At 56.6% G+C, this 56,333-nt stretch carries 56 protein-coding genes and 2 riboswitches (1 of these 58 only partly in view); of the genes, 34 read left to right on the forward strand and 22 right to left on the reverse strand.

Features of this window, described 5'->3' with window-relative positions; genetic code table 11:
- Positions 1–47 precede the first annotated feature (47 nt).
- The 6 genes from ACEWL3_RS13845 to ACEWL3_RS13870 all read left to right on the forward strand — a co-directional run bounded on the left by ACEWL3_RS13845 (position 48) and on the right by ACEWL3_RS13870 (position 6,358).
- Positions 48–926, forward strand: a complete 879-nt coding sequence (locus tag ACEWL3_RS13845) for an RNA polymerase factor sigma-32 (protein WP_386183936.1) — start codon at positions 48–50, stop codon at positions 924–926.
- An 85-nt stretch (positions 927–1,011) separates the two neighbouring features.
- Complete coding sequence (gene coaBC / locus ACEWL3_RS13850; RefSeq protein WP_386183938.1) at positions 1,012–2,205, forward strand: bifunctional phosphopantothenoylcysteine decarboxylase/phosphopantothenate--cysteine ligase CoaBC; 1,194 nt, start codon at positions 1,012–1,014, stop codon at positions 2,203–2,205.
- Positions 2,206–2,254: 49 nt separating this feature from the next.
- Complete coding sequence (dut, locus tag ACEWL3_RS13855) at positions 2,255–2,704, forward strand: dUTP diphosphatase (RefSeq protein ID WP_386183940.1); 450 nt, start codon at positions 2,255–2,257, stop codon at positions 2,702–2,704.
- The gene (locus ACEWL3_RS13860; RefSeq protein ID WP_386183942.1) at positions 2,701–3,744 is read left to right on the forward strand and encodes a HesA/MoeB/ThiF family protein; all 1,044 of its coding nucleotides are present in this window, start codon (positions 2,701–2,703) and stop codon (positions 3,742–3,744) included. The genes dut and ACEWL3_RS13860 overlap by 4 nt, the downstream gene beginning before the upstream one ends.
- A 170-nt stretch (positions 3,745–3,914) precedes the next feature.
- Positions 3,915–4,277 (forward strand): DUF1428 domain-containing protein, encoded by a 363-nt coding sequence (locus ACEWL3_RS13865; protein WP_435001029.1) that lies wholly within the window; start codon positions 3,915–3,917, stop codon positions 4,275–4,277.
- Between the two features lie 68 nt (positions 4,278–4,345).
- Entirely contained in the window at positions 4,346–6,358 is a 2,013-nt protein-coding gene (locus tag ACEWL3_RS13870; RefSeq protein WP_386183945.1) for a M3 family metallopeptidase, read from the forward strand.
- 19 nt (positions 6,359–6,377) lie between these two features.
- Here ACEWL3_RS13870 and ACEWL3_RS13875 read toward each other — a convergent pair whose 3' ends face one another.
- The 6 genes from ACEWL3_RS13875 to ACEWL3_RS13900 all read right to left on the reverse strand — a co-directional run bounded on the left by ACEWL3_RS13875 (position 6,378) and on the right by ACEWL3_RS13900 (position 13,044).
- Positions 6,378–7,310: a 2-hydroxyacid dehydrogenase gene (locus tag ACEWL3_RS13875; RefSeq protein ID WP_386183947.1), complete on the reverse strand. Its 933-nt coding sequence runs from the start codon at positions 7,308–7,310 to the stop codon at positions 6,378–6,380.
- A gap of 3 nt (positions 7,311–7,313) precedes the next feature.
- Positions 7,314–8,453, reverse strand: coding sequence for a rod shape-determining protein RodA (gene rodA / locus ACEWL3_RS13880; protein WP_386183950.1), 1,140 nt, complete (start codon positions 8,451–8,453; stop codon positions 7,314–7,316).
- On the reverse strand, positions 8,450–10,393 hold the full coding sequence (gene mrdA / locus ACEWL3_RS13885) for a penicillin-binding protein 2 (protein ID WP_386183953.1): 1,944 nt from the start codon (positions 10,391–10,393) through the stop codon (positions 8,450–8,452). The genes rodA and mrdA overlap by 4 nt, the downstream gene beginning before the upstream one ends.
- A 15-nt stretch (positions 10,394–10,408) precedes the next feature.
- Positions 10,409–11,038, reverse strand: coding sequence for a rod shape-determining protein MreD (locus ACEWL3_RS13890; protein WP_386183956.1), 630 nt, complete (start codon positions 11,036–11,038; stop codon positions 10,409–10,411).
- On the reverse strand, positions 11,035–11,925 hold the full coding sequence (gene mreC, locus ACEWL3_RS13895) for a rod shape-determining protein MreC (protein WP_386183958.1): 891 nt from the start codon (positions 11,923–11,925) through the stop codon (positions 11,035–11,037). The genes ACEWL3_RS13890 and mreC overlap by 4 nt, the downstream gene beginning before the upstream one ends.
- A gap of 72 nt (positions 11,926–11,997) precedes the next feature.
- The gene (locus ACEWL3_RS13900; RefSeq protein WP_114879690.1) at positions 11,998–13,044 is read right to left on the reverse strand and encodes a rod shape-determining protein; all 1,047 of its coding nucleotides are present in this window, start codon (positions 13,042–13,044) and stop codon (positions 11,998–12,000) included.
- A gap of 161 nt (positions 13,045–13,205) precedes the next feature.
- On the opposite strand from ACEWL3_RS13900, the gene ACEWL3_RS13905 reads away from it, so the two are divergent.
- Positions 13,206–13,784, forward strand: a complete 579-nt coding sequence (locus ACEWL3_RS13905; protein ID WP_386183961.1) for a VOC family protein — start codon at positions 13,206–13,208, stop codon at positions 13,782–13,784.
- Between the two features lie 92 nt (positions 13,785–13,876).
- Positions 13,877–14,308 carry a DsrE family protein gene (locus tag ACEWL3_RS13910; RefSeq protein ID WP_386183964.1) on the forward strand — a complete coding sequence of 144 codons (432 nt, stop codon included), beginning with the start codon at positions 13,877–13,879 and terminating at the stop codon, positions 14,306–14,308.
- 40 nt (positions 14,309–14,348) lie between these two features.
- On the opposite strand, the gene ACEWL3_RS13915 is transcribed toward ACEWL3_RS13910, so the two are convergent.
- A complete protein-coding gene (locus ACEWL3_RS13915) occupies positions 14,349–15,917 on the reverse strand; it encodes a 2-isopropylmalate synthase (RefSeq protein WP_386183967.1) in 1,569 nt (522 codons plus the stop codon).
- A 294-nt stretch (positions 15,918–16,211) separates the two neighbouring features.
- Here ACEWL3_RS13915 and ACEWL3_RS13920 point away from each other — a divergent pair, with 294 nt between their 5' ends.
- Positions 16,212–16,877, forward strand: a complete 666-nt coding sequence (locus ACEWL3_RS13920) for an SDR family NAD(P)-dependent oxidoreductase (protein ID WP_386183969.1) — start codon at positions 16,212–16,214, stop codon at positions 16,875–16,877.
- Between the two features lie 4 nt (positions 16,878–16,881).
- Here ACEWL3_RS13920 and ACEWL3_RS13925 read toward each other — a convergent pair whose 3' ends face one another.
- Both ACEWL3_RS13925 and ACEWL3_RS13930 read right to left on the reverse strand, forming a co-directional pair.
- A complete protein-coding gene (locus tag ACEWL3_RS13925; RefSeq protein WP_386183972.1) occupies positions 16,882–17,226 on the reverse strand; it encodes an antibiotic biosynthesis monooxygenase family protein in 345 nt (114 codons plus the stop codon).
- Positions 17,223–17,546 (reverse strand): NIPSNAP family protein, encoded by a 324-nt coding sequence (locus ACEWL3_RS13930; RefSeq protein WP_386183974.1) that lies wholly within the window; start codon positions 17,544–17,546, stop codon positions 17,223–17,225. The genes ACEWL3_RS13925 and ACEWL3_RS13930 overlap by 4 nt, the downstream gene beginning before the upstream one ends.
- A 71-nt stretch (positions 17,547–17,617) precedes the next feature.
- On the opposite strand from ACEWL3_RS13930, the gene ACEWL3_RS13935 reads away from it, so the two are divergent.
- Positions 17,618–18,298, forward strand: a complete 681-nt coding sequence (locus ACEWL3_RS13935; protein ID WP_386183976.1) for an ArsR/SmtB family transcription factor — start codon at positions 17,618–17,620, stop codon at positions 18,296–18,298.
- Here ACEWL3_RS13935 and ACEWL3_RS13940 read toward each other — a convergent pair.
- From ACEWL3_RS13940 to ACEWL3_RS13950, 3 genes are all read right to left on the reverse strand, one after another.
- Entirely contained in the window at positions 18,295–19,098 is an 804-nt protein-coding gene (locus ACEWL3_RS13940) for a CE1 family esterase (protein WP_435001035.1), read from the reverse strand. The genes ACEWL3_RS13935 and ACEWL3_RS13940 overlap by 4 nt on opposite strands.
- 56 nt (positions 19,099–19,154) lie before the next feature.
- On the reverse strand, positions 19,155–19,604 hold the full coding sequence (locus ACEWL3_RS13945) for a hypothetical protein (protein ID WP_435001036.1): 450 nt from the start codon (positions 19,602–19,604) through the stop codon (positions 19,155–19,157).
- Positions 19,605–19,699: 95 nt separating this feature from the next.
- On the reverse strand, positions 19,700–21,358 hold the full coding sequence (locus tag ACEWL3_RS13950) for an NAD+ synthase (RefSeq protein WP_386184061.1): 1,659 nt from the start codon (positions 21,356–21,358) through the stop codon (positions 19,700–19,702).
- A gap of 191 nt (positions 21,359–21,549) precedes the next feature.
- Between ACEWL3_RS13950 and ACEWL3_RS13955 the strand changes: the two genes are divergently transcribed.
- From ACEWL3_RS13955 to ACEWL3_RS13975, 5 genes are all read left to right on the forward strand, one after another.
- On the forward strand, positions 21,550–22,938 hold the full coding sequence (locus ACEWL3_RS13955) for an MORN repeat-containing protein (RefSeq protein ID WP_386183983.1): 1,389 nt from the start codon (positions 21,550–21,552) through the stop codon (positions 22,936–22,938).
- 32 nt (positions 22,939–22,970) lie between these two features.
- Positions 22,971–23,498 carry an ankyrin repeat domain-containing protein gene (locus tag ACEWL3_RS13960; protein WP_386183985.1) on the forward strand — a complete coding sequence of 176 codons (528 nt, stop codon included), beginning with the start codon at positions 22,971–22,973 and terminating at the stop codon, positions 23,496–23,498.
- Between the two features lie 69 nt (positions 23,499–23,567).
- Positions 23,568–23,969 (forward strand): DUF1801 domain-containing protein, encoded by a 402-nt coding sequence (locus tag ACEWL3_RS13965; protein ID WP_386183987.1) that lies wholly within the window; start codon positions 23,568–23,570, stop codon positions 23,967–23,969.
- 49 nt (positions 23,970–24,018) lie between these two features.
- Positions 24,019–25,356 carry a glutamate--tRNA ligase gene (gene gltX / locus ACEWL3_RS13970; RefSeq protein WP_386183989.1) on the forward strand — a complete coding sequence of 446 codons (1,338 nt, stop codon included), beginning with the start codon at positions 24,019–24,021 and terminating at the stop codon, positions 25,354–25,356.
- Positions 25,357–25,407: 51 nt separating this feature from the next.
- Positions 25,408–26,805 carry an MATE family efflux transporter gene (locus ACEWL3_RS13975; RefSeq protein WP_386183991.1) on the forward strand — a complete coding sequence of 466 codons (1,398 nt, stop codon included), beginning with the start codon at positions 25,408–25,410 and terminating at the stop codon, positions 26,803–26,805.
- Here the strand turns inward: ACEWL3_RS13975 and ACEWL3_RS13980 are convergent.
- Positions 26,749–27,339 (reverse strand): gamma-glutamylcyclotransferase family protein, encoded by a 591-nt coding sequence (locus ACEWL3_RS13980; RefSeq protein ID WP_386184062.1) that lies wholly within the window; start codon positions 27,337–27,339, stop codon positions 26,749–26,751. The genes ACEWL3_RS13975 and ACEWL3_RS13980 overlap by 57 nt on opposite strands.
- A 99-nt stretch (positions 27,340–27,438) precedes the next feature.
- A riboswitch (glycine riboswitch) is annotated at positions 27,439–27,525 on the forward strand.
- Positions 27,526–27,602: riboswitch (glycine riboswitch) on the forward strand.
- Between the two features lie 78 nt (positions 27,603–27,680).
- Here ACEWL3_RS13980 and gcvT point away from each other — a divergent pair.
- From gcvT to gcvP, 3 genes are read left to right on the forward strand one after another with little or no spacing between them, the layout of a single operon-like run.
- Positions 27,681–28,805, forward strand: coding sequence for a glycine cleavage system aminomethyltransferase GcvT (gene gcvT / locus ACEWL3_RS13985; protein ID WP_386183993.1), 1,125 nt, complete (start codon positions 27,681–27,683; stop codon positions 28,803–28,805).
- Between the two features lie 21 nt (positions 28,806–28,826).
- Entirely contained in the window at positions 28,827–29,186 is a 360-nt protein-coding gene (gene gcvH, locus ACEWL3_RS13990; protein WP_114879672.1) for a glycine cleavage system protein GcvH, read from the forward strand.
- Positions 29,187–29,244: 58 nt separating this feature from the next.
- On the forward strand, positions 29,245–32,091 hold the full coding sequence (gcvP, locus tag ACEWL3_RS13995; protein ID WP_386183997.1) for an aminomethyl-transferring glycine dehydrogenase: 2,847 nt from the start codon (positions 29,245–29,247) through the stop codon (positions 32,089–32,091).
- A 26-nt stretch (positions 32,092–32,117) separates the two neighbouring features.
- Here the strand turns inward: gcvP and ACEWL3_RS14000 are convergent, their stop codons facing one another.
- Complete coding sequence (locus ACEWL3_RS14000) at positions 32,118–34,646, reverse strand: ABC transporter permease (protein ID WP_386183999.1); 2,529 nt, start codon at positions 34,644–34,646, stop codon at positions 32,118–32,120.
- Complete coding sequence (locus ACEWL3_RS14005) at positions 34,643–35,311, reverse strand: ABC transporter ATP-binding protein (RefSeq protein WP_386184002.1); 669 nt, start codon at positions 35,309–35,311, stop codon at positions 34,643–34,645. Before ACEWL3_RS14005 ends, ACEWL3_RS14000 begins: the two co-directional genes overlap by 4 nt.
- Positions 35,312–35,373: 62 nt before the next feature.
- Here ACEWL3_RS14005 and ACEWL3_RS14010 point away from each other — a divergent pair, with 62 nt between their 5' ends.
- The 4 genes from ACEWL3_RS14010 (at position 35,374) to preA (ending at position 39,494) form a co-directional block, all read left to right on the forward strand.
- Entirely contained in the window at positions 35,374–36,015 is a 642-nt protein-coding gene (locus ACEWL3_RS14010) for an arylesterase (RefSeq protein WP_386184004.1), read from the forward strand.
- Between the two features lie 6 nt (positions 36,016–36,021).
- On the forward strand, positions 36,022–36,633 hold the full coding sequence (locus ACEWL3_RS14015) for an SOS response-associated peptidase (protein ID WP_386184006.1): 612 nt from the start codon (positions 36,022–36,024) through the stop codon (positions 36,631–36,633).
- A 212-nt stretch (positions 36,634–36,845) separates the two neighbouring features.
- Complete coding sequence (locus tag ACEWL3_RS14020) at positions 36,846–38,168, forward strand: NAD(P)-dependent oxidoreductase (protein ID WP_386184009.1); 1,323 nt, start codon at positions 36,846–36,848, stop codon at positions 38,166–38,168.
- A 24-nt stretch (positions 38,169–38,192) separates the two neighbouring features.
- Positions 38,193–39,494: an NAD-dependent dihydropyrimidine dehydrogenase subunit PreA gene (gene preA / locus ACEWL3_RS14025; protein WP_386184012.1), complete on the forward strand. Its 1,302-nt coding sequence runs from the start codon at positions 38,193–38,195 to the stop codon at positions 39,492–39,494.
- A 6-nt stretch (positions 39,495–39,500) separates the two neighbouring features.
- Here the strand turns inward: preA and ACEWL3_RS14030 are convergent, their stop codons facing one another.
- Together ACEWL3_RS14030 and ACEWL3_RS14035 are read right to left on the reverse strand one after the other, a co-directional pair.
- A complete protein-coding gene (locus ACEWL3_RS14030) occupies positions 39,501–39,875 on the reverse strand; it encodes a hypothetical protein (protein WP_386184014.1) in 375 nt (124 codons plus the stop codon).
- Between the two features lie 109 nt (positions 39,876–39,984).
- Positions 39,985–40,605 (reverse strand): TetR family transcriptional regulator C-terminal domain-containing protein, encoded by a 621-nt coding sequence (locus ACEWL3_RS14035; protein WP_386184064.1) that lies wholly within the window; start codon positions 40,603–40,605, stop codon positions 39,985–39,987.
- A gap of 135 nt (positions 40,606–40,740) precedes the next feature.
- Between ACEWL3_RS14035 and ACEWL3_RS14040 the strand changes: the two genes are divergently transcribed.
- The 6 genes from ACEWL3_RS14040 (at position 40,741) to ACEWL3_RS14065 (ending at position 47,354) form a co-directional block, all read left to right on the forward strand.
- A complete protein-coding gene (locus ACEWL3_RS14040; protein ID WP_386184016.1) occupies positions 40,741–41,991 on the forward strand; it encodes a Zn-dependent hydrolase in 1,251 nt (416 codons plus the stop codon).
- Between the two features lie 98 nt (positions 41,992–42,089).
- Positions 42,090–43,550, forward strand: coding sequence for a dihydropyrimidinase (gene hydA, locus ACEWL3_RS14045; protein WP_386184018.1), 1,461 nt, complete (start codon positions 42,090–42,092; stop codon positions 43,548–43,550).
- A 53-nt stretch (positions 43,551–43,603) separates the two neighbouring features.
- Entirely contained in the window at positions 43,604–44,389 is a 786-nt protein-coding gene (locus tag ACEWL3_RS14050) for an ABC transporter ATP-binding protein (RefSeq protein WP_386184020.1), read from the forward strand.
- A 237-nt stretch (positions 44,390–44,626) separates the two neighbouring features.
- Positions 44,627–45,490 (forward strand): ABC transporter permease, encoded by an 864-nt coding sequence (locus ACEWL3_RS14055; RefSeq protein ID WP_386184022.1) that lies wholly within the window; start codon positions 44,627–44,629, stop codon positions 45,488–45,490.
- Entirely contained in the window at positions 45,490–46,329 is an 840-nt protein-coding gene (locus ACEWL3_RS14060; RefSeq protein ID WP_386184066.1) for an ABC transporter permease, read from the forward strand. The genes ACEWL3_RS14055 and ACEWL3_RS14060 overlap by 1 nt, the downstream gene beginning before the upstream one ends.
- Positions 46,330–46,364: 35 nt before the next feature.
- A complete protein-coding gene (locus tag ACEWL3_RS14065; RefSeq protein ID WP_386184024.1) occupies positions 46,365–47,354 on the forward strand; it encodes an ABC transporter substrate-binding protein in 990 nt (329 codons plus the stop codon).
- 68 nt (positions 47,355–47,422) lie between these two features.
- On the opposite strand, the gene ACEWL3_RS14070 is transcribed toward ACEWL3_RS14065, so the two are convergent.
- From ACEWL3_RS14070 to ACEWL3_RS14080, 3 genes are all read right to left on the reverse strand, one after another.
- Positions 47,423–47,974, reverse strand: coding sequence for a L,D-transpeptidase (locus tag ACEWL3_RS14070; protein ID WP_386184026.1), 552 nt, complete (start codon positions 47,972–47,974; stop codon positions 47,423–47,425).
- Between the two features lie 151 nt (positions 47,975–48,125).
- A complete protein-coding gene (locus ACEWL3_RS14075; protein WP_007117950.1) occupies positions 48,126–48,332 on the reverse strand; it encodes a cold-shock protein in 207 nt (68 codons plus the stop codon).
- A 197-nt stretch (positions 48,333–48,529) separates the two neighbouring features.
- Positions 48,530–48,724, reverse strand: a complete 195-nt coding sequence (locus ACEWL3_RS14080; protein ID WP_386184029.1) for a hypothetical protein — start codon at positions 48,722–48,724, stop codon at positions 48,530–48,532.
- A 214-nt stretch (positions 48,725–48,938) separates the two neighbouring features.
- Between ACEWL3_RS14080 and ACEWL3_RS14085 the strand changes: the two genes are divergently transcribed.
- Both ACEWL3_RS14085 and ACEWL3_RS14090 read left to right on the forward strand, forming a co-directional pair.
- The gene (locus tag ACEWL3_RS14085; RefSeq protein WP_386184031.1) at positions 48,939–49,229 is read left to right on the forward strand and encodes an MDR/zinc-dependent alcohol dehydrogenase-like family protein; all 291 of its coding nucleotides are present in this window, start codon (positions 48,939–48,941) and stop codon (positions 49,227–49,229) included.
- 129 nt (positions 49,230–49,358) lie between these two features.
- The gene (locus tag ACEWL3_RS14090; protein ID WP_386184033.1) at positions 49,359–49,715 is read left to right on the forward strand and encodes a BrnA antitoxin family protein; all 357 of its coding nucleotides are present in this window, start codon (positions 49,359–49,361) and stop codon (positions 49,713–49,715) included.
- Between the two features lie 317 nt (positions 49,716–50,032).
- Here the strand turns inward: ACEWL3_RS14090 and ACEWL3_RS14095 are convergent, their stop codons facing one another.
- Positions 50,033–51,022, reverse strand: a complete 990-nt coding sequence (locus ACEWL3_RS14095; protein ID WP_386184035.1) for an SIR2 family protein — start codon at positions 51,020–51,022, stop codon at positions 50,033–50,035.
- Between the two features lie 137 nt (positions 51,023–51,159).
- Positions 51,160–52,815, reverse strand: coding sequence for an energy-dependent translational throttle protein EttA (gene ettA / locus ACEWL3_RS14100; RefSeq protein ID WP_386184037.1), 1,656 nt, complete (start codon positions 52,813–52,815; stop codon positions 51,160–51,162).
- Positions 52,816–52,866: 51 nt separating this feature from the next.
- Here ettA and ACEWL3_RS14105 point away from each other — a divergent pair, with 51 nt between their 5' ends.
- The 4 genes from ACEWL3_RS14105 to ACEWL3_RS14120 all read left to right on the forward strand — a co-directional run.
- Complete coding sequence (locus ACEWL3_RS14105) at positions 52,867–54,177, forward strand: alpha/beta hydrolase (protein WP_435001049.1); 1,311 nt, start codon at positions 52,867–52,869, stop codon at positions 54,175–54,177.
- Entirely contained in the window at positions 54,174–54,671 is a 498-nt protein-coding gene (locus ACEWL3_RS14110) for an MOSC domain-containing protein (protein ID WP_386184041.1), read from the forward strand. The genes ACEWL3_RS14105 and ACEWL3_RS14110 overlap by 4 nt, the downstream gene beginning before the upstream one ends.
- 209 nt (positions 54,672–54,880) lie before the next feature.
- Positions 54,881–55,321, forward strand: a complete 441-nt coding sequence (locus ACEWL3_RS14115) for a universal stress protein (protein ID WP_386184043.1) — start codon at positions 54,881–54,883, stop codon at positions 55,319–55,321.
- Positions 55,322–55,361: 40 nt separating this feature from the next.
- Positions 55,362–56,333, forward strand: the 5' portion of a protein-coding gene (locus ACEWL3_RS14120) for an alanine/glycine:cation symporter family protein (protein WP_386184068.1). It continues 561 nt past the right edge of the window; 972 of the gene's 1,533 nt are visible here — the first part of the coding sequence; its start codon is at positions 55,362–55,364; its stop codon lies beyond the right edge, outside the window.

The raw sequence follows: 56,333 nt of genomic DNA on the forward strand, positions 1-56,333 counted from the left end.
TCAACAGAACATCGCAAGATGTGCTACTGGATCAGGGGAAAATTTCGATGACTTTGCAAACTGCACAGGACTTTTCACTGACACGTACGGCAATGAAAGCAGAGATGCTTGACGCGGATACGGAGTTGAAACTGGCTTACGCGTGGCGTGATCAACGCGACGAGGCATCTTTGCACCGCCTGATCAACGCCTACATGCGCTTGGCCGTTTCGATGGCGTCGAAATTCAAGCGATATGGCGCCCCTATGAATGACCTGATCCAAGAGGCCGGATTGGGATTGATGAAAGCCGCGGACAAATTTGACCCGGACCGTGGCGTGCGGTTTTCGACCTATGCCGTGTGGTGGATTAAAGCGAGCATTCAGGATCATGTTATGCGCAACTGGTCGATGGTGCGTACGGGATCCACATCATCACAGAAATCGCTGTTTTTTAACATGCGCCGGGTTCAGGCAAGGTTGGAGAGAGAGGCCGCATCAACCGGCGAGACGCTTGATCGGCATCAGCTTCGTCAGATGATCTCGACCGAAATCGGTGTGCCACTGCACGATGTTGAGATGATGGAAGGCAGGCTGTCAGGGTCTGATTATTCACTGAATGCCACCCAATCGGCTGAGGACGAAGGCCGCGAATGGATTGACGCCTTGGTGGATGAGAGTGATCAGGCCGCTGAGAAGGTTGAAGCGAGCCACGATACTGCACAATTGCGCGCTTGGCTGCTGACAGCCATGAAAGCGCTGAATGAACGCGAGCAATTCATCGTGCGCGAGCGAAAATTGATCGACAAGCCCCGTACATTGGAAAGCCTCGGAGAAGAGCTGAGCCTTTCAAAGGAACGCGTGCGGCAGTTGGAAGCGGCCGCTTTTGCCAAAATGCGCAAGTCGCTTGAAGGGCAATCGCAAGAGGTATTCCATTTCCTGATGTGACCAAGGCAGGAGGCGCGCGGGGGCTGGCAGAATTGTGCCGCCCGCATTATGGTCTCGCAATACGCGGACCATGAAAGGGCCTATCATGCTGGCGGGAAAACATATTCTGCTGATTATCGGCGGCGGGATTGCGGCTTTCAAATCCCTTGACTTGATCCGACGGCTGCGCGAACGCGGTGCTGTGGTGACCCCGGTCCTGACGCGGGCGGGTGAAGAATTTGTTACGCCCCTTTCGGTCTCTGCTTTGGCCGGGAATAAGGTTTTCCGTGATCTGTTTGATCTGGGTGACGAGGCCGAGATGGGCCATATCCAGCTCAGCAGGATTGCTGATTTGGTTGTAGTGGCCCCGGCTACAGCGGATTTGATGGCCAAGATGGCGCAGGGGCTGGCCAATGATCTGGCGTCGACCTTGCTGCTGGCGACTGACACACCGGTCCTGATGGCCCCAGCGATGAATGTCCGGATGTGGGAACACTCCGCAACCCAGCGCAATTTGGGGACTCTCAAATCCGATGGTATTTCTGTTGTAGGTCCCAACGATGGGGATATGGCTTGCGGTGAATTTGGCCCCGGACGGATGTCTGAGCCGCTTGAGATTGTTGCGGAGATTGAGGGGCGTCTTGCTGACGGACCGCTTAAGGGCAAAAGGGTTCTGGTGACCTCTGGTCCCACGCATGAACCGATTGATCCTGTGCGCTATATCGCGAACCGATCCTCTGGTGCGCAAGGCACAGCGATTGGTCGTGCCCTGTCAGCTTTGGGCGCAGATGTTGTCTTTGTGACTGGTCCGGCTGACGTGGCACCGCCCGATGGGGTTCAGGTGATCAAGGTGCAAACAGCGCAAGAGATGCTTGAGGCCGTGAATGGCGCATTGCCAGTGGATGCAGCCGTCTTTGCCGCCGCAGTTGCTGATTGGCGGGTCAGCAGCGCCAGCGACCGCAAGCTGAAGAAATCCAATGATGGGCTGCCTGTTCTTACGTTTGCCGAAAATCCCGACATCCTGAAAACGGTCAGTCAGATGAAAAAAGGCAGGCCCGGTCTGGTCGTTGGATTTGCTGCGGAAACCAATGACGTGATCGACAATGCGACCGCCAAGCGTGAGCGCAAGGGATGTGATTGGATCGTTGCCAATGATGTATCAACCGGAACGGGCATCATGGGCGGAAGCGAGAATGCGGTGACCCTGATTACGGCGGATGGATCTGAGGATTGGCCGCGCATGGGCAAAGACGCGGTCGCAGCAAAGTTGGCAGCGCGTATTACTGAGGCATTGGGATAGGTGATTTCACGGCTCCGCCGGAGATTGCGAAGTATTTGGAAGGGATAGAGTGACCACCATCAAGCTGACTTGGGCACAGAATGCTGACCGTTCTTTGGGTCTTCCCCGGTACGAGACACCCGGTGCTGCCGGGGCTGATCTTTGCGCAAACCTGCCGCACGGGTATGTGGTGATCGCGTCGGGTGCGCGGACTTTGATCTCGACCGGTCTGCATATGGCGATCCCGGACGGGTTCGAGGTGCAGATCCGGCCGCGCTCCGGTCTTGCGCTCAAACATGGCGTCACTTTACTGAATAGTCCCGGCACAATCGACAGTGATTATCGTGGGGTGGTTGGGGTTATTGTCCACAATGCAGGATTTGAACCGTTTGAAGTGACCCATGGAATGCGGATTGCTCAGATGGTGATGGCTCCTGTTCTTCAGGCTGCGTTTGCCTTGGTGGAACAACTGGACGATACGGCGCGGGGCGCGGGCGGATTTGGGTCAACCGGCGCATGATGCTTGTCATTATTCTTGCTGCGTTGATCTGGTTTGGCGGTCGGTTTCTGGGTGCACCGCGCGGCGTCCGTGCCGGGATGCTGGGACTTTTGTTCGTGGCCGTGCTTGGCGTGCAGTTTTCCTTCCCTGAGGCACATCCCTTGCGGGTCGCAACCGGTGGCAGTGCGGCACTCTGGTTATTGCTCGCAGGGTTTGCCGGGCTTTTTCTGGGCTATCGACAGTTATTAAGCGCGCTGAGACGCAAGGCCGAAGCACCAGATCCAGAGCCCGTTCAGAAAGGCACGTTTTCTGACACAGAGCTGAACAGATACGCCCGTCACATCGTGCTGCGTGAGATAGGGGGTGCCGGTCAAAGGGCGCTGAAAGAGGCACGTGTTCTGGTGATTGGTGCCGGCGGGTTGGGCGCGCCCGCCCTGCAATATCTTGCGGCGGCGGGGGTGGGGACTATTGGCATCATCGACGATGATGTGGTCGAAAATGCGAACCTGCAACGGCAAGTTATTCACAAGGACCGCGCCATCGGCACGCCCAAGGTTTTTTCTGCCCAAGCCGAGATGCAGGCGCAGAACCCCTTCATCACCGTTCGTCCCTATCATCGTCGATTGACGCCCGAGATAGCGGATGACCTGATTGCTGATTTTGATATGGTGCTTGATGGCACCGATAATTTTGACACGCGATATCTGGTCAATCGGACTTGCGTTGCGATGGGTAAACCATTGATATCCGGCGCACTTAGCCAGTGGGAGGGGCAGCTAAGTATCTTTGATCCGCGTCATGATGCCCCCTGTTACGCATGTATTTTCCCCACGGCCCCTGCGCCCCATCTGGCCCCATCCTGTGCCGAAGCGGGTGTGATTGGCCCGCTGCCCGGTGTCATCGGTGCCATGATGGCAATGGAGGCGTTGAAACTGATCGCCGGTGCCGGTACGCCCCTGCGCGGTCAGATGATCATTTATGATGCACTTTACGGTGAGAGCCGGACGATCACAGTCGCACCGCGCAAGGATTGCCCGGTTTGCGCCAAGGGTCGCACGTGAGCGAATTTGATATAGAGTAATTGCGGTTGAAATTGGCCAAGGCCGGAAGTTGGTCCAGCTTGAATGCGAGTATAGATGCGGATACGATTAGGCAGTCTGAGCTCGTGGATGCCTGCAATCAAACTGGATTAGGTTTGCCGTGGGTTTGTGTGTTATATTCGGAGCTCTAATTGAGCGAGGTATCACAGATGGCTTATGTGAATGGCATGGTAGCGGCGGTACCCACGGCGAACAAGGACGCCTATTTCAAGCTGTGCAAAACAATGGCCCCCATTTTCAAACGACACGGCGCGATCGAAGCGGTGGATTGCTGGGGCGCGGACGTACCGGACGGCGAGGTCACGTCCTTTCCCATGGCGGTCAAATGCAAGGCAGATGAAACCGTGGCTTTTGCTTGGATCACATGGCCTGACAAGGCCACAGCGGATGCCGGCATGCGGGCGGCGATGAGCGACCCTGAAATGGCGAAGGCTGGCGAAATGCCATTCGATGGCAAGCGCCTGATATTCGGTGGATTTGAAAAAATTACCTGAGGCACTTTCGCTGCTTCCGATTGCAACCCTTTGGACTGGCCCTTAGCTAGAGGCCAAAGGAGATCTGCATGAAAAATCCGTTGCTGCAAGATTGGGAAACGCCGTTTGGTATGGCCCCTTTCAACACCATTTCTGACGAAGATTTCGCGCCCGCGCTTGACGTTGCATTGGGTGCCCACACCGCTGAGATCGCCGCGATCTCTGACAACCCTGAAGGGCCAACCTTTGCCAATACCATCGAAGCGTTAGAGGCTGCGGGGACTGACCTGGACAAGGTGTTGGGCGTGTTTTTCACCGTGGCAGGGGCCGATAGCAATCCTGTGCGTGAAGATTTGCAGCGCGCGTTCTCACCAAAGCTGGCTGCGCATTTTTCGGAGATTTCGAGCAACAAGGCGCTTTTTGCGCGGGTTTCGGCCGTCTGGGAGGCGCGTGAAACGCTTGATCTGACAGACGAACAGGCGCGGGTTCTTATGCTGACGCATCGCGGTTTTGTTCGGGCGGGCGCGGCCCTGACGGGGGCCGATGAGGCGCGAATGAAAGAGATCAAGGGACGGCTCGCGGTTCTGGGTACACAATTTACGCAGAACCTATTGGCGGATGAGCGGTCCTGGTCCATGTCACTGGCCGAGGATGATTTGATCGGGTTGCCAGATTTCGTTGTGGATGCGGCCCGGGCGGCGGCCGCTGAATTGGAATTGGGCGGTCCGGTGGTGACCTTGTCGCGATCCTTGATTGTCCCGTTCCTGCAATTCTCGCCACGCCGCGACCTGCGCGAAAAGGCATTCCGCGCCTGGGAAGCGCGGGGTGCAAATGGCGGCGATACTGACAATCGGGCCATCGCTACAGAAACCCTGAAACTACGTGAAGAGCGAGCCAGGCTTTTGGGTTATGCAAGTTTTGCGGACTACAAGCTGGAAACGGAAATGGCCAAGACGCCTGATGCGGTTCGTAATCTGTTGATGTCGGTATGGGAGCCTGCGAAAACGCAGGCCAATGCGGACGCCGCGGTGCTGACGAAGATGATGCAGGACGATGGGGTTAACGGCGATCTGGCCCCATGGGACTGGCGCTATTACGCCCAAAAGCGGCGGGCGATTGAACATGATCTCGATGAGGCCGCGCTGAAACCTTATTTTCAGCTCGACCGGATGATTGATGCCGCATTCACTTGTGCTACGCGCCTTTTTGGTTTGCATTTTGCGCCCCTCGATGTGCCGCTTTACCATAAGGATTGCCGCGCATGGGAAGTCACGCGGGATGGCAAACATGTGGCCGTCTTTATTGGTGATTTCTTTGCACGCGGGTCAAAGCGGTCTGGCGCGTGGTGCTCGGCGATGCGGGCGCAGGCGAAATTTCCCAATGTGCAAACGCCGGTGGTGATTAATGTTTGCAACTTTGCCAAATCGGATCCGGCGTTGTTGTCTTATGACGATGCTCGCACGCTGTTTCATGAATTCGGTCATGCCCTGCATCAAATGCTGTCGAATGTTACGTACGAAAGTGTCAGTGGCACGTCAGTCGCGCGTGATTTTGTCGAACTGCCCAGCCAGCTTTTTGAACACTGGCTGGAGGTGCCTGAGGTTTTAAGCGAATTCGCCACCCACGCGGGTACCGGCGAGGCGATGCCGCGCGCGATGCTGGACAAGGTGTTGGGGGCCGCGAATTTCGATATGGGGTTTCAGACAGTTGAATATGTTGCTTCTGCCCTTGTTGATCTGGCCTTCCATGACGGGGCCGCGCCTGACGATCCAATGGCAAGGCAGGCAGCGGTTCTGGATGAATTGGGGATGCCCGATGCGATCCGCATGCGGCACGCCACCCCACAATTCGCGCATGTGTTCGCGGGGGACGGATATTCCAGCGGATATTACAGCTATATGTGGTCAGAGGTCATGGACGCAGATGCATTCGAGGCCTTTGAAGAGGCGGGTGGCGCGTTTGATCCGGAGCGTGCGGATGCGTTGGAAAAGCACATTCTGTCAACGGGCGGCAGTCGCGATGCAGCAGAACTTTATGTCGCGTTCAGGGGACGCTTGCCAGGGGTTGAGGCGCTGTTGAAGGGGCGTGGATTGGCAGCATAGCTGTGGTTCAGCGTATAATTCAATATCCTAGGGTGCGATCCACCAGATGCAGAAACTCCTGGCCACTTTCGCCACGGCGTACGTTTTCGGCAATGACCTGAGACGCTGTGCTGGCACGGGTTTCCGCGGCAATATGCGGCGTGACAGTGACATTTGGGTGCACCCAGTAAGGGTGGTCTGATGGCAGCGGTTCGACCCGAAAAACGTCCAGCGTTGCATGGCTAATGTGCCTCTTGTCCAACGCGGCCAGCAGGGCGTCATCGTCGATCAGGGGCCCGCGGCCGGGGTTGATGATGCGCGCGCCTTTGGGCATCAGGGCCAGTGTTTCGGCGTTCAGCGTGTTTTCGGTGGCAGGTGTGTCGGGCAGCAGCAACACTGCGATTTCGGCCCGGCCAAGGGCCGCGCGCAGCCCGTCGGTGCCATGCAGGCAACTGACACCCTCAATGTCCTTGGGGCTGCGCGACCATCCCGTGACCTCAAAGCCCAAATTCACAAGAGATTGCGTTACCGCATGACCCAACGCCCCAAGGCCCAGAACGACAACAGACCGTTCTTGCGCCAGTGGCGGCGTGCGCGGTTCCCATAGGGTGTCTTTGCGCAAAACATCAATGTCCATCCCAAGATGGTAGCGCAGCACATGCCCTGTCACCCACTCGACCATGCCTTTGGTCAGGCCCGGGTCCACCATCCGGGCGAGCGGGATGTTCAGCGTTTGATTGCCGACCACGTTTTCCACACCGGCCCAAAGATTGAGCACGGCTTTTGCGCGGGTGAATGGTGCGAAGTCCTGCACGTCACTGTTGGGCGCATAGACGATATAATCGACCTTGTCGGCGCGGATATCCATTGACAGATGCGCATCCAATCCGGCCTGACCAAGTGCCGATTTCAAAGGGTTTTCGTAAGTATCCCAGCGGTCGGGTCTTGCCGCAAAAAGCACATTGATAGGCATCTGTTACCTCGGTCTATGGACATGGGCGGACTGCACCAGCCCAAAGGCCAAGAGCAACACCAGCATCGCGGAGCCCCCGTAGCTTACCAGCGGCAGCGGCACACCAACGACGGGTGCCAGACCCATGACCATCGACATGTTGACGGCGAAAAACAAGAAGAAGTTCAAGGCAATCCCCAAGGTCAGCAGGGATGAGAACCGGTCTTTGTTCATCACCGCCGTTGCGACGCAGAACATGATGATCAGCGCATAAATCCCAAGCAAGGAAATTCCGCCAATGAAGCCGAATTCTTCGGCCAATGTTGTGAAAATAAAATCGGTGTGTTTTTCGGGTAAGAAATTAAGCCGTGATTGGGTGCCCTGCATGAATCCGCGCCCGGTCCAGCCGCCGGACCCCAGTGCAATCTTGGACTGGGTAATATGATATCCCGCCCCCAACGGGTCAGCGGCGGGATCCAGAAACGTATCAATGCGCTTGTACTGATAGTTATTCAGTAGTTGCCAGGCTGTATCGCGGGATTGGAAAACGGCGGTCAGCAGTCCAATTGCAGCGGTCGAAACGACAGCAAAATAGGCCCAATGAACCCCAGCCAAGAACATCAGCCCGCCACCCGCACACAAGAGCAAGATTGATGTTCCCAAATCGGGTTGTTTCAAGACCAAAGCGGTCGGTACCAAAACAAATAAAACCGGCAGCAATACCCAAAAGGGACGAGACACCTTTTTGGCGGGCAGCCAGTCGTAATAGGCGGCGAGAAACATCACCAGCGTGATTTTCATCAATTCAGACGGCTGCAAATCTATGAACCCCAGATCAATCCAGCGCTGCGATCCTTTGCGTTCCTCACCGATGAAAGCGACCGCGATAAGCAAGACAAGCGATATGCCATAGGCAAGGCCAGACAGGTTGCGCCACAGCCAAATCGGGATCAGCGCAACGATGATCATCAGGACCATACCCAGCGCAAACCGCTTTATCTGTGGTTCGGCCCATGGTGTGAACGATCCGCCTGCAACCGAATAGAGCATCAGAAAGCCGATGCCGCACACCGATGCCAACAGCAAAGCCAGCGGCCAGTTTATGAACAGAAATTTGCGAAACCCTGCAGGTACCGATTTGACGGTATATTCAAGATAACTCATGCCTGATCATTTCCATCAATCGCTGCCTGCGGCTTTATCTGGCGCAGCTTTTCTTGTTGGATCTTGATCCGGTCACGGTCGCCCGTCGGATAAGCCTCAAGTGGCGGGTCGCCGCCGGACATTGCCTGCAACAATACGTCCCGTGCAATAGGTGCTGCCGCAGTTGAGCCACCGCCGCCATGTTCGACCAGCACCGAAACGGCGTAACGGGGATTTTCGTAAGGTGCGAAACTGACAAACAGCGCGTGATCGCGGCGTTCCCACGGCAGATCGGAATTCTTTGATACCCCGCGCGCCCGTTCGGCGGCAGTGATGTTGCGCACCTGGCTGGTGCCGGTCTTGCCAGCCATCCGCATGTCATCAGCAATGATCCGGGATCGGTACGCAGTGCCGCGACGGTTGTTGACAACTTCGTACATCGCGCGGCGCATCTTGCGCAGGTTATTTTCATTCATCTCGAGCGGTTCGCCAGCGCCGCTGGGTTGTTCGACCCCATCAATCGACTTCACCAGCCGAGGTGTGATCTGACGCCCCGTAGCGATCCGCGCGCACATCACCGCGAGTTGCAGGGGTGACGCCAGCATGAACCCCTGACCGATTGACGCATTCACCGTGTCGCCAATCACCCAGTCAGCATTGCGGGCCTTTTTCTTCCAGTCTTTGGTGGGGGTCAGCCCGGCCGCAACCGAGGAAAGAGCAAGTTCATGTTTGATGCCAATGCCAAACCGGTTCGCCATCGCGGTTATTTTCTCGATGCCGACCTTTAGCGCGAGATCATAATAATACACATCGCAGGATTGCTTGAGCGAGTTTTCCAGATCGACCCATCCATGCCCTGCGCGTTTCCAACAGTGAAATCTGCGGCCCGCGACCTCCAGATAGCCGGGACAATAGGCGGTATCATCCGGTCCGATCAGGCCTTCTTCCAGCGCGGCCATTGCCGTCATCATCTTAAACGTTGATCCGGGCGGATAGGTGCCCTGGACAGTTTTGTTGACAAGGGGGCGGTACTTGGAATTCAAGAGCGGGTTGTAATCCGCCGACGAAATCCCACCAATAAACAGGTTCGGGTCATAGCTGGGTGCAGAGGCGATTGCAGTGAGATCGCCGTTTTCACAATCAATGAGCACCACCGCCGCACTTTCGCCGCTGAGCCGCGCCTGAACGTAGCCCTGCAACTTGGCATCGACAGTCAATTGCAGGTCGGCACCGGATTGGCCTTCGCGCCGGGCAAGTTCACGCATCACCCGGCCTGTTGCGTTGACTTCGACCTGTTTGGTGCCTGCGGTGCCGCGCAATAACGTTTCTTCACGGGCCTCAACGTTGATTTTGCCAATCTGAAATCGTGGGATGCGCAGCACCTGATCAGGGTCTTCGAGCGCGTCCAGATCCTTTTGGCTGACGCGTCCCACACGACCGACCACGTGGGCAAAATCCGATCCGCGCGGATACACCCGCGTCAGGCCAACCTCGGGCGTGATGCCGGGCAGGGCAGGGGCATTGACGCTGACCTTGCTGACTGCATCCCAACTGACATCATCAATGATTGTCACCGGGAGAAAGGGCGCGGATCTTTTGATTTCGGCCATCGCACTTGCGCGGGTTTCTGGATCAATATCAATGACACTTGCAAGGCGGTCCATGACCAGATCAACATCGCCTGCATCCTCGCGCACCATAACGATGCGATAAGAGGGGACGTTTTGGGCAAGCCGAACTCCATTGCGGTCAAAAATTTCACCGCGCGCTGGCGGGATCAGGCGGATGTTGATGCGGTTCTCTTCAGCCAAGAGGCGAAACTGATCGGCCTGATCGACCTGCAGGTATCGCATGCGGGCAGCCAATCCGCCCATGAACAGCAATTGCGCGCCGCCCAGCAGGGCCGCACGCCGGGTCAGTTTGGCGTGGCTTGCGTCATTTTCGGCGCGATTGCGTCTCATCTCAGCTGTCCCCAATCAGACCCGTTGACCCAAGGCATCCAAATCCCCGGGTGCGGCTTTGCGCACGCGCATAAGGCTATGCGTGATCAAAACGGTCAGCGGATAGAATAGCAGAGTCATGCCCAGTTCCGAAAGGCTTAGCGCCAGTTTGGGCGTTTCGACCAGCGCCAGCGCCATCACAATATGGTTCAACAGTGTAATCGCGATCATAATCGCCCCCACTGTCAGCCATTCAGCGACAAAGTTTGCATCCCGCAACGACCGGGCCCGCGATTTCAGGTTTTCACAGCCAATCAACGCCAACATCGCCCAAAGCCCCGGCGGACGTTGCAACAAGAGATCGGCAAACAGGAATACTAACGCTAACGCGAATGCTGGCACATATTCAGGTCGGCGGAATGACCATGCGCAGGCAAAGCAAAAGATCAGGTCAGGCGCAATCCAGCGCCTTGGTCCTTCGTTTCGCAGCAGCTCTTCCAAGCGAGCCTCTGCGGGGGCGGTGTTTTCCAACGGCAGCAGGCGTGGCGTAAAAAGATCAATGGGCTGTGTATCAAGCGGCAACAGGTGAAAAAACAGAATTACAAAGGCGAGCAGCACAAAGGCCAGCCGCATGGCCCAGAGCAAGGCGGCTGACTGATCGTTCATGGCAGCGTTCCTTCAGTTGCGGGCGGCGCGGGGGTGATGACCTGAGCCGTGTCGGAAACTTTTTCGTGGCCATGATGGCGCAGCACCCGCAGGAATTTGAGCCGTTCATAATCTGCCGCCAATCGCACCCGCAAACGGCCGCCGGGGTCAGCGGCGACTTGGCCGATCAACAATCCAGCCGGAAAGACACCGCCATCACCTGAACTGATCACACGGTCGCCGGGCCGCACCAGATCGGGGTTTTCTAGAAAATCAACAGGTGGGGCTGCCGAATTATCGCCGGCCACAATCGCGCGTTGTCCAGAGGGTTGGATGGTGGCCGGAATGCGGCTGTTGGCATCGGTCAGCAAAATCACCCGCGCGGTGTTTTGTGCAACGCCAGAGATCCGGCCAACCAGACCGATCCCATCCATTGTGGCCCAGCCATCCACCAGACCATCACGTGCGCCGACGTTCAGCAAAACGGATTGACGAAATGGCGAGCCGGAATCGGCGAGAACGACGCCTGTGATGAAAGTCAGGCGCGGATCAAGCCGCACATTGTTCAGATCAAGCAGGCGGGCGTTTTCCTGTTCCAGTTGCAGGGCCGCCTCTTTCCACGCCTGCATTTGACGTAGCTCGCTGCGCAGTTCCTGATTTTGCTCGGCAAGCCTTTGATAACTCTGAATATCGCGCATCAAGTTCACCGTGCCGGTGACAGGGGCCATCGCCCAATCAAGGTTGGGCACCAGACGGTCGGTTATTTGCGCGCGAAAACGTTCCACACGGGGGCTGTCGATGCGCCACAAAAGGAATATGGTACCCAGCGCCAGCGTCAAAACAACCAACAGCAACCGGCGCAGGGGGCCGGTGTAGTCGCTGCTGCTGTTTGAACGGTCCTTGGCCATGGTTTCATGCGCTCCCGCCCCGGATCGGACAAGGGTTCAGCCCTACCTGGGGATTGGCTATTCTAGCCGCGATTAACTGTCATAGTCGATGGCATGGCGCAGTTGTTTTTCAAACTCCAACGCCTTGCCGGTGCCAAGGGCCACACAGTTGAGCGGCTCATCTGCGACCGAAATGGCGAGGCCCGTCTGTTCGCGCAGCGCAAGGTCAAGATCACCCAACAACGCACCACCACCGGTCAGCATCACACCACGGTCGACAATATCTGCGGCCAAATCCGGTGGCGTGGTTTCCAGCGCGGTCATGACCGCCTCGCAAATCTGCTGTACCGGTTCGGCCAAAGCTTCGGCAATCTGTGCCTGTGTCACTTCGATTTCCTTGGGTACACCATTGAGCAGGTCACGCCCGCGAATTTGCATCGATGTGCCGCGCCCATCATCCGGCATGCGCGCCGTACCGATGGAGGTTTTGATGCGTTCTGCCGTGGTTTCACCAACCAACAGGTTCTGCTGGCGGCGCAGATAGCTGATGATCGCCTCGTCCATGCGGTCACCACCGACGCGGACCGAGCGGGCATAGACGATGTCACCAAGGCTCAGCACCGCGACTTCGGTTGTGCCGCCGCCGATGTCCACAACCATGTTGCCGGTGGGGTCGGTGATCGGCATGCCTGCACCAATGGCCGCCGCAATCGGTTCGGCAATCAGCCCCGCACGGCGCGCACCAGCAGAAAGCACAGATTGACGGATCGCACGTTTTTCAACAGGCGTGGCACCATGGGGCACGCAGACGATAATCTTTGGTTTGGAAAAGGTGGAGCGTTTGTGGACCTTGCGAATGAAGTGCTTGATCATCTCTTCGGCGGTGTCGAAATCCGCAATCACCCCTTCGCGCATCGGGCGGATCGCCTCGATGCTGCCCGGCGTGCGGCCCAGCATCAGCTTGGCGTCTTCGCCCACGGCCAGCACGCGCTTGACGCCATCCTTTACGTGATAGGCCACGACCGATGGTTCCGACAGCACGATGCCTTTGCCTTTGACGTAAACCAACGTGTTGGCAGTTCCGAGGTCAATCGCCATGTCTGATGAGAACAGACCGCGTAGGTTTCCAAAAATCGACATGACGAACAGCACCTTGCAAAAATTCTTATTGGCCCGACGACTCTGATCGAGGCGGGCTGCAGCGTCTTATAGGCCGGGTGTGGGCGGGGTGAAAGGGGGGATTGCCACGAGGGTGGCGCGATCTTGCCATTATAGTAGAATAGGGCATCACGGAGGGTATCATGAAAAAAATTCAGGTTTTAGGAGTCCATCACATCACCCTGACGGGGGCTGACAGACAGACCAGTATTGATTTCTGGGAAGGGGTGTTGGGCATGCCGTTCATCTTTGACCAACCCAATCTGGACAACCCGGATGAAGGGCATCTGTACTTTGACCCCGGCGACGGGCGTTTGATCACGATTTTCACGAATGAGGACCGTAAACCGGTACATAACCGCACGCCTACTGACCCCGGTTGTGTCCACCACATCGCTTTTGAGGTGGACCGCGCAATGTTTGATCAGGTTGAGGCGCGATTGACCGCGCGCGGGATCGGGCATTCGGGTGTCAAGGATCGTGGGTTCATGCATTCGATCTATTTCAAAGACCCGCTGGGTTTGTTGATCGAATTGGCGTGCTACACGTTCATCCCTCCACGCGACAGCAGCCACGCCGAGGTGATGCTGGAAGCGCACAAACTTCGGGTTGCCGCCGGGGCCAAGGCGATTGGGCGTGAACATCTGGCCGATGCCGCGATTTCAATCGTGGAACGTCGGCAAGGTACGTTGAGCAGAGATCAGGCGGAAAAGAACGGTTAGATGCGCCTGTCGATTGTCTGACGCATGCCAGTGCATGTTTGCAAGTAGACCCGAAATAGACAGAGTTGAGCGATAACCAGGGAGGATTCGATATGAAAAGATTGGTACTTGCGATGGCACTGTCTATCGCACCGGTACTCAGCTGGGCAGAGGGCCTGACCCATAAGGTTGCTATCCACGTGGACCAGAATGATCCACAGGTGATGAACATGGCGCTCAACAACGTTGCGAATGTGATCAGCTATTACGAATCTGTCGGAGACACGGTCGAGGTGGAAGTTGTCGCATATGGGCCCGGTCTGAACATGTTTGTGGAAGGCAAAAGCCCGGTCGAGGACCGCATCAGCACCATGTCACTTGAACTGGACAACCTGTCCTTTGCAGCATGCGGAAACACACACCGTGCCATGACTGCAAAAGCTGGCAAGGACGTGCCGCTTATGTCAGAGGCGACGGTTGTGCCATCCGGCGTGGTGCGCCTGATTGAGTTGCAGGAAAACGGATACGCATACGTGCGTCCCTGAACGCGTGAACGAGGCAGTTTTTAGAACTGCCCCGGTATTTTTAACCCACGTCCTTATAGCTGACTTCGCGTTGGTCCGTTCCGCCTTTTTCCCGGCGGACCAGCAAGCGATTAAGCGCGTGGATATAGGCGCGCACCGATGCGACAACGGTGTCGGTATCGGCTGATTGCCCCGTCACAATGCGCCCGTCTTCTTCCATCCGGACCGACACGGTTGCTTGTGCGTCGGTGCCTTCGGTCACTGCGTGCACCTGATAAAGCTGCAAGCGTGCGTTGTGCGGCACCAGTTCCTTGATACAGTTGAACGACGCATCCACAGGGCCATCGCCGGTCTGGCTGGTCTGGTGTTCCGTCCCGTCCACATCCAGCACCATGTCGGCCTGCTGCGGACCTTCGGTGCCACAGACAACGCGCATGGATTTTAGTTTGATCCGGTCCTCCTGGGGGTCGGTGCTGGTCCGCATCAGGGCGATCAGGTCGTCCTCGTAGATTTCTTTTTTGCGGTCGGCCAGTTCTTTGAACCGCACGAACACGTCCTTAAGCTGGTTGTCCCCCAGCTCGTAGCCGAGTTCTTCCAACTTGGAACGCAACGCGGCACGGCCCGAGTGTTTGCCCATGACGATATTGGTCTCGGAGAGGCCCACATCCTCGGGGCGCATGATCTCAAAGGTTTCGGCATTTTTGAGCATGCCGTCCTGATGAATGCCGCTTTCGTGCGCAAAGGCGTTCTTGCCTACGATGGCCTTGTTAAATTGCACCGCAAAACCCGACACGGTCGCGACCCGTCGCGAGATGTTCATGATCTTTGTCGAATCCACACCGGTCTGGAACGGCATGATGTCATTGCGGACTTTCAGCGCCATCACAACCTCTTCCAACGCTGTGTTGCCCGCGCGTTCCCCAAGGCCGTTGATTGTGCATTCGATTTGACGGGCACCTGCCTCTACGGCGGCCAAACTGTTCGCAGTCGCCATGCCGAGGTCGTTGTGGCAATGGGTGGCAAAGATGATCTCATCCGCGCCAGGCACTTTTTCCAGCAGCATCTGGATCAGCGCGGCAGATTCGCGTGGTGCGGTATAGCCGACGGTATCGGGAATGTTGATCGTGGTGGCACCGGCCTTGATTGCAATCTCAACAGTGCGGCAGAGATAGTCTTCTTCTGTCCGGGTCGCATCCATCGGCGACCATTGCACGTTGTCACACAAGTTGCGGGCGTGGGTCACGGTTTCATGAATGCGCTCGGCCATTTGATCCTTGGTGAGGTTGGGAATGGCGCGGTGCAGGGGCGAGGTGCCGATGAATGTGTGAATGCGCGGTTGGCGCGCGTGCTTCACCGCTTCCCAACAGCGATCAATGTCGCCCATTTGCGCGCGGGCAAGGCCACAGATCACGGCGTTTTGGCTTTGACGCGCAATCTCGCTTACGGCGGCAAAGTCGCCCTCTGAGGCAATGGGAAACCCGGCCTCAATGATATCGACACCCATTTCGTCCAGCAGGTTCGCAATCTCAAGCTTTTCTGCGTGAGTCATCGTGGCACCGGGCGATTGTTCGCCATCGCGCAGCGTGGTGTCAAAAATCAAGACGCGGTCTTGTTTGGTCGTCGTGTTCATTTGAAATCTCTCTTGTCTGCTTTGAAAATCCGTGGCGCGCTATTTTTCCGAAGAATGAGCCCTCTGAGCGGGCGCACCGGATGGCACGCTCAGAGGCGGATTAGAAGCAGTAGGTTTGCACACAGCGCGGCCACGCAAGGGCGCGGCAGGGTCGGGATATGGGCGGCGTGTGTCATGCCGACGTTTATAGCCGTGGTTTTGCAAATGGGAAGAGGGCGCGCAGACTTTATTGCCGACGCGGATTATATGGACCTCAAATGTTGATGTGGGGGGAATGACCGCTAAGTTTGGCGGATGAAACGTATATTGATCATAGGCGCATCTGGTGGCATTGGCACCGCTCTGACGCTGGCGGCAAGAGGCCAAAATGTTGAGATAGTCACGTTGGCGCGGTCGCGGGACGGTTTTGACATCACCGATGAAGCATCGGTTCAATCACATCTGGGGGCCTTGGACGGCACGTTTGATACGATCATCGTGGCGTCGGGGGCCTTGGAGATTGACGGTGCGCAGCCCGAAAAATCAATTCGTTCGCTCACTCAAAAGGCAATGATGGATCAATTTGCGTTAAACGCGGTTGGCCCGGCGTTGGCGCTGGCCCATGCCGCTGATTTGTTGCCCAAGGACAGGCGTGCGGTCTTTGCGGTATTGTCTGCGCGGGTGGGCTCAATCGGAGACAACCGTTTAGGGGGCTGGATCAGCTATCGCAGTGCGAAAGCAGCGGTAAACCAGATCGTGCATACGGCGGCCATTGAATTGGCCCGTAGCCATCCCGACAGCATCTGTGTGGCTTTGCATCCCGGGACCGTAGCAACCCCTTTTACGGAAAAGTATCTGGGCCGACATCCGGCGGTGGCCCCCGGTGAGGCGGCGGAAAACCTGTTGCGGGTGATTGACCGTCTGGACGCCAAAGATACGGGCGGGTTCTTTGACTGGGCTGGAAAAGCCGTGCCGTGGTAGTAGCTTATGAGTGCACTTTCTGGCTGTCGTCTGGTGCCTCATCACGATCAAACATGCCGTAATCCCGTATCACATTGGCAATGCGCAGATGATAATCGTTGAATATGCCAGCACGGCCCTTGGCCTGCGCGCCGCGATGTGCATTCAGGTTTCGCCAGGCGATGACCGCCGCTTCGTCCCTGAAGAACGAAAGCGACAGCAACTTGTCCGGGTTGCTCAGGCTTTGAAATCGCTCGACAGAAATGAATCCGTCGACCTGATCCAGCAAAGGCCGCATCCGGATTGCGATATCCAGATAGTCCTGTTTACGCGCAGGGTCTGGAAGGATTTCGAAAATCACGGCAATCATATTGTGTCTCCATGCGGTGCTGAGGCCAGTTTGAGGAACGTTCGGTCCTCGCGCAGGATGAATCGCTCTGATTGGGCAAAGTCATAGTTTTCGCGCCCCAATGGATCGTCGCGCAACCGCGCGCGATAGGCCTCATAAGCCGCAAGGTTGGGGATGTTGTAGATCCCATAGGCAAGCGTCGATGACCCTTCGTGCGGGGCATAATATCCGATCAGATCGGCACCGCAGCGTGGGATGGCCTGACCCCAGTTGCGGGCATATTGGGCAAATTGTGCGTGTTTGGTTGGGTCAATGTGATAGCGGATGATACAGGTAAGCATGGGATGTCCTTTCGTTGCTCTGCTTGTTCTAGCGGATTGATCTCAGTGAATGCTTCGGCTATGGTCGAAGTATGAAGGAAGGTCCTGACATTTCCCGCATTGCAGCGCTGATTGGCGATCCGGCGCGCGCCAATATCCTGACTGCATTGATGAGCGGCAAGGCATTGACTGCGACCGAACTGGCAGGTGAGGCGGGCGTGACGCTGCAAACCGCAAGCGCGCATCTGGGTAAGTTGGAAAGCGCCGGGATGATTGCCTGTCGCAAATCGGGGCGGCACAAATATTTCACCCTCGGTGGGGATGATGTGGGGCACGCACTTGAAGTCTTGATGGGATTGGCTGCTGGGGCGGGACATTTGCGTACGCGCATCGGACCCAAGGATGCAGCTTTGCGCGAGGCGCGGGTGTGTTACAACCACTTGGCGGGAGAAAAGGGCATTGCCTTGTTTCAGGGAATGTTGTCGCGTGGCTTTGTCCGCGAAGCCGATGAGGATGTGATCCTGACTGAAAAAGGCGCTACTTTCCTGACTGATTTCGGGGTGGACTTGGACAGCTTAAACCGCAGTAAAACCCCGCTGTGCCGACCCTGTTTGGATTGGAGCGCGCGGCGCAGCCATCTGGCGGGCAGTGTCGGGCGCGCTTTGCTGGCGCAGATGCAGGCGCGGGGCTGGGCCGCACGCGCTGAAGGGACGCGGGTGGTGAAATTCACGTCCGGTGGTGCCGCGGCATTTGAGCAAACATTCGGGGCCTAAATCTGGCCCGCTGCGCGCAAGCGTTTGATGCCATAGCGCAGATGTTCGGTGCGGAACGAATGACCGCCGCGAAAAAGGCAGAATTCAAGGATTTTACCCTTGGCATTGCGCCGGTTCTGACAGTCTAACGTGCCAGTCTTTGACGAATTTAACGCACCAAACTTACCAAATTTTGCATAACTCGACACGGCTTCAACGACTTTGCCCTGCTTGGTTTCCCTGATGGGGCGGCCTGTCAGTGGCACAGTTGGGTCGGCGTCTCCGTGAATGTGAACGATGCTTGATACCGGTGCGGCGCAGCTGTCCGGTGGTTTCAGCCAATAGGTTCCAGACATCGGAATAAAACCTGCGAATTTCTCAGGATGGGAGCAGGCAAGGTTCCAGACCATCATGCCGCCTGCGCTAAAACCACCTGCGACGACGCGTTGCCGATCAATGGCAAATCGATCCGCTGCATCATCAATGACCGCATCGAAATACGCAAACTCTGCCGCTCCGGTGCTGGTGAATGTGCGCGGGCCATAGGGCAGGTCCCATGAGCCATTGACCCCTTGCACAGCGATCAATGCTAATCCGGCATCCGATACCATTTTGCGCAGACTGCCGTTGCGCATCGCCCCTGCGGCAGTGCCGCGATACCCATGTGTCCAGACCAAAGTACCAACAGGGGTCGCGCCGTCGTACCCTTGTGGCATGGCGATGCGATAAGAGCGGTCGCCAATCATGCAATCGGTGTCCGGGCCACACGCGAGGGCTGGGGAGGCGAGGAGCAAGAGCAGTGGGAGAAGAAATTTTTTCATCAATTGATGATGCAGGAGCGCTCAGGCAGGCTCAAGTCACAAGCGCGTGCAGCGAGTTAGCGCCCTTCATGCAAGTCGGCTGCCAGATGGATGATTTCTATGGGTTCAGGCGTGTCGAGAATGGCTAGCGGCACGATGACATCCCATTTTTTAGGCGCACCACGGGTAAGCATAACAAAGCGTTGAAGAGGGCTGTTGCGGTCCCACCATGCGGCACGGTCATAGAGCTTGAGCGCAAGATAGAAGTTGCCAACCCGCGCCAGACGGACCCCCTCATCTCCGTCACCTTCGTACCGCACAGTTTCATGCACCCCAACCGCATCTATTTCGGCCCACGTCAAAGGGGCCACGAAATAGCCCGATACGCCGTTTTCATCCATCCGCAGCCCGACAGGACGAGCCAGTGTCATACCCGTGAACCAAAACGCTGCTGGTGCGGTGATGATCAGGGCTATCCCTGAGACCCATCCCGAAACCGGCGCGTCGTCGCTTACCACGAGGCGCAAAAAGAAAAGAAAGCCGGACAGCAGCGCAAGGAACAGTGTTATTGCCGCCCATTTCGCAAATACGCGCCGCCTGATGAGAAATCTTGCGCCCCTGCTCAAGACGGATCGCGCCAGCGGTTGACGATGGGATAGCGCCGATCGAGCCAGAATGCGCCTTTGGTCAGGCGAGGGCCGGGGGCGGATTGAAAACGCTTGTATTCGCTGATGTAGATCAGGTGTTCGACCTTTTTCGCGGTGTCGCGGTCAAAACCTGCCGCGACACAATCGGCAATTGAGCCGTCCTGATCAACCAGAATGTCCAAAATGGCATCCAGCTCGGGATAGTCAGGCAAGCTGTCGCTGTCTTTTTGGTCCTCGCGCAGTTCAGCGGTCGGTGGTTTGGTGATGATGGTATCTGGGATCATTTCGCCCGCAGGCCCCATCATCCAATCGCGGTGGTGCGCGTTGCGCCAGCGGCATGTCTCAAAAATGCGGGTTTTATACATGTCTTTGATCGGGTTATAGCCGCCCGCCATATCGCCATAGATCGTGGCATATCCCACTGCGACTTCGGATTTATTACCAGTCGTCAGCAGCATTTCGCCAAATTTGTTGGAAAGGGCCATCAGCAGCAGACCGCGCAGGCGCGATTGAATGTTCTCTTCGGTCAGCCCCGGTTCGGTGCCCTCAAACAGGTCCGCAAGCGTATTTGTTATCGCGCCCCGAGCCTCTTTGATCGGCACATAGTCGTATCTGCAGCCGAGCGCCTTTGCCACTGCCTCTGCGTCATCCAGCGAAGATTGGGAGGTGTATTCAGAGGGCAGCATTACGCAGCGCACGTTTTCAGGCCCCAGCGCATCGACCGCAATCGTCGCGACAATTGCCGAATCGATGCCACCCGACAGGCCCAGAAGCACCTTCTTGAAACCGGTCTTACGCAAGTAGTCGCGCAGGCCGATCACCATGACGCGGTAATCTTGCTCCCAAGCATCAGGCAACGGGGTCAATTCTTGTGGCAGTACGCGCCAGCCATCGGCACCGCGTTCCAGATCAACATGTGCGACGCACGCCTCAAACGCGGGCATTTGCACTGCCAATGCGCCGCCGGGGTTCAGCGCAAACGACGCGCCGTCAAAGACCTGATCATCCTGCCCCCCAATCATGTTGAGATAAATCAGTGGCAAACCGGTTTCGACCACCCGTGCGACCATTATGTTCTGCCTGGTTTCCATCTTGTCGCGGTAATAGGGCGACCCGTTCGGAACGAGCAGGAATTCCGCCCCGGTTTCGGCGAGCGTTTCGGCCACATCGGGGTGCCATGCGTCTTCGCAGATGGGGGAGCCGACGCGGGTATTGCCAACCGAATAGGGGCCTCCCAAAGGCCCGGCATCAAATATCCGCACCTCATCAAACACGGTTTCATTGGGCAGGTTATGTTTAAGGGAGCGGCTAGCGATTTTGCCATTTTTGAGGATCAGATAGGCATTATAAAGTTCGGTCCCTTCGACCCACAGCGCGCCGATGGCCAGCGCCGGGCCGTCAGCGCATTTGACCGCCAATGCGTCAATATGTGTCATCACATCCAATTGAAACGCGCGTTTCATCACCAGATCCTGGGCGTTGTAACCGGTGATAAACATCTCAGGCAAAGCGACCAGATCTGCGCCCGCTGCCTTGCCTTTTTCCCATGCGTCATAGGCAAGGGCGGCATTGCCAGCCAAATCGCCGACGGTGGGGTTCAGTTGGCCCAAAGTGATGCGGAAACGCTCTGCCATGATGCGACCTCGTGAATGTGTTGCGCCCCGATGTAGCAGATCACGCGGCAAGGGAAAGCCCATGTGCGGGTCGGTCACACCAAAAACGATTGCCCCCATTGCCTCCTTTGCTTAGGTTAATAACGAAATGCTGCGGGGGCGTGGCAGTTCTTGAGCACAGCGATTCTCGCGCAACCAGAGCAGGGCCGTTCATGTCACTTCGTCTGTTGATCCTTTGCATTTCACTTCTGCCATTGCCCGTTCTGGCCCAGGACGGAGCGGTATTGTCCAAGGAATACGATGATGGCGGGATCTATGAGGGGACGTTCCGGGGAGGTCTGCAACATGGGCAGGGAACCTACAAGCTGCCCAATGGATATGAGTATTCCGGCAATTGGGAAGAGGGCGAGATCAAGGGCGAAGGCATAGCAAGGTTCCCCAATGGATCCGTCTATGAAGGTAACTTTGCCAAAGGGAAACCAGATGGTTTTGGCAAGATAACCTTTGCCGATGGTGGCACTTATGAAGGCGACTGGCAGAGCGGTGCGATCCTGGGCAATGGTGTCGCGCTTTATGCCAATGGCGTGCGCTATGAGGGTGCGTTTCGCAATGCCAAACACCATGGCAAAGGCGTGATGCAAAGCCCCGGAGGCTATGAATACAAAGGCGACTGGGTTGATGGCGTCAAACAGGGGATCGGCACGATCACCTATCCTGACGGTGCCGTTTATGAAGGTGAGATTGTCGCGGGCAAACGCAGCGGCACCGGCACGCTGACCATGCCCGATGGGTTGGTTTATGTTGGTTTGTGGAAAGATGGCCAGATTGATGGTTCTGGTACGCTGACCCAACCAAATGGTGATGTCTATCAAGGTGACCTGGTTGGGGGACGCCGGTCAGGCACGGGCAAGGTGACCTATGCCAACGGTGACATTTACCAGGGCGAATTCAAGGATGATCGCCGCGATGGGCAGGGCACATTCACCGGGGTCGATGGGTATGTCTATGTCGGATCATGGGTGGCGGGCCAGATCGAGGGCACAGGCACCGTGACCTATCCAGACGGGTCCGTCTATGTCGGTTCATTCCGTGATGATCTGGCGGATGGTATGGGCAAAATCACCTATGTCGACGGGTCCACCTATGAGGGCGAATGGGCCTCTGGTGTCATCGATGGCAAGGGGATTGCGACCTATGCCAATGGTGTAATTTATGACGGCGAGTTCAAGAACGCCCGCAATGACGGCACCGGTGTGATGACCTATGCGGACGGGTATCGCTATGAAGGTGGCTGGAAAGACGGTCAGCGTCATGGGGCGGGCAAAGTGACCTATCCTGATGGAACGGTGTATGAAGGCGCGTTCGAGAACGGTCAGCGGCAGGGTCAGGGCAAGCTGAACATGGCCAGCGGGTTCGTCTACGAAGGCGAATGGACGCGCGGCGAGATCGAGGGCCAGGGCAAAGCGACCTATGCCAATGGCGATGTCTATGAGGGCACATTCAAGGCTGGCAAACGTCAAGGGGCGGGGACAATGCGTTATGCAACGGGCGAAGAAGCCACAGGTACGTGGGAAAACGGCGCGTTGAACGAAGGCGGATGAGGGCCTGAGGTTCGGCCCTGAACTGCGAAAACATGATCAAAACAGACTACGACGAAATTGTTGCGATGCTTGCGCAGGGTCAACTTGACGCACTGGAAACAGCCGCTGTTATCGTTGATGACTTTCCTCAGGGCAAAGATGCGTTCGTGCAACGACATTGGATCACCAATGCGATTGACCTTGGGTGTTTCGCTGCCGTGGAATGGATGATTGGCAAGGGCGTCACATTGATTTTTAGGGATGCCGAAGGCTATACCCCGTTGCATTCTTGCATCGAGCGCGAAAAGAGTGATCGCTATGATATGATGGCGGTCCTGATCAAAGCGGGCGCAGATTGCAATGCACATGGGATAAATGACTGGACGCCACTGCATATGGCCGCGATGCGGGATGATCGTCCCGCGATGAAGATGTTGATTGATGCGGGTGCAGATGTTTCGCGCCGGACCCGGATCGACGACTATGCGACACCGGCGGAAGAAGCCCGTGCGCTTGGCCATCACGCGTCGGCCGATTTTATCGACAAATACGCGGCTGGCCGCTATCCTTTCAACGACTGATCTTGCGGCGCTAAAATGATCATGCCGCATCGCTGTTGATTGAGCGAAAACCGCGCCGGGGGTATTAACATGTCGGATGTAAAAGATTTTCTGGCCAATGTTGAACCGATCCGCAGACACCGCGAGGCTGCGCAGCTTGATGCGATGTTTCGCGAAATTACAGGCTGGGCTCCGGTTCTCTACAAGGGCGGTATGCTGGGCTATGGCCGCTATGATTACACCTACACGTCCGGCCGCACGGGGTCCTGGCTTGCCACCGGGTTTGCGCCGCGCAAGGCGAAGCTGTCGATCTACATCATGCCGGGATATGCAGATTTTGACGCAATATTGGCGCGGCTTGGCAAGCATACCAAAGGCAAATCATGCCTCTATCTGAACAAACTGGAAGATGCGGATATGGACGTGCTGGCCGAACTGATCCGCGCAGGGCTGAGGGATCTGGCCAGCCATTGGCCAGTTCACGCGACCTAGACAATTGTGCGCCCCTGTGACAAGCCATCGGCCAACAGGAGAACCTCAAATGTCTAACCCTACGATCACCCGTTTTGCCCCGTCCCCCACCGGGTATATCCACGTTGGCAACCTGCGCACGGCGCTGATGAATTACATGATCGCGCGCAAGGCCGGCGGTACATTCATTCTGCGCATTGACGACACCGACCCTGAGCGTTCCAAAGAAGAATACGTTGATGGTATCAAGGAAGACCTGACATGGCTGGGCCTGCATTGGGACCGGGTTGAGCGCCAGTCAGAGCGGTTGGATCAATACCATGCCGCGGCAGAAGAGCTGCGCGAAAAGGGGCGCTTTTACGAGGCGTTTGAAACACCGGTCGAGCTTGACCTGAAGCGCAAGAAACAGCTCAATATGGGTAAGCCGCCGGTGTATGATCGCGCGGCACTTGCACTGTCTGATGCGGAAAAGGACAAGCTGCGCGCCGAGCGGGGTGCAGGCGTTTGGCGGTTCAAGCTCGACCAGCAGCGCATTGAATGGGATGACGGTATTCTCGGCGACATCTCAATTGATGCAGCATCGGTATCCGACCCTGTGTTGATCCGGGGCGACGGTCAGATTCTGTACACGCTGGCGTCCGTTGTCGACGATACCGAAATGGGTGTGACCCATGTCGTGCGCGGGTCGGATCACGTGACCAATACAGCTACACAAATTCAGATCATGCAGGCGCTGGGCGCAGGCGCTTTGCCAAAATTCGCGCATCATTCGCTGCTGACCGGGCCGAAGGGCGAGGCGCTGTCAAAGCGTCTCGGCACGTTGGCGTTGCGTGATCTGCGGGCGCAAGGAATACAGCCATTTGCCCTGCTCAGCCTGATGGCGCGACTGGGGTCCAGTGACCCGGTTGAGCTGCGCACAAATATGGCAGAGTTGATAGAAGGGTTTGATATCAACCACTTTGGCTCTGCGCCGACCAAATTTGATGTGCAGGACCTGTTTCCATTGACCGGTCGGTATTTGCAGGCGTTGCCATTGGATGCAGTGGCAGACACGATTGCCGATCTGGGCGTGCCTGCTGACAAAGCGGCGCAATTCTGGGCGGTCACACACGAAAATATTGAAACCTTGAATGATCTGAAGGTCTGGTGGGCAATGTTTCGTGATGGTGCCGATCCGGTGATCGAGGACGGCGATGAAGAGTTCATTGCCGATGCCATGAAGATGCTGCCCGATATGCCATTTGATGGCAGCACCTGGGGGGCGTGGACGACAGCCGTTAAAGAGGCAACGGGGCGCAAGGGCCGCGGCTTGTTCCGGCCCTTGCGTCTGGCGCTGACAGGTCAGGAACATGGCCCAGAAATGGCTGCGGTGATGCCTTTGCTGCAAACTGTAAAAGCGCGCAGGTAAACGCGGTGCCAGGGCATCTGCGTCCGATCCTGAGGTATAAGCCGGAGCGTCATGGCTGAGGGGAGCGCCAAGTTTCTGACGGGCAACCTGTTCAGGCATGTGGCCGTGATGTCGCTGACGGCGTCCATCGGATTGATGGCAGTTTTCATCGTCGATTTTGTCGACCTGATTTTCATCTCGATGCTGGGCAAAGCGGAATTGGCGGCGGCGGTGGGATATGCGGGCGCAATCCTGTTTTTCACCACCTCATTTGGAATTGGCCTGAGCATCGCGGCGGGGGCGTTGGTTGCGCGCGCTTTGGGCGCTGGAGACGAGGCACTTGCGCGCGAACGGACCACCCATGCGCTGACCTATGGTCTCGTTTTTGGCAGTGCATTTTCATTGATGGTCTGGATTTTTATCGTGCCACTGGTCGCCCTTTTGGGGGCGGTTGGCGAGACGGCCATGCTCAGCGTGCATTTTCTGCGCATTGTTGTCCCGTCTGTGCCTTTCCTGATCCTTGGTATGATGGGGGCTGCTGTCCTTAGGGCATATGGCGACGCGCGACGTGCGATGATGGCAACGATTGTGGGCGGTATTGTGAATGCGGTGCTGGACCCGATCCTGATCTTTGGTCTTGATCTGGAACTCACCGGGGCCGCGATGGCGTCTTTTGCCGCGCGTGTGGCGATTGCCATTATGGCCATGCTGCCAATCATCCGCATCTATGGCGGCATTGCGCGTCCGAGGTTGACCGGCATGGTGCGTGATCTGTCGCCGATTATGGCAATCGCGTTTCCAGCAATTCTGGCCCAGATTGCCACACCTGTTGGTCAAGCCTATGTCACCCGTGTGATGGCCGATTACGGTGAGGAAGCGGTCGCTGGCATGGCAATTGTCGGGCGCATGACGCCAGTGGCTTTTGGTGTCGTATTTGCGCTTTCGGGGGCCGTCGGGCCAATCATCGGCCAGAATTTTGGGGCGGGAAACATGGACCGCGTGCGGCGCGGGTTCAATGCATCGGTTCTGTTTGTGGCCTTGGTAATCGGTACCGTTTCAACGCTGCTCTTTGCTTTTCGCGGGCCTCTGGCAGATCTGTTTGAAGCCAGCGGAGTGACCCGGGATCTGATGTATCTGTTCTGCGGACCGTTGTCTTTGATGTTCTTTTTTCCGGGTGTTTTGTTCGTTGCCAATGCGGCGTTCAACAATATGGGCCAGCCATTCTTGTCGACCCTTACCAATTGGGGTCGCAATGCATTGGCGCTCATCCCATTGGTTTGGCTCGGCTCGGTGTTGTTTGACGCTCAGGGTGTGCTGATCGGCCAATCGTTGGCAGGGGTTTTGTTTGGTGTTATCGCCTGGATACTGGCAGTGCGCTGTATCACACGGGGTGGCGCGGCACAGCTTGAAGGTTCAGATATTTTTGGCCGCGAGGGTCGTTTGATGGCGCTGTTCCACGCGCGCCGATAGCCTGTTGAGATGATGATCGACCAAGTCGGTTTCGCCCTTGCTCAAGCTGCGATGCCGGCTGTAGACGGGTGCCGCCCGGTCATCCAGCACTGGCGTATTCCAGCCATCGGTGGTGTCAAAGAACCGCTCGACGCCGGGTGTTCCGTACAGGTGCAAGAAGCCCTGAACAACCACGTCAAGATAACTGAGCAGGATGATGTGATTGCCAACCGCACCCATCGCACTGGGCGGAATGACGTAATGTGCGATATCGGGGGCCGGGTTGAGATCGTGCGCGACTGCGCCGCTGGAACTGTGTCGCGCATAGCCGTATTCGCGGGCGTCTAATGCCACCCAATCGCCGTCCGGCACAGCGGCGATCACCCCATCAATGGTTGATGATGGATCTGGAACAACGGTCAGGAACACCACGTCGCGCGCCGCCGTGCGCACCCATGCGCGTCGCCAGCCGCCGAGCGTCGCAGGCTGCGCATCTGGATAATCATGGGTCTGGATGTTCACCAGGCTGCCATAGCCAAAAAAGTAAGGGGTCATTGCGCGTGCCATTTCGATTGTAGTCACTCTAAGGAAATCATTGTTGCGGCCCATGCACAAGCACGCTTGACGCAGATGTATGCGGCGGCATACGAATGGTCATCTACCACGGGAGAATCAGCGACGCTGATGCCGAAGGAGCAACCGCCCCGGAAACTCTCAGGCTGCAAGGACCGTGATGGACAAGGACACTCTGGAGAGTGGTGCCGAGAGGCATCCGCCGAAGGGATAACGATCTCAGGCGAAAGGACAGAGGGGGCATCGGGTGCTGCACTTCGCGGCGCTGTGATGCCGGTTTGGTCAATTGAGGCTTCCGGTTCAGATAAGGACAAGGACGCGAGATGACCCAGATGAAACGCACGCCGCTTTATGATCTTCATGTCGAATTGGGTGCCAAGATGGTCCCGTTTGCGGGCTATGATATGCCCGTTCAATATCCCATGGGCGTGATGAAAGAACACCAGCAGACCCGCGAGGCGGCGGGATTGTTTGATGTCAGCCATATGGGGCAGGTGATCTTGTCCGGTGAAAGCTGGGAACATGTCGCGCGCAGTTTCGAAAGCCTTGTGCCGATGGATGTGCTGGGCCTTGAGGATGGTCGGCAGCGTTATGGGTTGTTCACCAATGATGCGGGCGGGATCGAGGATGATCTGATGTTCGCGCGGCGCGGTGATGATCTGTTTGTGGTGGTGAATGCAGCGTGCAAAGACGTTGATATTGCGCGGATGAAAGCAGCGCTGGAGCCTGAGATACTGGTGACACCCCTTACCGACCGCGCCTTGATTGCGGTGCAGGGGCCGGGGGCAGAGGTGGCGGTGGCCAGCATGGATGCGGCAGCAGCAGATATGACCTTTATGGATGTGCGAAATTTATCGCTGAACGGCAGTGATGTCTGGGCCTCGCGGTCCGGATATACTGGCGAAGACGGTTATGAAATTTCTGTGCCTGCAGACGAGGCCGTGGCATTGACGCGGGCGCTGCTTGCCCTTGATGGGGTTGAAGCGATTGGCCTTGGTGCGCGGGATTCCCTGCGGCTTGAGGCGGGGCTATGTCTTTATGGGCATGATATTGATGCAGGGACAAATCCCGTTGAAGCGGGTCTGAATTGGGCCATTCAAAAAGTGCGCCGGGCGGGCGGCGACCGTGCCGGCGGATTTCCCGGCGCGGATGCCGTTTTGGCTGCATTTGAGAATGGCGTGAGCCGCAAGCGCGTGGGTCTGCAACCCGAAGGCCGTGCACCGATGCGTGAAGGCGTCGAGATTTTCGATGCCGCCGAAGGTGGACAGGCCGTTGGCACTGTAACCTCTGGCGGCTTTGGTCCCACAACGGGTGGGCCGATCGCCATGGGCTATGTCGCGACGGAACAAAGCAAGATTGGCACCGCGCTTTGGGGTGAGGTTCGGGGCAAACGCATGCCATTGACCGTTGCCAAGCTGCCGTTTGTTGCTGCAAACTTTAAAAGATAATCAACCACAGGGAAGACCGAGATGAAATTTACCGAAGAACATGAATGGCTGCGCGTTGAAGGTGACGAAGTCGTTGTGGGCATTACGATCCATGCGGCCGAACAACTGGGCGATGTTGTGTTTGTGGAACTGCCCGATGTTGGCACCACCATCAGCAAGGATGATGAAGTTGTGGTGATTGAATCCGTAAAGGCGGCGTCAGATATCCTTGCACCCATTGATGGTGAAATCACGGAAGTGAACGGCGCACTGACCGACACGCCGAGCATGGTGAATGATGACGCGCAGGGCGAGGCCTGGTTCTTTAAGATGAAGCCAAGCGATGCGTCACAGATGGACGAATTCATGGATGAAGCGGGTTACCAGAAATTCATCGGGTGACGTGTGCGGCCTAGGCCGGAATTGTGTATTTTTGGAACAATGAAGCAGGGGTGTCACGATGACCTTCAAGCCTACAGACTATTTGCCGTATGATTTTGCCAATCGCCGTCATATCGGGCCGTCCCCTGCGGAAATGTCCGACATGCTCAAGACGGTCGGGGCGAAATCGCTGGCGGCATTGATTGATGACACCTTGCCAGCTGCGATCCGGACGAAAGAACCGCTGGATTTTGGCAAGGCGATGTCAGAGCGCGAAGTGCTTGAGCATATGCGCATCACGGCGGGTAAGAATAAGGTGCTGACCAGCCTGATCGGGCAGGGCTATCATGGCACTGTGACACCGCCGGCGATCCAGCGGAATATTCTTGAGAACCCTGCGTGGTACACGGCTTATACCCCTTATCAGCCTGAGATTTCGCAAGGCAGGCTTGAGGCATTGCTTAACTTTCAAACCATGGTCAGCGATCTGACCGGGCTTGAGATTGCCAATGCGTCCCTGCTTGATGAGGCCACGGCCTGTGCCGAGGCGATGACGATGGCCCAGCGTGTGGCAAAGTCAAAAGCAACAGCGTTCTTCATCGACCGCGATTGCCATCCACAAAACATTGCGGTGATGAAAACAAGGGCTGCCCCTTTGGGGATTGACGTGGTTGTGGGCGATCCTGACAAAATGGATGCGAGTGCCGTGTTCGGCGCAGTCTTTCAGTATCCCGGCACCTATGGCCATGTGCGCGACTTTACCAAGCACATCGCGGCACTGCATGAAGCCAATGCGATTGGTATCATTTCTGCCGACCCCCTTTCGCTGACCTTGTTGAAAGAGCCGGGCGAGATGGGGGCGGATATTGCGGTTGGCTCCACGCAGCGGTTTGGCGTACCCGAAGGGTATGGCGGGCCACATGCAGCCTATATGGCCTGCAAGGATACCATGAAACGCGCGATGCCAGGGCGGATTGTCGGTGTGTCAATCGATGCTCACGGCAACCGCGCCTACAGGCTGTCGCTGCAAACCCGCGAGCAACATATCCGTCGTGAAAAGGCCACATCGAACGTTTGTACCGCACAGGCATTGCTGGCGGTGATGGCGTCGATGTATGCGGTTTTTCACGGGCCCGAGGGCCTGAAAGCGATTGCGCAACGTATTCATCGCAAGACGGTGCGTCTGGCGAAGGGATTGGAGGCGGCAGGGTTCAAAGTGGACCCGCAGGCGTTCTTTGACACCATCACTGTGGACGTTGGCCCGTTACAGGCCGCGGTCATGAAATCAGCGGTGGACGAGGGCATCAACTTGCGCCGCGTGGGCGAAACCCGTGTGGGCATCACCATGGACGAACGGTCGCGTCCAGCGACCATCGAAGCGGTCTGGCGCGCCTTCGGGATTAGACAGGCTGATGATGATTTTACCCCCGACTACCGGGTGCCGGACGGTATGTTGCGGACGTCCGAGTATCTGACCCATCCAATCTTTCACATGAACCGGGCCGAGACGGAAATGATGCGCTATATGCGCCGTCTGGCGGACCGCGATCTTGCGTTGGACCGTGCGATGATCCCGCTTGGATCTTGCACGATGAAGTTGAATTCTGCAGCAGAAATGATGCCGGTCAGTTGGCGTGAGTTTTCGCAGATGCACCCGTTTGTTCCAGCGGATCAGGCGCTTGGTTATAAGGAGTTGATCGATGATCTGTCCTCAAAGCTGTGTGATGTAACCGGTTATGATGCTATATCCATGCAGCCAAACTCGGGCGCGCAGGGCGAATATGCCGGGCTGCTCACAATCGCAGGCTATCACCGTGCAGAGGGTCAAGGGCATCGCGATGTTTGCCTGATCCCAGTGTCTGCACATGGGACCAACCCGGCCAGCGCACAGATGGTCGGATGGAAGGTCGTCGTGATCAAATCCGCAGCAAACGGTGATATTGATCTGGATGATTTCCGCGCAAAGGCCGAACAGCACTCCGATAACCTTGCAGGGTGCATGATCACCTATCCATCGACACATGGTGTGTTTGAGGAAACCGTGACCGAAGTCACCAAGATCACGCATCAACATGGCGGCCAGGTCTATATCGACGGGGCGAACATGAATGCGATGGTAGGGCTGAGCCGGCCTGGCGATCTGGGTGGTGATGTCAGTCACCTGAACCTGCACAAGACGTTCTGCATACCGCATGGCGGCGGTGGACCCGGTATGGGGCCTATTGGTGTCAAGTCGCATCTGATTGCGCATCTGCCCGGCCACCCGAATGAAGGTGGTGCGGCGGTGTCAGCGGCACCGTTTGGCTCACCTTCCTTGCTGCCGATTTCCTGGGCCTATTGTCTGATGATGGGTGGCGAGGGCCTGACGCAGGCCACGCGCGTTGCCATTCTGAATGCCAACTATATCGCCAAACGGTTAGAGGGTGCCTTTGATGTCCTATACAAAGGACCAACGGGACGGGTTGCGCATGAATGTATTCTGGATGTGCGCCCTTTTGAAGGTAGTGCGGGCGTGACGGTAGACGACATTGCAAAGCGACTGATTGATGCTGGTTTTCACGCGCCAACAATGTCCTGGCCAGTGGCAGGGACGTTGATGGTGGAGCCGACGGAATCGGAGAACAAGGCCGAGCTGGATCGTTTCTGTGATGCAATGCTGGCGATCCGGGACGAAATCACAGCAATTGAGAAAGGCGATATGCCGCGCGAAAACAACCCACTTAAAAACGCGCCTCACACCGTTGAAGATCTGGTGCTGGAATGGGGGGACCGACCCTATACGCGCGAACAGGGGTGTTTCCCTCCCGGTGCATTCCGCGTCGACAAATATTGGCCTCCGGTCAACCGTGTCGACAACGTGCACGGGGATCGGAACCTGATCTGCACCTGTCCTCCGCTAGAGGATTATGCAGAAGCGGCAGAGTAAAGCGGGAAAAATAGGGCGCGCGGGACTTATTCTCGCGCGCGCAACACTTGCGCGGGCCTTGCATTCAGTGACCTGATGGCAAAGCCAAGGCCTGCCATAACAGTCGCCAGTATGCCGCCCGCAATGATCAGCAATGCGCTTGGCCAAATTACGGTGAAATCCGTCTCCATGATAAATCGGCTGACGGCCCAGCCCCCCAAGATACCTGCGCCCAAGGCGACAGTCCCGGCAAAAAGACCAAGCATTGCGGCGCGCAACACAAAGCTGCCTGCGATCTTGCGCCGCGTGGCCCCCAAGGTCTTGAGCAACGCTGTCTCATAGGTGCGCGCCTCTGCCCCGGCAGCAGCGGCACCGATCAACACCAGAAAACCGGTGAGCAGTGTCGCAAGTGCGCCGTAGGAGACCGCCGCTGCCAAACCTGCCAGCACCGACGAAACCCGGTCAATCGCATCGCGCACCCGGATTGCGGTGATGTTTGGATAGGCCGCTGCCAGATCGCGCAGGATTGCGGTTTCAGCCTCAGATTCCGCGTAAACAGTTGAGATAAAGGTATGCGGTGCGCCGCTTAGCGCGCTGGGGTTCATGGTCAGAACAAATCCAATCCCTGCGGTGGAAAAATCAACTTCCTGAAAGCTGGCGATGGTGCCGGTGATGTCGCGGCCCAGTATGTTGATGGTCAGCGTGTCGCCCAGTTTCAGGCCAATTTCTTCGGCTTCTTCAGTGGCAAAGCTGATGAGTGGCGGGCCATCGTAGTCGGCATCCCACCATTCGCCTGCCGTTAATGTCGCATCTGGATCAGGTGCCGCGGCATAGGTCACGCCGCGGTCGCCGCGCACAACCCAATGGTTGCCTGCGACTTCACGCGCCGGTGTGCCGTTGATCTCGGTTATCACACCGCGCAGCATTGGGGCGCTGTCAATACGGCTGACAGCAGGATCGTTTTCGAGGCGATCAGTATATCCCGGCATCTGGTCTTTTTGAATGTCGACAAAGAAATACGATGGCGCGACCTCTGGCAGATTTCCAGAGATGGCATTGCGCAGATTGCCGTCGATCTGCCCCACTGCGGCCAACACGGACAGGCCCAGACCAAGTGACAGAACAACTGCACCCGCCCCTTCGCCCGGCCCACTGATTGCGGCCAAGGCCCACCGCAGGCGGGGCCGTCCGCGTGCCAGTTTGCTGGCATGACGCGCGATCCACCGGATCAGCCCGGCAGCAAGGGCCAGCAGCAACAGGGCCACTGCAATCCCGCCCAAAGTCCAGAGGGTGAGCCACCAAGAGCCGTTAAACCAACCCGCCAGCCCAACAAGCAGCGCTACGATGACGGCGATCACGATCAGGTATTTCGGGGCAGGCAAGGTTCGCGCGCCTTGCCATGCATCTCGAAACAATGTCGCGGCGCGCACATCTTCGCTGCGCGCCAGCGGCCACAGGGTGAAGGCGAGGGCCGTGAGTAGACCATAAATCGCAGCTTCAGCGAGCGGGGCGGGATAGAGGGCAAAGGCTGCAGGAATAGGCAGACGCGCCTCAATCAGCGGTGACAAAACCAAGGGCGCTGCGGCACCAAGGGTCACACCTATGGCAACGCCGAGCAAAGAAAGCAGTCCAATCTGCAAAAAATAGGTCTGAAAAATCGTCGCCCGATCAGCCCCCAGGGCCCGCAAAGTCGCGATCACTTCGGTCTTTCCATTCAGATAGGCGCGCACCGCCGCAGATACGCCCACGCCACCGACCGCCAGCCCGGACAGTCCAACCAGCACCAAGAACGCGCTTAAGCGTTCAACAAACCGTGCGACGCCCGGTGCACCGTTGCGCGCATCGGTCCAGCGCATCCCGCTGTTCTGAAATTGGGCTTGCGCGGCTTTCTTAGTCGCTTCGAGATCGGTATCCGGCGGAAGATCAAGCCGGTATTTGCTGTTGTAGAGCGTGCCGGGCCCCAAAAGCCCGGACCCTTCAAGTGCATCGCGGCGCAGCAGGGTGCGCGGACCCAAGGCAAAGCCGCTTGCCGCACTGTCGGGTTCACGCACGATCAGTGCGCTGAGGCGATAGGCTTCTGTGCCAAGTCGAAATTCATCACCGACACTTAAACCCAAACGGTCCACCAGCGCCCGTTCCATGACGGCACCCGAAACACCAGCCTTTTCAGCCAGCGCTTGATCCAAGGGCATGTCCGGGTCCAGAACCATCGCACCAACAAGCGGATAGGCCGCGTCGACACCCTTGATCTGGGTGAGCGCGCGCTCGTCTTCGCCATTTTGAGTGACCACCGCCATGGATCGAAACTCAACGATTTCGGACACAGCCGTGGCCCGGTCGGCCATCCATGCCTGCTCATTTTCGGTCGCGAACCGATAAGTGAAATCCAGTTCTGCTGCGCCGCCAAGCAACGCTGATCCTTCGCGTTGCAACCCGCCCTCAATCGCCGCTCTGACGGAGCCCACAGCGGCAATCGCCGCCACACCTAATGCGAGGCAGGCCAGAAACAAACGAAAGCCCCGCAATCCTCCGCGCATCTCGCGGCGGGCAAAACGGGCGGCCAGCCGCAGGCTCATACAATGCGCCCGTCGGCCAAAGACACCGCGCGGTCACAGCGTTTTGCCAAGGCCGGGTCATGGGTGACCAGCACAAGTGTTGCCCCGTATCTGTCACGCAGATCAAAGAGCAGATTTATGATCGCCTCGCCGTTCACACTGTCGAGGTTGCCCGTTGGTTCGTCGGCCAGCAGAATTGCAGGGCGCGGTGCACAGGCACGGGCCAGCGCTACGCGCTGTTGTTCGCCACCCGACATCTGGGCGGGGTAGTGATTGATCCGGTGTCCCAGTCCGACGGATTTCAGCGCCTCTTCTGCCTGCTTAAACGCATCCGGAATGCCAGCCAGTTCCAGCGGTGTTGCGACATTTTCAAGGGCGGTCATGGTCGGGATCAAATGAAAAGACTGAAAGACGATGCCCATGCGACCCTGACGAAAACGGGCCAACGCGTCTTCGTTCATTGTACTCAAATCATGATCCAGCGCCCGGATGCTGCCGCTGGTTGCCTGTTCCAATCCACCCATCACCATCAAGAGTGATGACTTGCCAGATCCCGATGGCCCGGTCAGCGCCACTGTTTCGCCATGGGTAATATTCAGCGTGATCCCGCGCAGGATTTCGACAAGGCCAGCATTGCCGTTTAGCGAAAGCATCACATCTTGTAACTGGAACACAGGGTCTGTCATGCTGTCTGACACAAGGGGCGGCCTTTCATAAGGGTCCTGTTGGATATGGAGTAATAAGACCGATGCGCAAGGCACTGATTGGGATTGTTCTGAGTTTTGCGGGCGCGGCACACGCCGAAGAAGTGGTGATTGCTGCCTTGGGTGACAGCCTGACCCAAGGCTACGGTCTGCCGGTCGAGGATGGTTTTGTGCCGCAATTGCAACGCTGGCTGACGGCGGCGGGGGCCGATGTGCGGCTGATCAATGCGGGCGTGTCGGGTGACACGACGGCCGGTGGTTTGGCGCGGGTCGATTGGACGCTGACGCCGGATGTTGACGGGATGATCGTGGCGCTTGGCGGCAATGACCTGCTGCGCGGGCTGGATCCGGGTCAGGCACGTGGCAACATCGAAGGGATATTGCAGGCCGCAAATTCCGCGAATGTTGAGGTGCTGCTGGTCGGGATGGAAGCACCCGGCAATTATGGCCCTGATTACAAATCCCAATTCGATCGACTCTATCCTGAGCTTGCCCAGGAATATGACAGCCTTTTGCTTGAAAGCTTCTTTGATGGACTGGTCGACGGGGACGCGCCGCTTGATCCTGTTGCCTTGCGCGACTTTTTTCAACCTGATGGCATTCATCCCAATGCGGATGGCGTTGCCAAGATAGTCGCACGGGTGGGTCCCGAAGTTCTGACGTTGCTTGAGCAAATCAAGGGTTAGGCGGCTATGCCCGGCAGATTTTTTTTGACCTCTGATATGGCAGCGCTTGCTGTGGATCTGGGGACAAAGGCATTGGACGATGAGCCACCAAGAGCCAACATCGCGCCGGGACAGCAGATTGTCACATTCACGACGACGGGCCTGGCTCGGATGCGGTGGGGGATCATTCCCGTGGGTCGGGTGAACGCACGTGGGCGGCCGGTGATGGAAACGCTGATCAATGCCCGATCTGAAACTGTGTTCCAAAAGTCCGCATATGAGGGGACCGGACGCGCGGTGGTTCCGGTCAATGGCTGGTATGAGTGGACGGGTGAAAAGAGACGTAAAACGGCTTGGCGTATCCGCCCCAATGACGCTGAATTTCTGTATTTTGCAGCCATCACGGATGTATGGAACGGACCGGGCGGTGTGAGCGTCCGTCAGGTCGCGATGGTCACTTGCCCACCAAATGCTGATGTTTCCGTGATACACCACCGAATGGCAGTTGTTCTAGAGAAGGCTGATATTTTTGCCTGGTTGGAAGCGGACCCACCCAATTTGATCCCTCTGATGCGCCCTTGGCCAGAGGGACGATTGTCAATTGAGAAAGCGGATGATGTCGATTGGAATGGTCCCTGAGGCAGGCGCTTGGCAAGCAATGGCGTGGCTCATCCAAGTTTAGCCTTAAGGGATCTTGAGTGCAGGAGATCAAAAACAGAACGATTGCACCATTTGGAGCAACTGCCGTTTGTCTGCGCAATATTTCATGCCTCTGAATAATTTTACCAGTTGATAAAATTTTAAATCCGTGTGAGCCTTTCGAATGTCCAGCGAAGGTGAGGATAAGCCAGATGACATCAGACGTATTTGAGCCGGGGATCAAGGCGGGGCGTCTCGCGCCTGAAACCTATGAGGCACAGTTTTCCGACCTGCATCCGCCCTTGGCCGATCATGAGGCATTGGTCGCGGCGGACCGTTGCTATTTCTGTCATGATGCGCCGTGCATTACGGCCTGTCCCACCGATATCGACATACCGCTTTTCATTCGCCAGATCGCGACAGGGACGCCGGACGCAGCAGCCAAAACCATACTCAGCCAGAACATTCTGGGCGGGATGTGCGCGCGGGTCTGCCCGACAGAGACATTGTGCGAAGAGGCCTGCGTGCGCGAATTGGCCGAAGGCAAACCAGTTCTGATCGGGCAGTTGCAGCGCTATGCGACGGACACCATCCAGGGCAAAGGCGTCCATCCGTTCACCCGGGCCGCTTCCACTGGCAAAAAGGTGGCAGTGGTTGGCGCGGGCCCCGCTGGGCTGTCTTGTGCGCACCGATTGGCAATGCTGGGGCATGATGTTGTGATCTATGATGCGCGGCCCAAACCGGGTGGCCTGAACGAATATGGGATTGCAGCCTATAAGACGCCAAATGACTTTGCCCAGGGTGAGGTCGATTGGCTGATGCAGATCGGTGGAATCACCTTTGAAAATGAGATTGCCTTGGGTCAGGGCGTGACGCTGGACAGCTTGCAGAAGGGCTTTGATGCGGTGTTCCTTGGAGTTGGCCTTGGCGGTGTGAACGCATTGGGTGCGGACGGCGAGGATAAGAATGGTGTCACCGATGCTGTTGATTTCATCGCTGATCTGCGACAGGCAGGCGACCTGGGCAGCGTGCCGATCGGACGTGATGTGGTGGTGATCGGCGGCGGGATGACGGCTGTGGACGCCGCCGTTCAGGCCAAGCTGTTGGGCGCGCTCAATGTTACGCTGGTCTATCGTAGGGGCCGCGACCGGATGAATGCCAGTGCGTTTGAACAAGATTTGGCTGCCTCCAAGGGCGTGCGCATCGTCACCCACGCAGTGCCTGTGGCTGTGCATGGCAATGGATCAGTGCGCGAGATTGAATTTGAATATGTTGATGAGGCGATGAAAGGCACAGGGCAAATGCTGCGTCTCGCTGCCGATCAGGTTTTTAAGGCGATCGGTCAGACGCTGAAGGGTGATGGCTTGCCCGCGCTTGAGGGCCGCAAGATCAAAGTGGACGCCGTTGGCCGCACTTCTGTCAAAGGCATTTGGGCCGGGGGCGATTGTGCATCTGGCGGTGATGACCTTACTGTCACAGCGGTCGCCGAAGGGCGCGATGCAGCAATGGATATTCACAAGACTTTGGTGGGTTAAACCCACCCTACGGGGAGACGGCACATGGCTGATCTGACAAGCACGTTCATCGGGATCAAATCCCCCAATCCTTTCTGGCTGGCCTCGGCACCGCCGACGGACAAAGAATATAATGTCCGCCGTGCGTTTGACGCGGGCTGGGGCGGCGTGGTGTGGAAAACACTGGGGCTCGACCCGCATGTAGTGAACGTGAATGGCCCGCGATACGGGGCGATTTATGGCGCGGATCGGCGGTTGTTGGGGCTTAACAACATCGAACTGATTACCGACCGCCCGCTGCAAACAAACCTTGATGAGATCAAACTGGTAAAACGCGATTATCCAGCGCAGGCGATGATCGTATCCCTGATGGTGCCTTGTGAAGAAGAGCCGTGGAAGATGATCCTGCCGCTGGTCGAAGAGACCGGGGCAGATGGGGTTGAACTGAACTTTGGCTGTCCGCATGGGATGAGTGAGCGGGGCATGGGGTCTGCCGTGGGGCAGGTGCCGGAATACATCGAAATGGTCACCCGCTGGGTCAAGGCGAACACACGCATGCCCGTGATTGTGAAACTGACGCCCAACATCACGGATATTCGCAAACCGGCAGAGGCGGCAAAGAACGGTGGTGCGGATGCGGTTAGCTTGATCAATACAATCAATTCGATCACCTCCGTCGATCTGGATCTTTTTGCACCGGAACCGACAATTGACGGCAAAGGCGCGCATGGGGGCTATTGTGGGCCTGCGGTCAAACCTATTGCGCTGAACATGGTGGCGGAAATTGCGCGTGATCCTGATCTGGCCGGGCTGCCAATCAGCGGGATTGGTGGTGTGACCACGTGGCGCGATGCGGCCGAGTTTCTGGCGCTGGGCGCGTGCAACGTACAGGTTTGTACGGCGGCGATGACCTATGGTTTTAAGATCGTTCAGGAAATGATCAGCGGCCTTTCTGACTATATGGACAGCAAAGGGTATGCATCGGTGGATGACATTGTGGGGCGTGCGGTGCCCAATGTGACTAACTGGAACCAGTTGAACCTCAATTACATCGCCAAGGCCAAGATCAATCAGGACTTGTGTATTTCCTGTGGGCGCTGTTTCGCGGCCTGCGAAGATACCTCGCACCAGGCGATTGCCATGTCAGAGGACCGTACATTCACGGTCATCGACGAAGAATGCGTGGCCTGCAATCTTTGCGTCAATGTCTGCCCGGTTGAGGCGTGCATCACGATGGAAGCGATGGCACCTGGGCAAACTGATCCGCGCACCGGAAAAGTTGTCCAGAAGGACTATGCCAACTGGACAACTCATCCAAACAATCCGGGTGCCAAAGCCGCGGAATAGCTGCGATCAATCGTTTTCGGACAGGCGCAAAAGAAAAGGCGACGTTGGCAAAGGATCGGGCATTTCGACTTTTGGCAGGTTTGCGCCAAACGGTATGATGTCGTTCTCTACCTGGGTCTGCGCGTTAACCACCGACGTGCTTGTTGCGTTCGAGGGGGGTGCCATTGCGATCCTCGCGCGGGCGCGGATTGCTTCTGCCGCTGACTGTTGGTCATGGCCACTGCCAGATCGTGATCCTGAGAACGAGGTAGGATTGCCAGTGTTATTGCCTGCCGAGGCCTTTTGCAGAGGTGCGACGCCGAGTACCGGTGCCACTGGCTGCGCACCGCTTGGCGGCGGTGCAAGATTCAAGAACGGATTGCTTAGTAAGATAGAACTCATGAGATGCTCCAAGCTTGATACAAAGGAGCCCGCCACCCAGAGAAAGATTGAGGCGAAGACCTGAACAAAACCTTAACAGGGACTTGCAATTTACGGGATGGTTAACGGCTTATGATCGCGTAAGCATGCTGCGGAACATCACTGCTAGATGCGTCGATGCGCCGTCATATCCATCTGTTCCGGGTGCCAGTAGAATCTGCACCTGAGATTCGAAATCGGCATAATGCTGGGTTGTGGCCCAGATCGAAAAGATCAAATGCTGCGGATCAAGCGGTGGCAAAACCCCGTTACTGATCCAGCGCGAAATCAACGCGCATTTCTCATCAAAAAGCGGCTTAAGGCTGGCATGAAGCTCTGGCTTGATGCGCGGTGCACCTTGCAGGATCTCGCCAGCAAACAGACGACTTTCGCGCGGCAAATCACGCGCCATATCAAGCTTGCGCTGTACATACGCCAGAATTTCTTCGACGGGGTCACCGTCCGGGTTCATCTCAACCAAAGGGTCCAGCCAGGTTTCCATCAGCTGGCTCAAAAGCGTGACATGAATGTCTTCTTTGCCGTCAAAATAATAAAGGATGTTGGGTTTGCTCAACCCGGCCTCTGCGGCGATGAGGTCCAACGTTGCGCCGCGATAACCATGCCGCGAAAACACTTCCAGTGCTGCGTCCAGAATAACGCGGCGGTTGCGCTCCTGGATGCGGCTTGGTTTCTTGGGCGTGCCATCGGGCAAATGCATTCTCCGTTTAATGTGCTTTGATTTCAGGCATCCTCGCCAAAGCAGTTCTTGACAGTGCGCAGCCTAACCGCAATCGTGGATTTACCAAATGGTAAAATTTCTACAAGATACCTGCCAAAGGAGCCAGCCATGTCCGCGCCCGGAGAGAACCTGAAAATCAATCCAGATCGGTTGTGGGATAGCCTGATGGAAATGGCCAAGATCGGACCGGGTGTTGCAGGCGGCAACAACCGCCAGACATTGACAGATGAAGACGGTGAGGCGCGCGCCTTGTTCCAGAAATGGTGCGAGAATGCAGGGTGTTCGATGGGGGTGGATCAGATGGGCAATATGTTTGCTCGGCGCGAGGGCACGGACCCGGATGCGTTGCCGGTTTATGTAGGGTCGCATTTGGATACCCAACCCACGGGCGGCAAGTATGACGGGGTTCTTGGCGTTTTGGGCGGGCTGGAAATTATCCGCACCCTGAATGATCTGGGGATCAAGACGAAGCACCCCATTGTCGTCACAAACTTCACCAACGAAGAAGGCACGCGCTACGCGCCCGCGATGCTGTCATCGGGTGTCTTTGCGGGCATTCACACGCAGGACTGGGCGTATGATCGCGTTGATGCCGAGGGCAAGAAATTTGGCGATGAATTGAGCCGCATTGGCTGGCGCGGTGAAGAAGAAGTGGGTGCCCGCAAGATGCATGCGTTCTTTGAATTGCACATTGAACAGGGCCCAATTCTGGAAGCCGAAGGCAAGGACATTGGTGTGGTCACGCACGGGCAGGGGCTTTCGTGGACCCAAGTGACTGTGATTGGCAAAGACAGCCACACCGGGTCAACACCGATGCCGATGCGCCATGACGCGGGTCTCGGTATGGCGCGGATATTGGACAAAGTGAACGAGATCGCGCTGAGCCATGCGCCTCACGCTGTGGGGGCGGCGGGGCATATCGACGTCTATCCCAATTCGCGCAATGTGATCCCCGGCAAGGTGGTATTTACCGTTGATTTTAGGTCGCCTGAATTGAGTGTGATCGAGGACATGGAGGTGCGGTTGCGTGTCGATGCGCAAAGGATCGCGGATGACATGGGGCTGGGCGTCGAATTTGAAAAGGTCGGTGGCTTCGATCCTGTGGCCTTTGATGAAGGCTGTGTGAGTGCCGTGCGCACGGCGGCGGAGCGGCTGGGATATTCCCATATGAACCTGATCTCCGGTGCCGGACATGATGCCTGCTGGATCAACCGTGTTGCCCCAACGGCGATGGTGATGTGCCCTTGCGTGGATGGATTGTCGCACAATGAGGCCGAAGAGATTTCGCGTGAATGGGCGCAGGCGGGCACGGATGTGTTGATGCATGCTGTGGTTGAGACCGCGGAGGTTGTGGGGTGAAAGAACGGGTTATTTTGCAAAGAGAACGGCCCGTTTGTTCGAAAATTCTGATACACCACGCAAGGTAATAGAGAACCAGAGACTCGGGGAGAAGCAACATGACCAAAGTCATCAAAGGCGGGATGGTCTGCACCGCAGATCGCACATGGAAAGCGGACGTGCTGATCGAGGGTGAGACGATCAAACAGATCGGCGAGGACCTGAAAGGCGACGAGTACATCGATGCTGAAGGGGCCTATGTGATCCCCGGCGGGATCGATCCGCATACCCATCTGGAAATGCCCTTTATGGGGACGACGGCGGCAGAGACATTCGAAAGCGGCACTTGGGCAGCCGCGGCCGGGGGCACTACGATGGTGGTGGATTTCTGTTTGCCGGGGGCAGATGGATCCATCAAAAACGCAATCAACGAATGGCACCGCAAATCGGCACCGCAGATTTGTTCGGATGTCGGTTACCACATGGCGATCACCGGCTGGAACGAAAACGTCTTTGACGAGATGAAAGATGCCGTTGAAATGGGTGTCAATTCGTTCAAACATTTCATGGCCTACAAAGGTGCTTTGATGATTGAGGACGACGAAATGTTCGCGTCTTTCAAACGCTGCGCCGAACTGGGTGCACTGCCGATGGTGCATGCCGAAAACGGCGATCTAGTTGCGGAGCTACAGCAAAAATACTTTGATCTGGGGATCACTGGGCCAGAGGGGCATGCCTATTCCCGGCCGCCTGAGTTAGAAGGCGAGGCAGCAAACCGGGCGATCACCATTGCTGATACGGCGGGGGTGCCGCTTTATATCGTGCATGTGTCCTGCGAACAAACACACGAGGCGATCCGGCGGGCGCGGCAAAAGGGGATGCGGGTCTATGGCGAGCCGTTGATCCAGTTTCTGACGTTGGATGAGTCGGAATATTTCAACAAGGATTGGGACCACGCCGCGCGCCGGGTGATGTCACCGCCGTTCCGGTCAAAAGATCATCAGGACAGCCTGTGGGCGGGCCTTCAGGCAGGATCATTGCAAGTTGTGGCAACCGACCACGCCGCGTTCAATACCGACCAAAAACGCGCGGGTCGGGATGATTTTCGGATCATTCCCAATGGGTCCAACGGGTTGGAAGAGCGACTTGCCGTGCTATGGACAGAAGGGGTCGAAACGGGCCGCCTGACGCCAAATGAGTTCGTCGCGGCAACCTCTACCAATGTCGCCAAGATCCTCAATATCTATCCGCGCAAAGGCGCGATCGTTGAAGGCGCGGATGCGGACATCGTGGTGTGGGACCCAAAGATCAGCAAGACGATCAGCCCGACGAACCACCATTCTGTTTTGGATTACAATGTGTTCGAAGGCTTCAAGGTCAACGCCCAAAGCCGCTATACGCTGAGCCGGGGGGAAGTGATCTGGGCCTGGGGCCAGAATTCGCAGCCCAATCCCGGACGTGGCAAATTCATCCCACGCCCTGCGTTCCCGTCCGCAAATGTTGCGTTGAGCAAATGGAAGGCACTCACCAGCCCGAAAATGATCGAACGTGACCCGCTCAATATTCCGGCGGGGATTTAACGCTGTATGACGTCGGTACCACGTCGGTGCATGGCCCGGCCAAGGAGAATTTTGTGAACGACGACAAGAGCGTGATCAGCGCCAAAAACCTGGACCTTACCTTCGAGACAAACGATGGCCCGGTCCATGCGCTCAAAGATGTGAACCTCGACATTGCGTCGGGCGAATTTGTCAGCTTTATCGGGCCGTCGGGGTGCGGCAAGACGACCTTTCTTCGGGTGATGGCGGACCTTGAACAGCCCACGGGGGGGCGCGTGCAGGTGAACGGCGTCAGCCCGGAAGAGGCGCGCAAGGCCCGCGCCTATGGCTATGTATTTCAGGCGGCCGGGCTTTATCCCTGGCGGACGATTGGCGGCAACATTCGGCTGCCGCTTGAGATCATGGGCATCCCACGCGCGGAACAGGCAGAGCGTGTTGCCCGGGTCCTGGATTTGGTTGAACTGGGGGGATTTGAAAAAAAATACCCATGGCAATTGTCAGGCGGCATGCAACAGCGCGCCAGCATCGCGCGGGCGTTGAGTTTTGACGCTGATATTCTGTTGATGGATGAACCGTTCGGCGCACTTGATGAAATTGTCCGCGACCATCTGAATGAGCAACTGCTGAAGCTCTGGGACCGGACCGGCAAGACGATTGCGTTTGTGACCCATTCAATTCCCGAAGCAGTCTATCTGAGCACCAAGATCGTGGTGATGAGCCCACGGCCGGGAAGGATCACGGACATTATTGACAGCCCCTTGCCACGTGAGCGCCCCTTGGACATTCGCGAAACACCAGAGTTCCTGGACGTGGCGCACCGGGTGCGTGAAGGGCTGCGCGCGGGACATGGCGATGAGTAGGAAAGTCAAAGCGGCCCAGATGGTCATGGACACCCACTCTCACCCGGGTCCGCTCCGCCGTTTGTTTCGGGAGGCGAGGTCCCGCTTCATCGTTCACGGCCATCGGCTCACCAGCCTGTACCGCAGAGGCAAGAGACCGCCCAATTCTTTCGTTGTTCTTAAAATACACAAGAAACATCACCTGAGGCGGCTGCAGGTATTTGTGTATTTGTGGAATAATGAAAAAGGGGCCATCGCATGATCCGCAGTGTTGTTCCTGTCTTGACTGTTGTCGGATTTTTGCTGGCTTTTTGGTACGCTGCAGCGGTTTGGCTCAATGCGCCCTGGGCCTACGACAAGACGACGCGGTCTGGTGAGGTCCTGACGACGCGAACGCTGATTGCCGATACATGGTCGCAGGAAAAACCCAAGCTGCCGGCCCCGCATCAGGTGGCGGGGGAAATTTGGGACACCACGGTTGAGAAGAAGATCACGTCGAAACGATCATTGATCTATCATTCCTGGGTGACGCTCAGTGCGACTTTGCTTGGCTTCGCCCTAGGCACCGGTTTGGGCATATTGCTGGCTGTGGGTATCGTCTTTAACCGCACCATGGACATGAGTGTGATGCCTTGGGTCATTGCCAGCCAGACAATTCCGATCCTTGCGATTGCACCGATGATCATTGTGGTCCTCAATGCTGTGGGCATCTCGGGTTTGCTTCCCAAAGCGATGATCAGCATGTATCTGTCGTTCTTCCCGGTGGTGGTTGGCATGGTCAAAGGGCTGCGATCGCCGGATGCCATGCAGTTGGATCAGATGCGCACCTGGCATGCCAGCAAAGCGCAAACCTTTTGGAAATTGCGCCTGCCTGCCTCGATGCCATATTTCTTTACATCGCTGAAAATTGGCATGGCGGCATCATTGGTTGGCGCAATCGTGGGTGAGCTGCCAACGGGTGCGGTCGCGGGGCTCGGGGCACGCTTGCTGGCAGGGAGCTATTACGGTCAGACCATCCAGATATGGAGCGCGCTGATCATGGCGGCGGCATTGGCGGCTGCACTGGTGGGGATCATCGGGATTGTGCAACGGATCACGCTCAAGCGGATGGGAATGGCATGATGGGTTGGTTGCTGTTTGCCATTCTGGCGTGGCTTGGCGGTATGGCCGTCAACATCCGGCTTGCGCGCAGAAAACCAACCCGCTGGTCGGGTCTGGCTGCACCTTTTGTGTTTGGCCTGACCCTGTTGGCGGTTTGGGAAGGCGTGGTGCGCGGTTTCGCGATCAACCAGGTTTTACTGCCCGCACCATCCGTTATCGCGGTGCGCTTTGCCAACTCACTGGATATCCTCTGGGTCGATTTTGTGCAGACGGTTCTCAAGGGGGCAATGTCTGGCTATGCCATCGGCTGTGGCGCTGCGTTTCTCATCGCAGTGATGATCGACCGGTTTCCGTTCTTGCAGCGTGGGCTGTTACCTGTAGGCAATTTCGTGGCTGCCCTCCCGGTGATCGGCATGGCCCCGATTCTTGTCATGTGGTTCGGTTTTGATTGGCAGTCAAAGGCGGCAGTTGTTGTGGTCATGGTGTTCTTTCCCATGTTGGTGAACACCGTGCAGGGGCTGCAGGCGTCGGATGCGATGCAGCGTGATCTGATGCGGACCTATGCGGCGGATTATTGGCGCACATTGTTAAAGCTACGTTTGCCTGCAGCAATGCCCTTTATCTTTAACGGACTCAAGATTGGCACAACGCTTGCCTTGATCGGGGCGATTGTTGCGGAATTTTTCGGCTCTCCGATCAAAGGTATGGGGTTTCGCATCTCAACCTCTGTGGGACAGCTTGCGCTTGATCTCGTCTGGGCCGAGATTGTGGTGGCAGCAATTGCGGGCTCTGCATTTTACGGTGCGATGACGCTGATCGAAAAGACTGTCACATTCTGGCACCCAAGCCAGAGAAGTTAGCTATACTGAAACGACCAACCTGAGGGAGATAAAAAATGAAGAACATCACCAAAATCGCGGCTGGGGCCGCACTGGGTCTGTGGGGGACGTTGGCGCATGCTGCAGACGATGTCACGCTGCAACTCAAATGGGTCACGCAAGCACAGTTCGGCGGATATTACGTCGCACTCGACAAGGGGTTCTACGAAGAAGAAGGCCTGAATGTCACGATCAAACCCGGCGGGCCGGACATCGCGCCGACCCAGGTTCTGGCGGGCGGCGGCGCTGATGTGACTGTTGAATGGATGCCTGCCGCCTTGGCCGCTCGGGAAAAAGGCTTGCCGATGGTGAACATTGCGCAGCCGTTCAAATCGTCGGGGATGATGCTGACCTGTCGCAAGGATGCAGGTGTTACCACGACGGATGATTTCAAAGGTAAGACGCTTGGCGTCTGGTTTTTTGGCAACGAATTTCCTTTCCTGAGCTGGATGAGCAAGCTGGGCATTCCGACCGATGGCAGTGATGGCGGCGTGACCGTTCTCAAGCAGGGTTTCAATGTGGATCCGCTGTTGCAAAAGCAGGCCGCTTGCGTATCGACCATGACCTACAACGAATATTGGCAGGTCATTGATGCGGGCCTTTCGCCTGATGATCTGCAGGTCTTTAAATATGAGGATCAAGGTGTCGCAACACTGGAAGATGGTCTTTATGTCTTGGAAGACAAGCTGGCTGATCCGGCGTTCGAAGACAAAATGGTCCGCTTTGTGCGTGCGTCCATGAAGGGCTGGAAATACGCCGAGGAGAATCCGGACGAAGCGGCAGATATCGTTCTGGAAAACGATGCGTCCGGGGCGCAGACCGAAAAGCACCAGCGCCGCATGATGGGCGAAGTGGCCAAACTCACAGCGGGCAGCAATGGCGCGCTGGTTGAGGCAGATTATGAACGCACGGTGGAGTCACTGCTGTCTGGCGGATCTGATCCGGTAATCTCAAAGGCACCCACGGGCGCGTGGACACATGCGATCACGGACAAAGCGCTGAACTAAAGCTGCGTTTGCTCAATTAGAAAGGGCCGGTGAAAACACCGGCCCTTTTTGTTTGTCTGACCATCATATCAGAGAACGGTGACAACCGTCCCAACCGGCACGCGGTTATAAAGATCAATTACATGTTCATTCAGCATGCGGATACAGCCATTGGAGACTGAACGGCCAATTGTGTTGGGCTGGGTGGTTCCGTGAATGCGGAAATAGGTATCCCTGCCATTCTGGAAAAGATAAAGCGCGCGCGCACCCAGAGGGTTACCGGGCCCGCCGGGTTGGGCATCGGTATTGCCGATGAAGCGCCTGTAAGCGGCCGGATCACGTTCGATCATCTCGTCTGTTGGGCGCCAGGTGGGCCATTCTTTCTTGACCTGAATGTTGGCGGTGCCAGTGAATTCCAGACCGGCTTTGCCGACGCCGACGCCATAACGAATGGCTTTGCCGGGGGCGGTGACATAATAAAGGTAATGGCTGCGTGGCAAGATCAGCAATTGGCCCGGCTGGTACTGACGTTTGATCGAAACCTCACGCGGGGTCGGATCATAAGCGGCAGATTGAGCGGAAACGAGTTGGGGAAGGGCAGCGGCGGCCAGGGTGGAGGCCAAAAATGTACGGCGGCGCATATAATGCTCCATAATGATTGATTGCAGATACCGTTATTTTCACTTGTGATGTTTGCAGATCAACCCGTCGGCGAAAAAAAACCGACCACTGTTGCACAGTGGTCGGTAAACTTCTCGTGTAGACCGGACGCAGGGCCCGGTCAGAAGGCGCTTAGGCCAGTGCGATGTTTGTCGCAGATTCGCGACCATCACGGCCAGCTTCGATGTCAAACGTCACTTTCTGGTTGTCGGCCAGACCTGTAAGGCCAGCGCGCTCAACGGCTGAGATGTGTACAAACACGTCTTTGCTGCCGCCATCTGGTGCGATAAAGCCGAAGCCTTTTGTTGTGTTAAACCATTTTACGGTGCCAGTAGCCATATCCGTAGTCTCCATTTTAATGCCATCCGCGTAGGTGCGATGGCTCGGCGTTTTCGGTCGTAGTTCGAAGTCGTGACGCCGTATTAGGGAGACAGTGGGTCGAAATAGTGTACCGTTGCAAGGTTTGATATGGCACTTCAGTGGGATTCGTTCAAGGGCTGCGGGCAGTTGGGCGATTTTCGGCTGATTTTTGCGGATCAGGCGACACGGCCCTTAGGCTCTTGTGCGCGGTCTGGGATCATCGCGATGATGATGACCAGTGCTGCTGTGGCGCAGCCTGACACCATGTAGACCGCGCAGGCAGAGGCGAAGCTGGCGTCGAAGGCCAATAGCGAAATCAGGAAGCTTGTGAAGCCAATGATTCCGCCAAGTAGTACGCCGATGATTGCCATGTTTCAGATCCTCTCCCCAAGGTTGATCCATTAAGAGTGGAGGAATAGGGCGGATTTATGGCTTCGGTGCGGCTTTAGGCTGTCAGGGGTGATTTGTTCAATTGCACAAGGATACTGCGCTTCTGACCCGTGGCAGTGGGCCCCGCAGGACATGCTGTCTTTTTAAGCAAAAAAGGGTTAAGATAGAGCATGTTGACAAGGACTGGAGGATACCATGCGCTATGTCACAATCACCACCTGGGAAATCTCGGACGGCACGGATTATAATGTGTCATTACACGCGATTGAGAAAAAGCGCTTGCCCGCGCTCAAGGCGTTGGGGGCGAGCCGCGTAACCGTGGTGCGCACCAGCGACCGGACATCTGCGGCGATCACCGAATGGCCGGACAAGGCAACGCGGGATGCGGCCGAACTGAAAATAGACGAGGTGCGCAAATCGGTTCACCGCGAGGATTTGACCCGGATGACCGGCGAGATGAAGGGCGAGATTGTCGCTGACGTTTGAGGGGCTTGGGCGCGGACTGTATCACGTCTGTTTTGCGTCGGTACCCAGCGTGCGCCGTGTTTGGTGTGGGTTAACCCGGATCGGTGAGCATCGTCAGACAAAATGACGGAGCGCACCATGGGCCAAAATATGACGACCCCCCGCATCAGCAAATCTGAGCGTATCGCCCGCGAGCGGTTCACCTATCACATGTGGCGGCTGACCGGGGATCTGGGTCTGAGCGATTATGAGGTACGTGAGAACGTGCCGGACGCGTGGCACAGCATTGAGCAGGACATTGATTGCGAGGAGCCGAAGGAAAAGGTGACGCTGTATCTGGACCGGTCGGTGGCGCCGTGTTTCAAGGCGATGGGCAAGGGATATCAGGCGCGGATCAATCGGTTGTTGCAGACGTGGTTGCAATTGCGGGCGGCGGGGATGTTGGAGACGGACCGGGCCCTGCGCGAGCGGATGACGCAGATGGATAAGGGGCGGGAGGAGCGGTGAGGGTTTCTTGCTGAAACGCCCCGCGTTTCTGCCGCGTCTGCGTGTCAGCGTGTACGCAGTGGGTGCGTAAGCTGGCAGCATATTGTGGAGCAATGTGCGAGAAGCCCCGACCGTATACCGAACTGTTATTGCAAAGCATTCTGCTGAAACGCCCCCGCGTTTCTGCCGCGCCCGACCGCCCCCATGGGCGGGCGCGTTTCACGCCCCCGGGGCTTGTAGCCCTCTACGGCCTGAAAAGGTCCACTGGACCTTTTGCAAGACGGCCTTCGACCCGCGGTCAGGTGCCGATTGTCGCTTCTCTAATCAACTCGCTACTTCTACCAATCAGTGAATTGCATAAGATTCTCGATCATAACAATTTCTACAACCTGCGCTTCTCTCGCCCTCAACTTTTTTCGCCACCTTACCTCAAGTTCTTCCGCATCATCTGTGTGAATTCTGGAGACTATCCTTAACTGCGCTTTATTGTTTAAGCCGATGAGGCGATTGAGGTGCATATCCCCGCCGCCGTATCCAAAAAGAGTAATGTTTTCGGCATCTCGGAGTAGTTCATCTAACTTCGCCCAATATTGGCTAAGTATCTGGGAGTTTTCGATTACGGAAGGTTTGGAGTCAGCATTCGTCAGGACGATATGGAAACTGTTTTCGCCCATATATTCCGCGAGTCTATCCCTAGTTAACTTTCTAGGCATACCATCTCGGGTAACAAAGAGCGGCGATCCGTGTAGGTGTAGGAACCAACCTTCTGTCTTTGGATCAAACCATTTTTCCTGCTGTGTGAAATTAAGATCTCCCTTAAAGAAGCCATCACGAAGAAAATGTTTCTTGAAGACTGGTGTTCCAGTAAATGCTTCATAGAGTAGGTCGTCATAGTTAAGCGTAACAATGTCAGGCCCGTTCGCGCAAACGAACTGTCTTAATGGCTCGGCAAACTCTTGAGGCAGAAAAAACTCACCACGATGAAAAAGACTTGCGGCGTGATGAAAGTAACGTCGAATAGCTACCGGAAAACTTCCTCCACGTTCGGTTAACCATCTTTGTCCAGCATCTTCAGCTTCAAATTCCTTTATCGTGTCGCAAGCATCCAGTACTCTTTGCAGGTCAGATAGCTCTTCTTCTTTTGTTGGAGCTACCAAGTCGTCTTCAACAACACCACCTTCAAGGCAGGCACAAATCAATGCACGCTGTGCATCGTCAAGAATATCTTCGTTTTCCCAAGATGATTGTAAGACGCGCTCTAATGAAAAAAAATCGTTGTCTAAAGATCGTCCGAGGCCATTGCCGAATAGAATAACATTCCTTGTCATAGCTAACCCCAAGAATTACTTAATGTTTCACCCATACAGGATTTTACCATGGGTAATTCTACTTTACCGAGTGCGAACGCGCCCGCAAGAGCGGACGCTGCCTCGCACCCGTTGAATTTACTTCGTAAAGTTCAACGTTAACGAACGAATTTCTTATGCTTCAACCGCTTCGGCTCCAGCGCATCCGCGCCCAACCGCCGCTTCTTATCTTCCTCATAATCCTCAAAATTCCCCTCGAACCATTCCACATGCGCCTCGCCCTCGAACGCCAGAATATGCGTACAAATCCGGTCGAGGAAGAAACGGTCGTGGGAAATGACCACGGCGCAGCCGGCGAAATCGACGAGCGCGTCTTCCAAAGCGCGCAGGGTTTCGACGTCGAGGTCGTTGGTCGGTTCGTCGAGCAGGAGGACGTTGCCGCCGTCCTTCAAAAGCCGCGCCATGTGGACGCGGTTGCGTTCGCCGCCTGAAAGCTGGCCAACCTTTTTCTGCTGGTCGCCGCCTTTGAAGTTGAAGGACGAGCAATAGGCGCGGGAGTTCACTTCGGCGTCGCCAAGCTGGATGATTTCCGCGCCACCGGTGATCGCTTGCCAGACGGTGTCGTCGGGCTTGAGGTCGTCGCGGGACTGGTCGACATAGCTGAGATCAACGGTATCGCCGTATTCGATGGTGCCTGCGTCGGGCTTTTCCTGACCTGTCAGCATCTTGAACAGGGTTGATTTACCTGCACCATTGGGGCCGATGACACCGACGATGGCACCGGGGGGCAGATCAAAGCTGAGGTCTTCGATCAGTTGTTTATCGCCCATGTGTTTCTTGAGGCCGTTCACCTCAATCACCTTGTTGCCAAGGCGCGGACCGTTGGGGATGACGATCTGGGCGCGGGACAGCTTTTCGCGCTCGGAGACCTCGGCCATCTCATTATAGGATTTGATCCGGGCCTTTGATTTGGCCTGGCGGGCCTTGGCCCCCTGACGCATCCATTCAAGTTCGCGTTCCAGCGTTTTCTGTTTGGATTTGTCTTCGCGGGCTTCCTGGCTCAGGCGTTTTGCTTTTTGCTCTAGCCAATCAGAATAGTTGCCTTCGTTGGGGATGCCTTTGCCGCGATCCAATTCCAAAATCCAGCTGGTGATGTCATCAAGGAAATAGCGGTCGTGGGTGACGATCAGGATTGTGCCTTTGTAGGCCATCAGGTGCTGTTGCAGCCAGGCGATGGTTTCGGCGTCAAGGTGGTTGGTCGGTTCATCAAGCAGCAGCATATCGGGCGCTTCGAGCAGAAGTTTGCACAGGGCGACACGGCGCGCCTCACCCCCCGACAGATCGGAAATTTTGGCGTCATCGGGGGGGCAGCGGAGCGCCTCCATGGAGACGTCGATCTGGCTGTCGAGGTCCCAGAGGTCTTCGGCGTCGATCTGGTCTTGCAGTTTGGCCATCTCATCGGCGGTTTCGTCGGAGTAGTTCATCGCCAGTTCGTTGTAGCGGTCAAGGATCGCCTTTTTGGGGGCCACGCCGAGCATGACGTTTTCACGCACTGTCAGGCTTTCATCAAGCTTGGGTTCCTGGGGCAGATAGCCGACCTTGGCCCCTTCGGCGGCCCATGCCTCGCCCTGAAAATCCTTGTCCATTCCCGCCATGATTTTCAGCAGCGTGGATTTACCGGCACCGTTGACGCCGACCACACCGATTTTCACGCCGGGCAGAAAGTTCAGGTGGATGTTTTCAAACAGCTTCTTGCCGCCGGGGTAGGTCTTGGACACACCAGACATGTGGTAAACGTATTGATAAGCGGCCATGGGTTCGTTCCGATCTGGTCAAAGGGGGTTTTGCCCTGCAATATCGCGCCAATGGGACAAGATCAACGCAGAGCTTTGGGGCGGATTTTCATCGGCGCGTTAATTGCGCTGTGGGTTGGCGCGTGCAGCATGGCCGTGCAGTTGGCCAAGCCGCCCAATTTGTATCTGGATGGCAAGAATTATCCCGACACGCTGGTGCCGCCTGAGTTGCAAGTGGTGTCGCCCCCGATCTTTTACATCACGGATCGTGAACCTGAACGCGAGGATGGCCGGGTCACCGGATATGGCACGGACCGTTCGGATGCGATGGCCTTTGGTGCGGCTGAGGTACAGTTCGGCGCGATGGACTGGCGGGATCTGGTGGCGCGCACCCATGTGGATCGCGCAGGCAAACTGTCGCGGTTGGATGTCAAAGGTCTGCGTGAAGTGGTACGTTTCAATGATACGCCCTTGGCTGACGAACGGCGTGATGGCGGGTTGCGGGTTTTGCCGCAGACCGAGGCTGAGTATAGCACGCAGACCAAAGTGTTTCAGTCAGCGATCAGGGACGAGGTGCGCCGCACGGGCAATGGCCGGGTGTTGGTCTATGCCCATGGTGTCAGCAACAGCTTTGAGGATTCTCTGCTGACGCTGGCCAATCTGTGGCATTTTTCGGGGCGACGCTCGACGCCGATCGCCTTTACGTGGCCCGCTGGGAACAATGGGTTGCTGGGTTATTTCAGGGACCGGGAAGCAGGAGATTTCAGCGTCTACCACGCCAAGGAGTTTCTGCGTATGATTGCGGAAATTCCGGAAGTTGAGGACATTGATATTGTCGCCCATTCAAGGGGCACGTCAGTGATGACAGAAGCGCTGCGTGATATGGTGATCTTTAACCGGGGTCGGGGTTTGGCCCCAAAAACCGCGATGAAAACCGGCACGTTAATTCTTGCCGCACCGGATCTGGATGTCGGGGTCGTGCGTCAGCGACTGTTGTCTGAGCGGTTCTCGGAAGCCTTTGAACAGGTGAATATCTATGTAAACCCGGATGACATTGCTTTGCGGTTGTCATCCTATTTGACCAAACATCCGCGCATTGGCGCGGCAGAAGACGAAGATTTCAAGCCCGGCGAAGTTCAGAACCTGCGCAAACAGGGGTTGATACACATCATCCGGGTTGAAGAAACGGCGAGTGGTGACAGCCATTCCTATTTCAGGGGCAATCCTGCGGTATTGTCAGATATCGTTTTGGCCTTGCGGACCCGCGCGTTTCCGGGTGGGACGCTTCGCCCGCTGGAGGAAGACCCTGATTTCATCTGGCGGCTGCATCCGAATTATCCATTGGAGCGCCTGCCGGAGATTGAGATCGAGTCGCTGCGATGAGTGAGCTTCATGCCCTCATCGCAGGGTATGCGCAGCCCGGTCGTGTCGAGGCGATATTACTGCGGCCTGAACGGTTGGCGGTACCTGTTTCAGTTACCTGCGCTGACATTACCGAGGATGGGATCGTCGGAGATCATGGACGACCGGGCAAGCGCGCGGTGACGTTGATACAGGCTGAACATCTGCCTGTCATCGGAGCAATGTTGGATCAGCAGGCAATTGATGCATTGGTTTTGCGGCGCAATCTGGTGATCAGCGGGCTTAATCTGAATGCGCTAAAGGGACGCCAGTTGCAGATTGGGCAGGCAGTTTTGGAGATAACCGTCATCTGCGCACCGTGCAGTCGCATGGAAGCGGCGCTGGGGCCGGGTGGGTATTCAGCGATGCGGGGCCATGGAGGTTGGTGCGCCAATGTGGTCAAGCCTGGAGAGATAAAGCAGTGCGACACTGTGACGCCTTTGGCAGTTAAGCCGAATCTCAATAGCCACGCGTAAATTTTCGAAATCACTGGGTATTTGCCAAAAAAAGGTCGAATAACCTTTCAGGAGGTCAAAAAACAGTCGATTTCTTGTTCACCTTCTTGTTACGCTCATCACAACCTGTGATGAGTCTGATCACATCAGTTCATTGTAGGGAGGGACGCCGAAATGCGTTTGCGCCATTTCAGGTGCGCGCGGTATCGGTGAAAAAACAGGAAAAAAACATGTCAAAAACCACAATTGTTGTGGGTCTGGACGGGTCAGATGCAGGCGCGCGCGCACTGGATTTTGCCAAGGCTCAGGCCAAACTAATCGGCGATTGCACAATTGCCATTTGTTACGTGATCGAATGGTCGCCGTTTTCATTCCAGACTCCAGAGGAAAACGAAATGCGGCACAAACGCCGCGAAGAGGAATTGAGCATGGCGCGCGAGCGCGTGTTGGACCCTGCGGTGAAAGACACCGAAGCAGCAGGTCACAAGGTCGAAGGGATCATCAGGCACGGTGATGCGGCTGACATCCTTGATGACATAGCGACCTCGCACAAAGCGTCGCAGATCGTGGTGGGCCGGATCGGCGCGCGTGGTCTGAAAGAGCGCCTGTTCGGTGGCGTTACCGGACGGCTGGTTGCCGCTTCGAGCGTCCCTGTAACAATCATTCCTTGAACCTGAGGTGAGCAATATGAAACGATATATCAAGACGGGGATGGCCGCTGCGGCGTTGAGCATCCCCACGATGGTGGCGGCCCAAGAGGCCATGACCATGGATGAAAAGATCAACCAGACCTTTGCCAACTCGACTGGCTGGTTCGTGAACCTGATCTTTGCTCCGCTACCGGGTACCGCGTTCCCATGGATCGTGTTGTGGCTGGTGGTCGCGGCAAGCGTGTTCACTATCTATTTCGGCTTTATCCAGCTGAAGGCATTTGGTCATGCGATCAGCCTTGTGAAAGGTGATTATTCCGATCCCAACGACGCGGGTGAGGTCAGCCACTTTCAGGCGCTGGCAACAGCGCTGTCGGGGACTGTGGGTCTGGGCAATATTGCCGGGGTTGCGGTTGCTGTCGGTATCGGCGGGCCGGGGGCCACTTTCTGGATGATCCTTGCGGGTCTGCTGGGCATGGCGTCCAAGTTCACCGAATGTACGTTGGGTGTGAAATACCGCAATGAATATCCCGACGGCACGGTTTCAGGTGGCCCGATGTACTATATGTCGAAGGGTTTTAAAGAGCGCGGTCTGCCGGGCGGCAAGTTCCTGGCGGTGCTGTTTTCGATCTTCTGTATCTTGGGTGCGCTGGGTGGCGGCAATATGTTCCAAGCCAACCAAGCACATGCGCAAATCTCTGGCATCCTGGGTGCTTATCCTGGATGGATCACCGGCATCGTGTTTGCCGCCGTGGTGTTCGCCGTGATTGTCGGTGGGATCAAGTCCATTGCGCGGGTCACTGAAAAAGTCGTCCCGTTCATGGGTATCCTATATGTAACAGCGGCTCTGGTTATCCTGATTGTGAACTTCGAGCATATCGGCGACGCATTCGGCCAGATATTTACCGGCGCATTCACCGGGCTTGGTGTCGCGGGCGGCTTTGTCGGCGCGTTGATCCAGGGTTTCAAACGGGCGGCGTTTTCGAACGAAGCCGGTGTTGGTTCGGCGGCGATTGCGCACTCTGCCGTGCGC

Origin of the sequence: Sulfitobacter sediminivivens, assembly GCF_042611115.2 — a bacterium.
GTDB lineage: Bacteria > Pseudomonadota > Alphaproteobacteria > Rhodobacterales > Rhodobacteraceae > Sulfitobacter > Sulfitobacter sediminivivens.

Coding starts and splice junctions, on each gene's coding strand:
- ACEWL3_RS14090 (WP_386184033.1), top strand. CDS start 49,359: ATGACGACCCCCCGCATCAGCAAATCTGAGCGTATCGCCCGCGAGCGG.
- ACEWL3_RS14060 (WP_386184066.1), top strand. CDS start 45,490: ATGGGTTGGTTGCTGTTTGCCATTCTGGCGTGGCTTGGCGGTATGGCC.
- ACEWL3_RS13875 (WP_386183947.1), bottom strand. CDS start 7,310: ATGCCTATCAATGTGCTTTTTGCGGCAAGACCCGACCGCTGGGATACT.
- ACEWL3_RS14105 (WP_435001049.1), top strand. CDS start 52,867: ATGGGACAAGATCAACGCAGAGCTTTGGGGCGGATTTTCATCGGCGCG.
- ACEWL3_RS13980 (WP_386184062.1), bottom strand. CDS start 27,339: ATGACCCCTTACTTTTTTGGCTATGGCAGCCTGGTGAACATCCAGACC.
- ACEWL3_RS14040 (WP_386184016.1), top strand. CDS start 40,741: ATGTCCGCGCCCGGAGAGAACCTGAAAATCAATCCAGATCGGTTGTGG.
- ACEWL3_RS14010 (WP_386184004.1), top strand. CDS start 35,374: ATGCGCAAGGCACTGATTGGGATTGTTCTGAGTTTTGCGGGCGCGGCA.
- ACEWL3_RS13915 (WP_386183967.1), bottom strand. CDS start 15,917: ATGAACACGACGACCAAACAAGACCGCGTCTTGATTTTTGACACCACG.
- ettA (WP_386184037.1), bottom strand. CDS start 52,815: ATGGCCGCTTATCAATACGTTTACCACATGTCTGGTGTGTCCAAGACC.
- ACEWL3_RS13845 (WP_386183936.1), top strand. CDS start 48: ATGACTTTGCAAACTGCACAGGACTTTTCACTGACACGTACGGCAATG.
- ACEWL3_RS13975 (WP_386183991.1), top strand. CDS start 25,408: ATGGCTGAGGGGAGCGCCAAGTTTCTGACGGGCAACCTGTTCAGGCAT.
- ACEWL3_RS14000 (WP_386183999.1), bottom strand. CDS start 34,646: ATGAGCCTGCGGCTGGCCGCCCGTTTTGCCCGCCGCGAGATGCGCGGA.
- ACEWL3_RS13920 (WP_386183969.1), top strand. CDS start 16,212: ATGAAACGTATATTGATCATAGGCGCATCTGGTGGCATTGGCACCGCT.
- ACEWL3_RS13955 (WP_386183983.1), top strand. CDS start 21,550: ATGTCACTTCGTCTGTTGATCCTTTGCATTTCACTTCTGCCATTGCCC.
- ACEWL3_RS13965 (WP_386183987.1), top strand. CDS start 23,568: ATGTCGGATGTAAAAGATTTTCTGGCCAATGTTGAACCGATCCGCAGA.
- ACEWL3_RS13950 (WP_386184061.1), bottom strand. CDS start 21,358: ATGGCAGAGCGTTTCCGCATCACTTTGGGCCAACTGAACCCCACCGTC.
- ACEWL3_RS14065 (WP_386184024.1), top strand. CDS start 46,365: ATGAAGAACATCACCAAAATCGCGGCTGGGGCCGCACTGGGTCTGTGG.
- rodA (WP_386183950.1), bottom strand. CDS start 8,453: ATGAGTTATCTTGAATATACCGTCAAATCGGTACCTGCAGGGTTTCGC.
- ACEWL3_RS13860 (WP_386183942.1), top strand. CDS start 2,701: ATGATGCTTGTCATTATTCTTGCTGCGTTGATCTGGTTTGGCGGTCGG.
- ACEWL3_RS13890 (WP_386183956.1), bottom strand. CDS start 11,038: ATGAACGATCAGTCAGCCGCCTTGCTCTGGGCCATGCGGCTGGCCTTT.
- preA (WP_386184012.1), top strand. CDS start 38,193: ATGGCTGATCTGACAAGCACGTTCATCGGGATCAAATCCCCCAATCCT.
- mreC (WP_386183958.1), bottom strand. CDS start 11,925: ATGGCCAAGGACCGTTCAAACAGCAGCAGCGACTACACCGGCCCCCTG.
- ACEWL3_RS14115 (WP_386184043.1), top strand. CDS start 54,881: ATGTCAAAAACCACAATTGTTGTGGGTCTGGACGGGTCAGATGCAGGC.
- ACEWL3_RS13900 (WP_114879690.1), bottom strand. CDS start 13,044: ATGTCGATTTTTGGAAACCTACGCGGTCTGTTCTCATCAGACATGGCG.
- ACEWL3_RS13930 (WP_386183974.1), bottom strand. CDS start 17,546: ATGCTTACCTGTATCATCCGCTATCACATTGACCCAACCAAACACGCA.
- ACEWL3_RS14005 (WP_386184002.1), bottom strand. CDS start 35,311: ATGACAGACCCTGTGTTCCAGTTACAAGATGTGATGCTTTCGCTAAAC.
- gcvP (WP_386183997.1), top strand. CDS start 29,245: ATGACCTTCAAGCCTACAGACTATTTGCCGTATGATTTTGCCAATCGC.
- ACEWL3_RS13935 (WP_386183976.1), top strand. CDS start 17,618: ATGAAGGAAGGTCCTGACATTTCCCGCATTGCAGCGCTGATTGGCGAT.
- ACEWL3_RS14030 (WP_386184014.1), bottom strand. CDS start 39,875: ATGAGTTCTATCTTACTAAGCAATCCGTTCTTGAATCTTGCACCGCCG.
- gcvH (WP_114879672.1), top strand. CDS start 28,827: ATGAAATTTACCGAAGAACATGAATGGCTGCGCGTTGAAGGTGACGAA.
- mrdA (WP_386183953.1), bottom strand. CDS start 10,393: ATGAGACGCAATCGCGCCGAAAATGACGCAAGCCACGCCAAACTGACC.
- ACEWL3_RS14055 (WP_386184022.1), top strand. CDS start 44,627: ATGATCCGCAGTGTTGTTCCTGTCTTGACTGTTGTCGGATTTTTGCTG.
- gcvT (WP_386183993.1), top strand. CDS start 27,681: ATGACCCAGATGAAACGCACGCCGCTTTATGATCTTCATGTCGAATTG.
- ACEWL3_RS14075 (WP_007117950.1), bottom strand. CDS start 48,332: ATGGCTACTGGCACCGTAAAATGGTTTAACACAACAAAAGGCTTCGGC.
- ACEWL3_RS13870 (WP_386183945.1), top strand. CDS start 4,346: ATGAAAAATCCGTTGCTGCAAGATTGGGAAACGCCGTTTGGTATGGCC.
- ACEWL3_RS14020 (WP_386184009.1), top strand. CDS start 36,846: ATGACATCAGACGTATTTGAGCCGGGGATCAAGGCGGGGCGTCTCGCG.
- ACEWL3_RS13910 (WP_386183964.1), top strand. CDS start 13,877: ATGAAAAGATTGGTACTTGCGATGGCACTGTCTATCGCACCGGTACTC.
- ACEWL3_RS13940 (WP_435001035.1), bottom strand. CDS start 19,098: ATGAAAAAATTTCTTCTCCCACTGCTCTTGCTCCTCGCCTCCCCAGCC.
- ACEWL3_RS13960 (WP_386183985.1), top strand. CDS start 22,971: ATGATCAAAACAGACTACGACGAAATTGTTGCGATGCTTGCGCAGGGT.
- ACEWL3_RS14080 (WP_386184029.1), bottom strand. CDS start 48,724: ATGGCAATCATCGGCGTACTACTTGGCGGAATCATTGGCTTCACAAGC.
- hydA (WP_386184018.1), top strand. CDS start 42,090: ATGACCAAAGTCATCAAAGGCGGGATGGTCTGCACCGCAGATCGCACA.
- ACEWL3_RS13905 (WP_386183961.1), top strand. CDS start 13,206: ATGAAAAAAATTCAGGTTTTAGGAGTCCATCACATCACCCTGACGGGG.
- coaBC (WP_386183938.1), top strand. CDS start 1,012: ATGCTGGCGGGAAAACATATTCTGCTGATTATCGGCGGCGGGATTGCG.
- gltX (WP_386183989.1), top strand. CDS start 24,019: ATGTCTAACCCTACGATCACCCGTTTTGCCCCGTCCCCCACCGGGTAT.
- ACEWL3_RS14085 (WP_386184031.1), top strand. CDS start 48,939: ATGCGCTATGTCACAATCACCACCTGGGAAATCTCGGACGGCACGGAT.
- ACEWL3_RS14070 (WP_386184026.1), bottom strand. CDS start 47,974: ATGCGCCGCCGTACATTTTTGGCCTCCACCCTGGCCGCCGCTGCCCTT.
- ACEWL3_RS14095 (WP_386184035.1), bottom strand. CDS start 51,022: ATGACAAGGAATGTTATTCTATTCGGCAATGGCCTCGGACGATCTTTA.
- ACEWL3_RS14110 (WP_386184041.1), top strand. CDS start 54,174: ATGAGTGAGCTTCATGCCCTCATCGCAGGGTATGCGCAGCCCGGTCGT.
- ACEWL3_RS13925 (WP_386183972.1), bottom strand. CDS start 17,226: ATGATTGCCGTGATTTTCGAAATCCTTCCAGACCCTGCGCGTAAACAG.
- ACEWL3_RS14015 (WP_386184006.1), top strand. CDS start 36,022: ATGCCCGGCAGATTTTTTTTGACCTCTGATATGGCAGCGCTTGCTGTG.